Here is a 57,671-nt window from a genome sequence, read left to right as displayed (position 1 = left end):
GCAGGAACAAGTGAAGATAACCTTAAACTTGTTTTGCTGAATGCCTTTAGCAATCGTGCCGCAGATGGCTGGGAGGCCGAAAAAAAACGTATTGTGCATCCCGGAATCCATGAATCGATGGCTACAATTGGCGGATAGTGAGCTTAAAGCTGAAAGCCCAAAGCAAAAAAATAATCATTGCCGCCAGTTTATTTATATTGAGGTACAAGTAAAGCTTTAGGCTTTCTGCCTTCAGCTTTAAGCTAAAAAAAGCCAAAAGCCAAAAGCGCAAGGCAGAAAGCCAGGATAATGTATAATCAATAATTGTATGGCTAACAAGATTTAAAGCTTTCAGCTTTCAGCCTTTAGCCTTTAGCCTATAATAAAAATGACAACTGTTGAACAAGCCGAAAAGCTGATATTGGCCCAGTTAAGAAATTACGGAAATGAAACCGTTCCCTTTGAACAGGCCCAGGGCAAAGTATTGGCAGAAGATATTAAAGCCGACCGCGATCTGCCTCCCTTTAACCGGGTAACCATGGATGGCATAGCCATCAATTTTAAGGCTATTAAAGGTGGCATCAACACCTTCCGCATAAAGGCAACCCAGGCCGCAGGCGATGAACCCGTGGAGATTGATGAACCGAACGAATGTATCGAGATTATGACTGGGGCGGTGTTGCCGGCATCGGCAGATACCATAATTCGGTACGAGGATGTTGAGATAAAGGATGGGTTGGCCTGCATTGATGCAGAAGGTATTAAGCAAGGACAAAATATTCATGTACGGGGTATAGATAAAAAGCTGGGGGAAGTATTGGCATCGTCCGGGCAGGTAGTTACACCGGCAATTATTGGCGTAGCAGCATCGGTAGGCAAAACTCACTTGCTGGTTAAGGCGATGCCGAAAATGGTAATTATCTCATCGGGTGACGAATTGGTTGATGTGAATGAAACACCATCGCCCTACCAGATCCGTAAATCAAACAGCTACACCGTTAAAGCAGTTTTGCAACAGCATGGTTTGCAGCCGGATGTTTTGCACATTCCTGATGACCCCGAAATAACCAAAACGCAGATACAACACTGCCTGCAAAATTACGATGTATTGCTGCTAAGCGGCGGCATAAGCATGGGCAAGTTTGATTATATCCCGCAGGCGCTTCAGGATTTGCAGGTTACAAAGCTATTTCACAAAGTAGCCCAGCGGCCCGGCAAACCGTTTTGGTTTGGCCAATACCAGGATAAGGCATTGGTTTTCGCGTTTCCCGGTAACCCGGTAGCCACGTTTATGTGCCTGAATAGGTATTTTTTAACCTGGCTAAACGCTACTTTAGGCTTACCCCAACAATTACCCGTTTATGCAGTTTTAGATAAAGATTTTCAGTTTCAGCCGGCTTTGCAATATTATTTGCAGGTAAAGCTGCACAGTAACGCACAAGGGCAGCTCATGGCCTCGCCTGTTGAAGGCAATGGTTCGGGCGATTTTGCTAACTTAGCAGATACCGAAGCATTTTTAGAATTACCCCTGGAAAGGAGTGAATTTAAGCAGGGAGAAGTGTTTAAAGTATGGCGGTTTGTCTGAACCGGAATTTCAGGAATTTATAGAATTTCCTGAATTTAGCTTCAGTACTTTCCCTGCCGCTAAAGCAATTCTTAAATTCTAAAAATTCGTTTAATTCGAGTTCAGATAAATAAAATAATGTTAACCCACATAGATAAACAAGGCAATCCATCCATGGTAGATGTATCTGCAAAGCAGGTTACACACCGCACCGCTACAGCACGCAGCGTTGTGGTTTTGCCAGATGAAGTTTTGCAGCATTTAATTGATGGCGACCTGGTAAGTAAAAAGGGGCCGGTATTTCAAACAGCCATCATAGCCGGTATTATGGCGGCAAAAAAAACGGGCGAGCTGATTCCGCTTTGCCACCCGCTAGGGATGGATAATTGCAGTGTTACCGTACAGGTTAACGAAAAGCAGGAAATTGTAATTGAATGTACGGCCAGCATAACTGCTAAAACGGGCATCGAAATGGAGGCGCTGGTTGGTGCCTCTGTAGCGGCACTTACCGTTTACGATATGTGCAAAGCTATGAGCCATGACATTGTGATAAAAGAAACCAAACTGATAGCAAAAACAGGAGGGAAACGTGATTTTAAACGAGCATAATCAGCCGGAAAAAAAGCACAAAAAGCATGCTAAGCTGGTGCGGCCGGCCATAGGCAACTTTGGCCGTAACGAATGGGCCATTGTTGGCGGGCCATGTACGGTTATCAAACTACTGGCCGACGATGTAATCGCAGCATTATCGTCAACTTATAGATGTGCTTATGCAGATACATCGCACAATGATGATATTACTWTGGTTCCCGGCCGCCTGGCAAGCGGCGCTATATTGGATTATAGCGACCAGGTAAACTACCAGCAATTTAATTTTCAAAACCCGATGATGCCCTATCAGCTTAAACAGCAATTTGCCAATGCCGATTTGGTATTAGTGAATGGTAATCACCAGCAGGCCAAAGCGCAGGTAGTTATTATTGATAACAATAAAAAAGCATCATTATTAAAACGTGCTGAGCAGCTTAATAATGTGCAGTTGTTTTTATTGGCCGATAACAGCGACGATGTTTTTGATTTTATAAAGGAAACCGTACCCTGCTGGCAACAGATCCCAGTTTATAAATTGGGCGAGAGAGACAAGATCATTGCCTTTTTTGAAGCCAACCTGAAACAAAACAGGCCTATACTAAACGGCCTTGTATTGGCAGGAGGCCAAAGCTTGCGAATGGGCGTTGATAAAGGCAACATCAACTGGCATGGAAAGCCGCAGCGGTATTACATGGCCGATATGTTACAGCCATTTTGCAGCCAGGTATTTATATCACACAGGGACGGCCAGCTGGCTAAAGCCGAGGAGCCGTACCCGGTTTTGCAAGATACCTTTACCGGGCTCGGTCCGTACGGGGCCATATTATCTGCCTTTAGGGAAAACCCGGACAGCGCCTGGCTGGTAATAGCTTGTGATTTGCCTTTAATGGACGATGCCACTTTGCGCAATTTGGTAGCCTGGCGTAATAGCTCATCAGTTGCTACCGCTTATCATAGCCCCGTTACCGAATTTCCTGAACCGTTGATAGCCATTTGGGAGCCCAGGAGTTATCCAATACTACTCTCATTCCTGGCGCAAGGATATTCCTGCCCGCGAAAGGTGTTGATTAATACCGATATCACCCTGTTAAATGCACCCAACCCTGAAGCGTTAACTAACGTTAATACGCCCGAAGAAATGGAGATTGTTAAAAGGACGATCCACCAAAAATTAGCTACCAACTTATGACCGATAATGATTTAAGATACACGTGTCAAATAGCCTTGCCAGGTTTCAGCCAAGCCGCTCAGCAGCTTTTACAACAGGCCAAAGTACTGATAGTAGGGGCGGGTGGATTAGGATGCCCTTCGGCGCAATACCTTACCTCTACAGGTGTGGGTACCATAGGTATTGCCGATTTTGATGTAGTATCCATCAGCAACCTGCACCGGCAAATTTTGTACACACCAAACGACGTAGGTATGCAAAAAGCTACTTTGGCCTGCCAGCGTTTGCAATTACAAAACCCCGGTGTAAAACTGGTGCCTTATACAGATAAGATAACATCCGAGAATGTATTGGAAATTGTTGCTCAATATGATATTGTAGTGGATGGTACCGATAATTTCGAGACACGATATTTATTAAATGATGCCTGCGTTATAAGCGGAAAGCCGCTGGTTTACGGCGCTATTTACCAGTTTGAAGGCCAGGTTGCCGTATGGAACATAGCCGTTAAAGACGAGCAGCGTTCGCCTAACTACCGTGATCTGTTCCCGCAGGTTGATGCCACCCAGATTCCTAATTGTACCGAAGGTGGCGTAATACCAACCCTGGCCGGTATAATTGGCTGTATGCAAGCCAATGAAGTGATAAAATACATCACCAAAACCGGCGAACTGCTGGCGGGTAAAGTGCTGATTTTTGATGCACAAAGCATGCAAAGCCGTATCATCAGGATAGGGTCGGTCACCAAAACCAATATCAGGCGGTTGGCAACTACGGTAACTATTCCAACGATATCTGGCGATGAACTGAAAGCACGAATGGAACAAGACCCAACTATTGAGTTAATTGATGTACGGACAGAGCAGGAACGCGATGCCTACGATATAGGAGGCACTCATATCCCGCTGGACGAACTGGAGAGCTACCTGCCTTATTTTGCCAGCACCAATACAAAGGTATTCTATTGTTCCACAGGTAAAAGGAGTGGGGAAGCCGTGAAGCTGGTATTAAAAAAAATCCCCGAGGCTGATGTATGGTCGTTAGACGGGGGGATTGTTGGCTACGCGTCATTAGGTCATTAGCTGCGCGTTATTAAGTCATTGGTGGTGCGTTATCGGTTAAATATGATAAGGTAAAAAAGCGATGATTTTTGAATATTGATTTTTGAATTTTAACTTTCCTCAGGGATGCGCCGCCACCCAAACGTCTCCGTCTTCAAAAGCCTCCTTTTTCCAGATAGGGACGGTTTGTTTTAAGGTATCTATAATGTAACGGCAGGCATCAAATGCAGCATCCCGGTGAGCGGCGGATACCGCGATAACTACCGGTACTTCGCCAACCTGCAATTCGCCGGTTCGGTGATGGATCAATATTTTTTGTACGGGCCATTTATCAAAAGCCTGGCTGGCTATCTTTTGCATTTCGCTGATAGCCATAGGTTCGTATGCTTCAAAATCAAGCTTTAGTACGGGTTTACCTTTGGTAGAGTTGCGTACTGTACCGATAAACACATCTATCCCGCCAGATTCGGGCGACATAATCCAATTGATACAAGCCTGGATATCCAGGGTTTCTGCCGATAATATAATTTGCGTATTGGTCATGCTTGTCGGTCGGCTAATGATTTCATTAAATACTTTGGCGATTCGTGGTAGTCCTGCCGGTAATAAAACCGGTGCGCATCAACCCTTCGTGAGTGGCAATGCACTTCAATCCGGTCGCATTTCCTTGCTATAGCTAAATTGGTAAAATGCTCTTCCAGCGCTTTGCCAACTCCCATGCTACGGGCATTTTCATCTACAGCAAAACAGCTGATCCGCGCAAAATCGCCTTTAACTGCCAGTTGCGTTAAAAAATCAAAAGCAATCAAGCCTAAAATTTTCCCATCTGATTCATATACCAAAACCTCCGATTGCGGCTGGCCCAGCATTCGTTCTAAATTTGCAGACAAAAAATCCCCGGTTCCAGGGTAGCCCAGCTGGTCCAGTAAATCTGATAATGCTGCCTGATCTGCTAATGTGGCTTTTCTGATGTTCATGATTGGGCGACAAAAAGTTTTCGGAGAAAAGGTGTCTGATAACGAAAAAGAATTTTGAATAGCTTGCTTTTGGATTCGAAAAAAGTTCCTGGTTATTAAACTTATCCTCCGCTCACCGGGGGGATAACAGCTATTTCGTCCCTCTCGTGGATGGTATCTCCCGGCAGTGCATATTCGTTATTTACCGCAACCATGTATGATGCCAGCTGCTTTAAACGGGGGTATTCCTTCTCCAGCGCGTATTTTAAATTCGAAATAGTAGCATCATTGGTTAACTCTAAACTAACCGAGCCGCTCCCGAAAATCTCCTTTGTAACACCAAATGCCAATACATTGATCTTCATTCCTCAAAATTAGGGCAAAATAGGATAGGATAAGCCATAGAAATATAAATAATTGATATTCAAAAACTCCTCCTTCGGGCCACTCGGGGGGCTAAACAACTTTCCATCTAAATTGTATATTTACATATGGCCGCCAATTCTGAACAGCATATTCCAATTATTAAAATGAATGCATCATCAGGTGTTATAACTACTGATACACTTGCTGTAGAAGAGCCATTGGAAATACGATTGGAATTCGGTACTGAGCCTGAACGCCAGACACAAAATATCTCGGTAACTATGCGAACGCCGGGTCACGATGCCGAACTTGCCAGAGGCTTTTTATTTACAGAAGGCATTATCAAAAATGCAGATGATGTTGCGGCCACAGTGCATTGCTTTATTGCCTGCGCCGGGGAAAAGGAGAACGTAATACTGGTTACGTTAAACCCGGGCATAGAGCCCAGCCTGCAAAATACCGGGCGTAATTTTTATACCACATCCAGCTGTGGCGTTTGCGGTAAGGGCTCTATCGATGCCATCCGTACCGTAAGCAGTTTCGCTGCACAGGAGGCCGATGAGGATACCATTTTAACGGATGTTTTATACCAGTTACCCCTCATTTTAGAAAGACATCAGCGCGTATTTGCCAATACGGGTGGTTTACACGCTTCGGCCCTGTTTACCACACAGGGCGAACTTTTGCTGTTGCGCGAGGATGTGGGCAGGCACAACGCACTTGATAAGCTGATAGGGGCTGCACTTGGCTATGGCTGGCTGCCTTTGCGGCAAACCGTATTGCTACTAAGTGGCAGGGCAAGTTTTGAATTGGTGCAAAAAGCAGCAATGGCAGGCATTAATATTATAGCGGCTGTCGGCGCGCCATCAAGCCTGGCCGTGCAATTGGCCGAAGAGTTTAATATGACGCTGATAGGTTTTTTGCGCGATGAACGTTTTAATATTTACACCGCGGCCCACCGCGTACAGATACCGGGCAGTAAAATTGCCGATAACGGCCGGGTTACTGCCGAAAATATACAACACCCATGAAAATACGTATTAAAGGCAACTCATTAAGATACAGGCTTACCAAAAGCGATATTGCACAGTTGGCAGAAGAAGGCCATCTGCAGGAAGAAGTAGATTTTGGCAGCCAGCAACTATACTATGCCATTAAAGTGGTTGATGACGACCACCTGTCATCAATATTCAGGGAGAATACGATTATCCTGTTTGTGCCAAAAAATGTGATTACGGAACTGGCAGAAACTGATAAGGTAGGTTTTGAAGGCAAACACGGCAGCCTGAATTTATTAGTTGAAAAAGATTTTACCTGTCTTGATAATGTGGCCGAAGACCAGAGTGATAACTACACAAACCCCTTGCTGACTAAAAAGATATGAGCGAGCACATCAAAGAGCAACCTGCTGCAGAAAATCCGGAAGAACTGCTCGACCTGAAAATAACCAAACCCAAAACATGGGCAGCCGGCATTCCGGCTGTAACAGTTGCTATGGTTGATATTCTGCAGGAGTCGGGGTTTGTGCGGGGCATGGAAGGCTTGTTTAAGATGAACAAGAAAGATGGTTTTGACTGCTCTGGCTGCGCCTGGCCCGATCCGGATGATGACCGGTCGCCAATTGCCGAGTATTGCGAGAATGGCGCAAAAGCCCTTGCCGAAGAAGCCACCACCAAAAAGCTCACGGCTGAATTTTTTGCCCAAAACTCTGTTTTTGATTTAGCCAAACTAAACGATTACGAGATAGGCAAAAAAGGCCGGATAGCGCAGCCTGTATATCTGCCTAAAGGCGCGTCGCATTACCAACCCATCAGTTGGGACGATGCTTTTAAAAAGATAGCCGATAAATTGAATAGCCTGGCATCGCCAAATGAGGCTGCATTTTATACCTCGGGGCGCACCAGTAACGAAGCTTCGTTTACCTACCAGCTATTTATCCGCGAGTATGGTACCAACAATATGCCCGATTGCTCAAATATGTGCCATGAATCAACCAGCCTGGGGCTGGCCGAGGCCATTGGCATAGGCAAGGGAACGGTTACGTTAAATGATTTTTATGATACCGATGTAATTATTATCATAGGGCAAAACCCCGGCACCAATCATCCCAGGATGCTTAGCGCCCTGGAAAAGGCCAAGCAATATGGTTCTAAGATCATTGCTGTAAATCCGCTGCATGAGGCGGGGTTGATGGGTTTTAAAAATCCGCAAACGGTGAAAGGCGTATTAGGGATAACCACCCAATTAGCCGATTTGTATCTACAGGTGAAGATCAACGGCGATATGGCCTTATTGAAGGCTATCGAAAAGCTGCTATATAAAGCTGAATTGGAATCTCCCGGTACGGTGTTCGACCATGAATTTATAAAAAACAATACCGAAGGTTATGTGGCATTTTTAAACCATCTTAATGAATACGATTTAAACCACCTGGCTAATGAAGCCGGCGTGCCTTTAGCACAAATAGAACAAGCAGCCGATATGCTCAAGGATAAAACCCGCATTATTATTTGTTGGGCCATGGGCGTTACCCAGCATAAAAACGGCGTTGCCACCGTTAAAGAAATTGTTAACCTGGCTATGCTTAAAGGCGCTATAGGTAAACCGGGCGCTGGCCTTTGCCCGGTACGTGGCCACAGCAATGTGCAGGGTAACCGTACCATGATGATATTTGACAAGCCTAAACCTAAACAACTGGACAAGCTGAAAGAGGTTTTTGGTTTTGAGCCGCCACGCGAACATGGTTACGATGTAGTAGAGTCGATACAGGCGATGCACGAGGGTAAGCTGAAGGTGTTTTTTGCCATGGGAGGTAATTTTCTTTCGGCTACGCCGGATACCACTTATACAGCCGATGCAATGCGTAAGCTCGAGATGTCTGTTCATGTATCTACCAAACTTAACCGCAGCCATCTGGTACATGGCGATGAAGCTTTGATATTGCCAACGCTTTCGCGTAGTGATAAAGATATGGTTAATGGCGAAGCGCAGTTCATCAGCTGCGAAAACTCGATGGGGGTGGTGCAAATGTCGAAGGGAATGCTGGAGCCCATCTCCACAGATTTGTTGAGTGAGAACCAGATTGTTTGCAGGCTGGCTAAAGCCACATTGGGCAAGCGTTCTGTTATTGATTGGGATAGGTACGCCAAAAGTTATGACGCTGTGCGTGATGACATTGCCAAAGTAATTCCTGGTTTTGAGGATTATAATCAAAAGGTGCGTGTACCGGCGGGCTTTTATTTGCCTAATGGCCCGCGGGAAGGCAAGTTTGAAAATATTAAGTTTGGCAATAAGGTTGATTTTAACATTGCCGGCCTACCAATACATGAACCCAAAACAGGGGAATTCCGGATGACAACCATCCGCAGCCATGATCAGTTTAACACGACCATCTACGGGCTGAACGACCGCTACCGCGGAGTTCATAATGAGCGCCGCGTAATATTCATGAACGAGAAAGACATGGCCAAAGCCGCGTTTAAAGAAGGGGAACATGTAGACCTTTACAATAACTTTGGCGGGGTTGAGCGCGTGGCCCGCCTGTTTGTGGTGGTTCCGTATAACATCCCCGAAGGAAACACTGCAACCTATTACCCCGAAGCCAACGTATTGATCCCGATTGACAGTGTAGCCGAAGGAAGTAATACGCCTACTTCAAAACTAGTGTTTATCAGTATAAAAAAGCACAAGGTTAAGTGAGGTTTTGGAATGGCCTTTAAATAGATTGCTATAAAGCATCCTGTTTTTAAGCCTAAGTTTTAAAATCCAAGGATTCTTAAGGCGAAACGACGTTCAAAGATAAACTACTGTCATCCTGAGAAACGAAAGATCTATTCGCTAACTTTTCTATCGGTCATACACCGCTGACAGATCCTTCGTTCCTCGGGATGACAGGAATTTAATTAGGTAGGAAACAAGGTATCTGTCGACATGCATAACCTATATAAAGTCGACAGGTGCTTGTTTCAACTCTTAGGAAACTTTAACCGAGGGCTTTTCCCCAAGAAAATCATTGGGTTTTGCCGCCAATGGATGACATTCTTGTTGTTCGAACGTCCGTTCGTCCCCTAACGACAATTTGATTCTTTTAAAAAAATTATATCCACAACGCCGCTAAAGCAAACAGCAATGCAACCGTCATAATTAACGCCCCCAGCTTTAAAAATGTCCAAAAGCTTACATATAGTCCTTCGCGGCGTAGGGCAACCAGCCATAGGATGGTTGCCAATGAGCCTGTTACCGACAGATTTGGCCCCAGGTCGATGCCAATGAGTACCGAACTTTTGATAATTTCGGGTACATTGCCTTGAACAACATTGCCGGCTATTAACCCGGCTGGCAGGTTATTCATCAGGTTACAGGCAAACGCGGTAATTATGCCGCTGCCCCAGGCTGTTGCATTTACAGCGTGGGCGGCGTTCTCATGAAGCAAGGCTGTCAAACGTTCTATGATGCCGGTTTTGCCCAGCGCCTCCACAATAATAAATAACCCGGCAACCAGCGGCAGCACCGCCCATGAAACTCCCTTTACCACCATCCACGGATTTTTTTTAGCCCTGATAATTACAATGGCTGATGTTAAAACTCCCGTTATGGCAGTTGGCAGGCCCAATTGAATATCAAATGCCGATGCAATTAATAAAATAATGGCTGTAGCACCTATACCAATGATGGCTGTTTTGCCCCCTTGTGCCAAAACCGGGATAGTTATATCTGTTTCAATTTTTGCTTTTAAAGCCTCACGCTGGGTAAAGCGTAGCATGATATAAGTAACTGTAATAGCAAAAAAAGAAGGCAAAATATATTGCGGCAACCAGTGTAGTAGTGGTGGCATATGGCTGCCGTAAATTACCAGGTTGGCCGGGTTTGATATGGGCAACACAAACGAAGCAGCATTGGCTATAAACGCGCAAATTAACAGGTAGGGCAGGGGCTTATCAACTTTAGCGGCCTTTACAGCAGCTGCCACTGCCGGGGTGAGTACAACCGCTGTGGCATCGTTTGATAAGAATGTAGTAACCACCACACCAACCAGGTATATAAGCAGGAAAAGCCTGTTTGCTGATCCTTTGGCCATTCGTGTGGCGTGAGCCGCCAGCCAGTCAAATAGCTTTTCTTCGCGGGCCGTTTCTGCAAGCAGCATCATGCCGGTTAAAAACAGGTATACATCGGTACCTTTGGCAATGCCGACTAAGCCGTCTGAAGGTAATATTAGTCCAAATACGATCAGCAAAATAGCCCCTGATATCGCCCAAGCTACCTCTGGTATTTTAAACGGCCTTATAATTACCCCCGCTATGGCAAAAAAAGAAATAATCCAGATATAAATATGCCCCATATAATAATTCAAAGATGTTGAATTAATTGATTATAGACACACAATCGCTTTTATTTTGACAGATCTTCTGAATACTATTCAGCATTGCCCGGCGACTTAGCCGACATCAAATGCATTTAGTTGGTGTTAAATTGCTTTGTTCTGATGTTTATTTATTGTTAATAAAAAGTGTGTTTATAATGAAGGAGTTACTCTATTGTTAAGTTATTGAAACCATTGGGTTAATTAATGAAAAATGGAACAAAAATTCAAAATTGCTACAGATTTGATGGGGTTTCTTTGCGGAAAATATCGTGTTAATGAAACAGATTTATTCAGCCTTGATCTTCATTTTTTTCGTCTCAGGTTCTTATGCTTCTACTATATCGGGCTCTGTTTTTGACAAACGTGTTAGCGAACAACTTGTTGGCGCAACACTGGTACTACAGCCCGGCCCGGTTAAAACCGTTTCAATGCTTAATGGAAAATATGTATTGAGTAATTTAAAAGCGGGTACTTATAAATTAAAGGTTTCATACATTGGTTATGTATCAATTGATACTACGATAACACTTGCAGACAATCAAAATTTAAAGCTAAACTTCGCCCTTGTCTCAAATACTTCCAGCTTAAATGGTGTAACCATATCCGCAAAGGGCAATAAAGAATCGGACAGGTACGCAAAAAGGGCTGAGCAAAGGGCCGATAATCTGGTGAATATCGTGTCGGCCAATTCCATTGCTATATCGCCTGATATTACGGTTGCCAACGTGCTGGCACGTGTTTCAGGTGTTTCCATCGAAAGAGGGAATACAGGCGACGGCCAGTATGCCATTATCAGGGGTATGGACAAGCGTTATAATACTACGTTGATAAACGGGGTTAAAATCCCAAGTCCGGATAATAAGAACCGGTATGTACCATTAGATATATTCCCGGCAGATTTGGTTGAACGTATAGAAATTTCAAAATCGTTAACTCCCGATATGGAAGGCGATGCCTCCGGTGGCGTTATTAACATGGTGATGAAAACAGCGCCGGACGAATTCAGGTTAGAGGGAAATGTTGGCGCAGGCTATAGCCAGTTATTTTCAAAAAGACCATTTGACAGTTTCAACACATCATCAATAAATAAACAATCGCCAGCCGAAATTTTGGGAAATGGTGTTTATGCGCCGGTTTCTTCTTTTCCTTACAATAACCTGATAACAGGTACAAAAAAGACCCCTATCAACAGCAATTTTAGCTTAACAATAGGCGATAGGTTTTTAAATAAAAAACTCGGCGTTATTTTTTCAGGCACTTACCAAAATACCTATGCGGGCAACAATACATCAGTATTGGTTCAAAATGCCACATTAGGGCCGGCGGCAGGCCCCAACGCCACTATGACACAGGTTTTCCCCGATTACCAAACCCGCAAATACTCTTCCTTAACCAATAGGCTTGGTTTGATCTCGACAATCGACTATAAATTTAATGCAGATAATACGGTAAGCCTGTTCGGTACTTACCTGCAACTAAACGAAGACCGGGTACGGTCAACCAATGATATTCTTTTGGGTAATTATTCTTATAACGGTTATATCGGCGGTTTTCAAAACAACAACCAAACTCAAACCAGGCAGGATTTGCAGAGCATTTACAGCCTGATATTACATGGTAACAATAAACTCGCTTCGTTTTTTACTACAGACTGGTCGTTAGTTTATTCACAGGCCAAACAGCAACTGCCAGATTACGCAGCGTTCAATACTTCGCAGCAAATTAGCCCTAATGCTTCGGGTACGGCCACATCACTCTCATACGGACCCGTCTCGGTAGAAAAAGAAACACGTGAATGGACCCGCAATACAGATAGGGACATATCCGGTTATTTGAATTTGCATTACAGCACCAAAATAAACAATCATACTACACAAATTGGTTTTGGCGGTATGGCAAGGCACAAAAACAGGGACAACTACGATAACCAGTATAAGCTGAGCCCGGTTCCGGATGCTGATTCAACTTATCAGAAATACGTTTCTATCCCGGCTTCGCAATTTAAATTTATACCCAACACCGATGCGTTAGGTACAGCATTTAGTAACCCTGGGGTATATACTTTTCAAGAAAACATTCAGGCAGGATATGTACAGGCAAAGTATTTTATAAACGACCGTTTTGACGTTCTATTTGGGTTACGGGCCGAGCATACATCACAATCATATGATTCATCGTTACCGGCAACTATAGCGGGTAAATCGGCATCTATAACTTATACTGATTATTTGCCAAGTGTTAACGCTAAGTATGCGTTAAGTAATAACCAGGCTTTAAGGTTATCTTATTTTAAATCGGTTTTGCGCCCTGCGTATTCAGACCTGGTACCGTACCAGGATAATACCGGCTTTGCTACAGATAATTTTCCGATACAAGGTAACCCGCATTTGCAACATTCGGTTATCGATAATTTCGATTTCAGGTACGAGGTTTTTCCGAACGGTTTAGATCAGTTTATGGTTGGTGCATTTTATAAAACAATTACCAACCCTATTGAATATGCCCTGGTGCAAACAGATTTTTCGGCCAATCTTACGTTAAGCCCATACAATTTTGGAACAGCCCATAACTATGGCTTAGAGGCGGTTTTCAGAAAATTTTTTGGAAATATAGGTGTGTCGGGTAATTATACTTATACGCATTCTGTAATTAACTCTACCAAGAAATTTACTTACGTAGATCCTGCCGACAATAGCTTTCACAATATCGACGTAAACCAATCAAGGCCCTTACAGGGGCAATCGGCTCATGTGGGCAACTTCTCTTTATTGTATAAGGATAGCAAACATAAATTAGATGCCCAACTTGCCGCGGTTTACACCGGCGAAAGAATAAATACCCTGTCATTATATAAAGATCTTGATAACTGGGAAAGGCCAACTATCAACCTCGATTTCTCGGCCCAGAAGGAGTTCAGCGAGCATTACATTGTATATGTAAAAGTTAACAACCTGCTAAACACGCCCTATAAATTAATAATAAAACAATCAAATAAAGCTTATAGCGGCAATAATAAGCTGCCTATACAGGATAGCCCTAACTATGCCACGGTAGAAAACGATAAGTTTTACGCCAGGTTCCTGGTTGGTTTCCGGTTCAAATTTTAACAATAAATTACTATAACCCATTTAATCATGAAAAATTTAAGAAATGCATTGGTTTGCCTATCAGTATTGGTACTGGCAGCGTGCAGCAAAAGTAAAGATAACGCCGTTATATCGGCTCCGCTGCTGCAAGTAGGGCAGGCGGTTAGCAATACTGCGCCCCTATCCGGCTCAATCAAAGGCACAATGCTTGCCGGCAAAACGTACACCGTATCTGGCGATGTTACCATTAATGCAACCGATACGCTTTTAATTCAAAAAGGGGTTACTGTAAAAGTAACTAACTCTGCTACTTTTATTGTGAAAGGCACCTTGGTTAGTTTAGGTACAAAAGATGCCCCGGTTACTATAACTGATCCGCGCAGAACTAAAACTACAGGTAACTCAACAGCCGCAACAGATTCTGCATATGCAGGCGGATGGGGCGGTATTTACGCCGATGTTACCTGCAAATTGTTAGTTATTAAGTGGACACACCTTGATTTTGCAGGCGCTGGCTTAAAATCGCCTCCGTTCACTGGCCCATCAACTGGCGATCAGTATGCTATATACTGGCAAAATCCAAATGGGAGCTTCATTTTAGAAGATTCGTGGATTTATGGTACGCCTGATGATGCTGTTCGTTTTTACGGTGGCAACATCAACATGATGAGAAACACATTAGAAAAATGCGGAGGCCTTGGCGGCGATGGTTTTAATGCAAAAGGTGGTACACAAGGCAATATGGCATACAACCTTATTATTGGTGGTGCTACAAATGGTACAAAATCTGCAAATGACGGTGCAAAAGGCTCAATCCAATGCCAGATAGCCATGTACAATAATACTTACGTGAATGGTGGTTTCAGAAACCATGGCGTTTACGGTGCCCGTTCCGGATCTGTAGAGGTTGAAAATAATTCAAGGGCTTTAGCTTACAACAACCTTATTGTTGATTGCGATTTTGGTGTGCGCATTGCAGGTGGTAACAACGTTACTGCTAAAGTTTATTTAGCCGATACTTTAAGCCACGCTGATGGCCCTATTACTAAAACAGCTTATGGTTATAATTTTTATTATGCCGATAACGTTGCTATTGCCAATCAGTTTGTACCTACAAACATAGCGCAGGCAGTTGTTACTCATCCTCAGGCTACTGATATCCCTAACTTAAAAGCATTTTTAGGTACTTCTTACATCTTCGGTTTTAAATATGATGGTACATCGTTGGTAGGTAAAAACAACCCAATGTTTGTAAACTACCCGCTTCCGAACCTGAATTTTGTAAACCAGGCCTCTGTTGATGCATTTAACTTCCGTCTTCAGGCAGGCTCACCTGCTGTAGGCAAAGGTTATACCAGCTTTAGTGCTATTGCTAATGTTCCGGTTGATCCAAACTTTGGTTCAAGTGGTATAACGCCTCCGGGTAAAGATATCGGTTGCTACCAAACTGATGGTACCGGTAACCAACACTAATGTTTATTAGTTAAATACAAATTATAGTATGACAACCCCGTTTAATGTAACCAAAACAACAAAATACATTAAATGTGGGTTGTTTTGTTTTTTGATAATTGTTGCAACGGCCTGTAAAAAAACAGGCAGCAGTATTGTGCCGGTAAAAGATACGGTGGCAATAATACCGCCGGTTACCCCGGTTGTATTTCCCTCTCCAACTTATGATCCTGCGTCGTTAGATACTACAAGGCTATTTAACGCGGTGCCGGTAACCAATCATCTTTTCCGGACAGATCTGGTAGAGATATCGGGCATCGCCGCAAGCAGGTTAACCCCTGGATTGCTATATATTCATAACGATAGCGGCAACCCAAACCAGGTTTACCTTACCAACGGAAGCGGTGCCGATAAAGGAACGCTTACTTTAACCCAGGAAAGCAACCGCGATTGGGAAGATATAGCCGTAGGCCCGGGTCCTGTTGCAGGTAAAAGCTATGTTTATGTGGCCGATATAGGCGATAACGACGCGAAATATAAAACGGTAATAATTTACCGTTTCCCGGAACCCGATTTAACCGGGAAAGTTCTGCCGGTTACAATGGATATAACCGACGTAGATAAAATAGAATTAAGATATCCGGATGGCTCGCGTAATGCCGAGACCCTAATGATTGACCCAAAAACAACGGATATTTATATTGCCAGTAAAGAGAATAACCTTTCAAAAATTTATGTTGCCAGGTATCCACAAAGTACTATTGCGGTAACAATTTTAACTCCTGTTGTTAAGTTGCTGTTTAACAAAGCTACAAGTGGCGATATATCTGCCGATGGTAGCGAAATTTTATTGAGGAGCAAGGAGTCTATATGGTACTGGAAGTTGCCCACAGGCCTTTCCATAACTGCCGGGCTGCTCACAAAGCCGCAATACGCCCCTTACTTTAATAACGAACCGCAAGGCGAAGGTGTATGTTTTGCTGCGGATGGCTCCGGATATTATACAAACACCGAAGTAAGGGACTATCCTGGTTCTTTAGCAACTATTTCTTTTTATAAAAGAAAATAATCCCGAATACGAGTCATCTTAATAATTGATTTAAAACCCCAAAATGAAGTTTTTTAAAATTTTATTTATTGCAACTATTGCTATAAACGCTTGTTGTTTAAATGCCTTTGGTCAAAAAAGCATTTCCAATGATTTAAAAATAGTCTTCATCCGCCATGCTGAGAAGCCGCTTAAAGGCGATAACCTTACCTGCGAGGGTTTAAACCGGTCATTAAAGCTTCCGGCGGTAATAACCGCCAAATTTGGTATCCCGGCATTTATATTTGTGCCCGGTCTAGGTTTAGGCGAGGCTACAAAGCATGCCCGTATGTTTGAAACTATTGTGCCGCTTGCTGTTAAATATAATTTAGTCGTTAACAGCAGTCGCGCCCAAAAAGATTCGTTAGGATTAGCGGCCGATCTTAAAAGCCGCTCTGGCGTGGTTTTGGTAGCGTGGGAACACGGGGGCATTGCACCCGTTGTAAGGGCGCTGGGTATAGAAGATGCAGGTTTAAAATGGCCCGATGACGATTATGACAGCATTTGGGTAGTAACCTTTAAAAATGGTGAAGCTGTTTTAACTAAAGATAAAGAAGGTATTGTACCCGCAGTTGGTTGCGCTTTTTAATAAATACAGCAAAACAGTATATTGCAAAGCTTTTATTAAACCAAGTACTTATTTAGTTTGAACGCGCGCCGAAAACAGATTCTTAACTATACCATGGCAGCCATCACCGTGGGTTTCGTGTTGCTTACCGTATTTGTTTATTTCGACCCGGCTTCTGTGTTCGATCTCAATTTTTCAAAAGAGGTGCAGGAACACCAGAACCCTGTTTTGGACAGTATCATGGAAGCTATAAGCTGGCCGGGATATGTGCCGGCATCGCCTGTCATTGTACTTTGCACCGCCCTTATCTTCTTTATATTCAAATATAAAAAGGAGGCTTTGTTTGTGGTGCTAACCATGTTATCGGGCCTTATCAGTACGGTTATTAAGGTGGCTGTAAACAGGCCCAGGCCAACGGAAGACCTTATCAGGGTAGTAGCAAAAAATCAGCAGCAAAGTTTTCCCAGCGGTCACGTGTTGTTTTACGTAATTTTTTTCGGTTTCTTAATCATCCTTATGCTGCGGCTCGAAGCCATCCCCAAAGCTATAAAGGTCATTGTTTCGGCCATTTGCCTGCTTTTGATTTTTGCGGTGCCGGTGTCAAGGGTATACCTGGGCGCCCATTGGTTTACCGATGTATTGGGCGGATTTTTGCTGGGCATCATCTGCCTGTATATATTGGGCTATCAATACCTTAAAACAGAGTCAAAATAAGCCGGATCAATTTTGCTTTTGCTTAAAATAAAACAGTAGTAAACCCAACGCTAACATTTAAGCTTTGCGGGTTAAGTAAATGATAATTGCCGCGGGGCGACAGGTAAAAGTACGAAGGTTCAAATACCAGGGCAAAATGCTCGGCCAGGTAGTACTCTGCCCCGGCGCTAAGTTTAAAAGATAAATGGCGGCGGCTTACCTGGTCAACTGTTATAGTGCCGGTTTTAAAATTTACTCTGTCGTAACTGTTTATGCCAAGGCCGGGCTGTATCAATCCAAACAACTTTATTGCGCCGGCTTTATGCCTGTAACCCACACCCAATGAAAAAATGGATGAAGATAACTTCCCGGTGTTAACATTAGTGGGCGAATTTGAGTACACCTCTTTATAATGGTTTGTTATTGCATCGTAATTAAACCTGTAAAACAGCGCATTTCCTTCAACCGGCCTAAACTCAAGTGCGGTGGTAATCATCAGCCCCGCCTGCATATCCAGATCTGATTTTACATTGCCCAGTGGCTGGCTTAAACCTATAGCGCCCGGGAAATAGAATTTAGACATAATGCCGTTACTTTGCCCGTAGCTATTATCACTACATCCAAAGGTTATCAGCAACAATAAAATACAGGTAATTAGTAATGATGATAACTTCATACTTGGCGTTGAAACATAACTTACAGGATTATTTACGTTCCAGCTTCTGAAACGGAATTTTCAGTATATTTAAAAATACGCTGTTTTTTGAAGGCTCCAGGTGCGTATCTACCCCAAATATGGTTTTCTCGTTTTCAAGCTCAGCAAAGGTGCCAAAAAGGCGGTCCCAGATGCTTAAAACATCACCATAGTTACAATCGGTATAAGGCAGCTGGTAATGGTGGTGCACATGGTGCAAATTAGGTGTAATAAAAACCAGGCCCACTATTTTGTTGATACGATTGGGTAGCCTGAGCGTGGTATGCGCCGCTATATTTGAAAACGTTTGCACGGTTTGTCTTAAAACAAGCACCATAGCCACGGGGCCCAGCAAGAAAACCCAAAGCATCTGGAAACTGGTGCGTACAAAAGTTTCGCCCGGATGCTCCCTTACAGTGGTTGAAACATCAACCTTTAAATCGCTGTGATGAACAAGGTGGAACTTCCATAGAAAATCAAACTTGTGCATAATAACATGATAAATGTACTCGCAAAGGTCCATCAGTATAAATAAACTGGTATAGTATACCCATGGGTTTTTATGAAAAGGCAAATAATTAATAARGCCCCAATGGTGCTGGTTTACCCAGGCAGAAACAAGCAGTACAAGGCTTATCATAGCTAACTGCACCGGAAGTGCCGTTAAAATAAAAAGCAGGTTTACACGCGTATGTTTAAACTTTTCAGTGGCAATACTATTTGTAAAAATAACTTCGCTGCACCATAATAACGTAATAATCACGGCAAAATAAGCCAGTTGTACTATATCCTGATTTTTGGCAATAAAGGACTGGGCCATCATTGAATATCGGTATTGAATTATGAGTATTAAGAAAGTCAGTCAGCGCGCTGAAAATTAACGCTATGTAACAAACATATATACAAATTCTGAGTGAATGTTGAAGTATTGCCCGATGTTAATGGAATTTTAAATTAATATTGATTTTGGGCTGAGTAAGTTTAGCTGCGTCGAACTAACGTTTGGTTATTTATCCAATTTAAACCTTATGGTAACAGCATTTCGCCCCCGGTAATATTTGGCAGTGATAAAGGCCGGCAATTTATCATAAGAATCAAGGACGTTGGAGAGTACAAAATATTCGATTTTTTGGATATACCTTGACTGGAACATCAGGTGATTGCTTGCATCGGGGTGGCCGCTGTTGGCATAATAGGTTACGGAACCCATTTGTATTTGGCTTGCCCCGCTAAAACCATTGGCCAAATTAAGTTTAATTTGCTGGYCGTGAAAATTTGCAGTGTAGGTGGCAGCACCCGGCTGGGCAAAACAGAAAAAAGGCGATGCTATTAGCAATAAAATGAATAAAGTTTTAGGCTGCATAAAATCGGATTATGACAATGTTACGGAGAATGATTCACGTAGGTTACAAAATTAATTGAAAATTAAAATTCAAAAGTCAAAATTGACTGTCTGATTGAATAATAAATAAAACATATCGGCGAATAACAAAGTTTCACACACCACTTTCTATCTTTAAGTTTTCGCCTTTAACCTTTCCGCCTTTCACCATAAATAATTATCTGTTCAAACAAAATCCGCGTTCGGTGTTTTATCTCTAAAAAGAATATTATGTCATTCGATCAATACCACGAACCAGTAAATGAATTATCGGCCGAAACCCGCACATTTGCAAGGATGATTGTGTCGCTTACCGAGGAGGCCGAGGCCATTAACTGGTACGAGCAACGCATAGCTGTAGAAACAGACAAGGATGCCAAAGCCATTATGCAAAATGCCCAGCAGGAGGAATTTAAACATTTTGGCATGGATTTGGAATTTTTGCTGCGTAAAAAGCCCGTTTGGCGCACCACATTGAAAGCCATTTTATTTCAACAGGGTGATATTGTTGAATTGGGCAGCAAAGGCGAAGAGGCGGCCGAAGACTAAACTATTTTACAATGATTAACCAACGAATAAAGCTGGTACAAGGCGATATTACCAAAATTAAAGCCGACGCTATTGTTAATGCTGCCAACACATCGTTATTGGGCGGCGGGGGAGTTGATGGCGCTATCCATCGGGCCGGTGGTAAGGCTATACTGGAAGAGTGCATTCAAATCCGTAACAGGCAGGGGGCTGCAAAACCGGCGAAGCGGTAATTACCACGGGCGGCAATCTTCCCGCAAAATATGTTATACACACGGTTGGGCCGGTTTATAATAATGGTGGTAAAGGCGAGGATGGATTGCTGGCTTCCGCTTATTTAAATAGCCTTAAACTGGCTGTCGAAAATCATGTGGAAACTATTGCCTTTCCAAATATCAGTACGGGTATTTACCATTTCCCTAAAAACAAGGCGGCAAGTATCGCCATAAAAACAGTACAGAATTTTTTGGCCGGGAACGACAGTATTAAAGAGGTGGTTTTTGTTTGTTTTGATGACGAAAACTGCGGTATTTATAAGAGCTTGCTATAAAGTGCAGTATTGCTCAACAGGTGAAACAGTAAAAGGTAACATTATGGCCTTTTATAAAATAGAAATTGAAACGAAATCGCAACAAATATAAAGTAAGGATCGAAAAAAATACTGAAATCCTTCCATCTCCTCAGGGCAAAAGTCGTCTAAACATGGTTAACATAACTTAACACATTTCAGGAAAAATATTTGCAAGTATTTGATAGTTAATATCTTATATTTTATCATGGTTAACACTAAACTGATAGCGTAATTTAGGCGCATCCAAATATTTGTGCCTGTTGTTGACCAATACAAGTCACTTCGGTACCCCGGTAATTTAACCCGGATCAGCAATAAAAACAAGGTATTGTTTGATTCTTATATCTTCGCGACGCCATAAGCTTATTCCGTTAGCTATTATTAAATAACAGCTTATCGCCATTAACTATTTAGATGCGTTTCCCTGCCTACCTCACCATGCACAAAATCCAGCAATCGAAAATTAGTATAGACTTTATCACACAATGGTATTGCTACCTACTGGCACTGGTATGTAAAAACATAGCCAGGTTGGCCACCTGCATGGTTTGCAAGGTTGAACTATTGGCCGATTTAAACCTGGTGGTGCCGCCAAATACAAACAAATAGTTACTATAAACAGCCGAACCGGTTGCCCGACGTGGCTCCATGTTTGATTTTAATTTTACAAATTTACCCGCCGTAATATCATAATAGCCTATAAGACTTTCGTCGTCGTAATCGCCGGTTACAAATATCCTGTCGCCGCTTGCAACAACACTATTGGCCGATAGGAACTGCGGTAATTTACAAACGGTTTTCCAGGTATTGGTTTTTATATCATAAGCATTCACGTTTGACGATGCCCGTTTTAAAAAGGCATCGTAACCTCCAATAGTATAAATCACATTGTTAACAACCGCTCCGGCGGCTTGCAGGCTTTCGGGCATAGCGGCCAATTGGGTAAATTTCTCTGTCTGCGGGTCAAATTCATAAAGCGAATTGCTGGTGCGGCTTTTTTCGCGGCTGCCGCCAAATAAGTATATCTTGTTGTTACACTCCAGTGCGGTACCATAAATGGTAGCTTCGGGATTCATCACGTGCAGGTTGTTAACTTGGCCGGTTTTAACATCAATGGTTTGCACACTCTGGTAAATCTGGCTGGCGCGGTACTGTCCGCTGACACCACCAAAAACGTATATTTTACTCATGGCAGGCACATACGCAGCCTCTGCCTGCATCCGGTTACCGCCAAGGTCGGCAAAAACCGACCACCGGTTTATTTGCGGATCGTACTTTAAAACCTCGTTTGAAAATCCCATGCGGCCTTTATAGCCGGCAACAGCGTATATGTAATTACCATCGGTAACAGTGGCTGTCCAGGTGAGCGGGTAGGGTAAATTGGCCGTGCTTTTAAAGGTTATAGCGGCTGTGTCGGTTTGAGCTTTACTTTTATTGATGACTAAGCCATTAATGATCAACAGGGTTAGCAAAAATTTAAGTTTTTTCATGATAGAAGTATGGTTTAGTAAATTTATATATTGTTAGATATTTTATAAGTTAATAGTTTAGTTGTAACTTAATAATTACAAATGGTTATGACGTACAGGTTTCAGATTCTGAATGTGCAGATGTTGCATATTTATCAAATAAACTAAAAGGAATTATTAATCTGCACATCTGTTACCTACACATCAAATAAGGGCCTTAAGCCGGTATTATGCATCCAACTTTAAAACAGTATTTTTCAGGCAGGATTGATCTTTCTGCCAGGCACGAGGAACTGATTGAGCGTTGTTTTAAATTGAAACATGCCAGGCGTAACGAAATATTGGTGCCAAAGGGCAGCGTAGCCAAAAATATCTACCTTGTAATAAAGGGATGCCTCAGGGTTTTCCTGGTTGATGACAGCGGGAATGAGTCGACCAGGTTTTTGATATTTGAAAACCATATGGGAACGGCTTTCCCGAGTTTTATAAACGGCACGCCATCGTTGGCAGCTATTCAAAGCCTGGAGGCATCGGAACTGCTGGTATTAAGTCGGCATGACAGGGATGTCCTCCTAAAAGAAATTCCCGGCTGGGAAACCATGTACCGCATCGGGCTTGAGCAGGATTATATTGCATCCATCCAAAGGATAGAGAGCCTGATTACCATGGATTCAAAAACCCGGTACCAGGTGCTGATGGACACCCGTCCGGATATCATCAGGCGATTGCCCAACAAAATAGTGGCCGATTACCTGGGCATTTCGCAGGAAACGCTTAGCCGGTTGAAGTCCCCCCGGCCCCCTAAAGGGGGAGTGTAAGTCCTAAGCTCCCGCGAGCTTCCAGCTCGTGGGTCACATGGTTTCAGCTTTCAGCTGAACTTAAGCCAAAGGCTTAAAGCAGGGTAATCCACGAGTTACGCTAACGCTAACTTCACGGGAGTTTTTGCCTGGCCGCCAAACCAATGACCAATGACCAATGACAACTGACTAACCTGATTTATTGATAATTGTCAATCTTTTTAATAATGATAAAGGCTTGCTTTGTATTATCAAACCACAGCAAATTATGTACAAGCAAATTATAACCAGCTTTATATTTTTACTATCAAGCAATATCGTTTTAGCTCAAACCAATATTGGCCAGCGCACCTTTCAGTTTAAAGATCAAAAGCGTAACCGCCCGGTAACAACCGAGGTTTGGTACCCAACGACGGATTCGGTAAAACAGGCCGATAAATACTTTTCGCCATTTACCCGTATACAAACTGTACGCAACGGAAAGCTGCCTGCGGTTAAGTTGCCGGTTGTTATGCTATCGCACGGCACGGGTGGCGGCCGTTTAACGCTGGAATGGCTGGCCGCCGCGTTGGCGCAAAAGGGTTTTATTGTGGCCGCTGTGGATCATTGGGGCAATACTTATGACAACAAGATAAGGCTGGAGTTTTTAAAGGCCTGGGAGCGCCCGCAGGATATCAGTTTTGCATTAACCTCGCTGCTGAACGACCGGGATTTTAAGGCAGTGATAGATCCCGACAGGATAGGGGCGGCAGGCTTTTCATTTGGGGGGTTTACGGTAATAGCCCTTGCAGGCGGCGAATTTGATTTTGATGTGCTGCGCAACTATTATAAAACCGCAGGCCGTAAAGAAATTGAAATTCCCGAATACCCCGGCCTGGTAAAATCGCTGGATGATAGCACGCTGTTAGCCGAATCAAAACATTATCCTCCGCTGAAAGATAAGCGTATCAAAGCATTTTTCTCTATTTCGCCGGCCCTGGGTCCCGGTTTTGTAAAAATGCAGCAGGTAAAAAACATCAGCAGTCCTGTTTATATCGTGGGCTCGCAAAGCGACAGTATAGCGCCGGTAAAAACTAATGCCATTCATTACCACCAGTTAATAAAAGGATCGCAGCTATACATCAATCCCGGCAAAACGGGGCATTATGTGATGCTGTCAGAAGCTATCGAACCTGTAAAAAAAGAAGCCCCCATGTTATTTACCGACGATCCATCTGTTGACAGGCATGCGGTGCACCTGAAAGTAGATAGTTTGGCTGTGGCATTTTTTAGGAAGACGTTGTAGCCCCAGGCCCCTTGAAGGGGGAGTAAAACTTATAGGTTATTTGTTGAGCTTATTAATATTCTCTCAATTGTGATTAAGTTGAAGAATTATGAACAGTTTAAATATCGAACACCGAATGCCCAATAACGAATAATGAAAGAAAACTTCGGTGTTGGATATTCAAAATTCATTATTCGATTATTGGTATTTCTGTTTTGCTTAACTGATGGTATTGAACACTCCCCCTTCAGGGGGCCGGGGGGCATTGTAACAGCTTAGTGATTTGTTTCCGGCATTACTATATTCTCCTATATTTGAAGTACAAACCGCAATTCATCTACATGAGAAAAAAGTATTACCTGCCGCGCATTTGCATGGCAACGGCAGTTGCTGCCGGGCTTTCCTTATCGGCGTCGGCACAACAAAAAAATATTTATCATAAAGGTTGGATAGACTTTAACAAAAATGGTAAAATGGATGTGTTTGAAGATCCATCGCAAACTATTGACAAGCGCGTTGCCGATTTACTAAGCCAGATGACCGTTGATGAAAAAACATGCCAGATGGCCACCCTTTACGGCTATAAACGGGTACTCAAAGACGAAATGCCTGTCGCCAACTGGAAAAACGAGATATGGAAAGATGGTATAGCTAATATAGATGAGGAACTGAACAACCTTACATCGCATACCGATGACGCACCTACGCAATATTCTTTTCCTTTTAGCAAACATGCATCGGCAATTAATACCGTGCAAAAATGGTTTGTAGAAGAAACCCGCATGGGCATCCCGGTTGATTTTACCAACGAAGGTATTCACGGCCTGAACCATGACAGGGCTACACCTTTGCCGGCACCAATTGGCATTGGCAGTACTTTTGACAAACAACTGGTACGCCAGGCAGGCCAAACCGTAGGCCGCGAGGCCAAAGCTTTGGGCTATACCAACGTGTATGCCCCCATACTTGACCCCGCCCGCGACCAGCGCTGGGGTCGCGTGGTAGAATGTTATGGCGAAGATCCTTTTCATATTGCCGAAATGGGTAAACAAATGGTTTTGGGTATACAAGAGGAAGGGGTTGCTTCAACCCTTAAACACTTTGCTGTATACAGCGTGCCTAAAGGCGGCCGCGATGGCGCGGCACGTACCGATCCGCATGTGGCGCCAAGGGAAATGCACCAGGTTTATTTATACCCTTTTCGCCGGGTTATCCAGGAAGCACATCCTATGGGCGTAATGAGTAGTTATAATGATTGGGATGGCGTGCCTGTTACAGGTAGCTATTACTTTTTAACGCAATTACTTCGCCAGCAATTTGGCTTTAATGGCTATGTGGTAAGCGATAGCGAAGCCGTTGAATACCTTTATTCAAAGCATCACGTAGCGGCCGATTACAAAGAAGCTGTAAGGCAGGCGGTTGAGGCCGGCCTTAACGTGCGTACCAACTTTACCATGCCGCAAACCTTTATTTTGCCGCTGCGCGAGTTGATTAAAGAAAACAAGATTTCGATGAAGGTGATAGATTCGCGGGTGGGGGATGTGCTGCGGGTAAAATTCCGCCTGGGTTTGTTCGATAGCCCTTATGTTAAAGACCCGAAAGCCGCCGATAAAGTTGTACATACGGCAGATGATGCCGCCATGTCGCTAAAAATGAACCGCGAATCGATGGTGTTGTTAAAAAATGAAGGCGGCTTGCTGCCTTTGGATAAAAAGAAATATCCCCGGATATTGGTTACCGGCCCGCTTGCTAAAGAAACCAATTATGCCATTAGCCGCTACGGCCCATCGCATAACCCGGTTACCAGTGTGTACGATGGGCTGGTTAATTATATGGGTAACGATGGCGTAATTGTATATGCCAAAGGTTGCGATATGATAGATGCCACCTGGCCCGAGAGCGAGATTATTGAAACGCCGCTAACCCACCAGGAACAAATAGAAATTGATAACGCCGTAAACCAGGCCAAAAATGTGGATGTGGTTATTGCCGTTGTAGGCGAAGATGTAGATAGGGTAGGCGAAAGCTTGTCGCGCACCGGCTTAAACCTTCCCGGCAGGCAATTGAAGCTGATACAGGCATTGCAGGCTACCGGCAAGCCCGTGGTTATGGTAATGATAAACGGTCAGCCGCTTACCATCAACTGGGAAAATAAATACGTTCCGGCTATTTTAGAGGCCTGGTTCCCGAGTGTGCAAAGCGGGCAGGTAATAACCGAAACTTTGTTTGGTGATAATAATCCAGGTGGTAAGCTGCCTATCACTTTCCCCAAAACAACAGGACAAATTGAGTTTAACTTTCCCTTTAAGCCCAATGCCCAGGCAGGGCAGGGCGGCCAGAACAGCTGGGGCAAAACCAGCGTAAATGGCGCTTTATATCCTTTTGGCTATGGCTTAAGTTACACTAAATTTGAATACAGTAACCTGGTAGTATCGCCCGAAAATGGAAATTCCCAGGGCGATGTAAAGGTAAGCGTTGATGTAACCAACACAGGTGCCCGCGCCGGCGACGATGTGGTACAACTATACCTGAAGGACGAAGTAAGCAGTGTAACTACCTACGAGTATGATCTGCGCGGTTTTGAACGGGTAAACCTGAAACCCGGCGAAAAAAAGACGGTGCAGTTTACCATACATCCTGATGACCTGGCCCTGCTGGATAAAAATATGAACTGGACGGTTGAACCCGGTAAGTTTATGGTGATGATAGGCAGTTCATCGGAAGATATTAAGCTAAAAAAGGAGTTTGAGGTACAATGATATAAACACTAAACTAAACTGGTTTAAAAATAAAATGAAAGGTTTGCGAAGTTTAATAATCGCAAACCTTTTTTGTAATATTGGTACATGATTGAAGATTTATACCTGGGCGACTCATGGATCTCACTCGAGTTTTCGACAGACGGAGGGCTGCCTGTTTTTGTGAAATTCAGACCTTACCTGCAAAACTTTATTGATACCGCTTTTTATAACCATCGGATGGATGTGATATGGTCATATAATTCGCCTAACGAAACTTTGCTGCCGCATGAAACAGACCTTGATCTGATGGAACAGGTTGAGGAAGCGCTTGCAGATATTTTGGAAGAGGATAACCAAACCATCCTGGCTTTTTCATTTACTGGCGAAAACGAACGATGGTGGGCATGGTATACTACTGATGTTGATATTGCGGGCGAACGCCTGAACGCGGCATTGGCAGGCTTTGATGAATTACCTATCAGTATTACCGCCAATACCGACCCGGATTGGGACGAGTATAACGGTGTGCTGGAAGATTTTGCCGAATAGTTTTTAACTAACGTTTCACATGAAAATACCTACCATTACCGGCATTATTGACAGGCGCATATTGGTTAACTTTGCCGTTGATCCCGATGTTGCCAAATTAATAGTTCCGGCCCCGTTTAGTCCTAAAATTGTTAATGGTAAAGCCATCGTGGGTATTTGCCTTATCCGGTTAAAAGATGTAAGGCCTAAAGGAATGCCCGCTTTTGTTGGGGTGGGTTCCGAAAACGGCGCGCACCGCATTGCTGTTGAATGGCAGGAAGATGGTGAAATTAAAGAAGGTGTTTACATTCCCCGAAGGGATACTTCATCCCGTTTCAACACCATTGTTGGCGGCAGGATATTTCCGGGCAGGCATTACCATGCCCGGTTTGATGTTAATGAGCATAACGGCAATTATCATGTAGCTTTTGAAAGCTCGGACGGTACTACCATTAGCATAGATGCTAAAATTACTGGTACTTTTAACGTGGATTCTGTTTTTAAGGATTTAGATACTGCATCTGATTTTTTTAAGGCGGGTGCTACAGGCTATTCACCGAATGGCGATAAATATGAAGGTTTGTTGCTGCATACAGAAAACTGGAAGGTAGAAGCCCTGGAAGTAAGCAAAGTATCATCAAGCTTTTTTGAGGACGAATCGATTTTTCCAAAAGGAACTATTGTGTTTGATAATGCGCTGTTGATGACCAATATACAGCACGATTGGTGTTCAAAGCCCGATAAGCTGGTTGTAAATGACTAAGTATGCCTATAAGCATCTTCCGTAAGATAAAATTTGATGCGCTGATTATTATCACATCATTGCTGATAAGTGGCACCTATATTTTAGATAGGGTAGTGCTGTTTTTTTTAAGGGTCTATTTGCGTAACCACTACAATTCGCATTTCGCGACAAAAAATAAGGTGCAGGCAGATATGACCGGCATTGCTTATTGGGCATTGTTTATAGAAAGCTACTACCTGCTTGTGTTCCATTTATTGGTGTTAACAGCTGTATTGCTGGTCTTTTTTCATAAACAGTTGCGATTGTATAAACGCGAACTACTTTGGGCTTACGTTATCATTGTAGTTTGTGATATTGGGTATTTTGCCATTGCAAGATTATTTGTTAAACATTAAACAGCGAGCTATGAGTACATCAAACCAACAAATTATACCTATGCTGGCCTATGAGGACGGCATAGCGGCAATGGAATGGCTTTGCAAGGTTTTTGGTTTTACCGAGGTAACCCGCATGACTGATGAGCAAGGCCGCCTGGGCCATGGCGAAATAGCCATGGGCGAAAGCCTGGTAATGCTAGCCGAGCCCACGCCAGATTATCAAAGCCCCAAGCACCACGCGCAAAATTGCACAATAGTTGCCAAGGCTTACGAGGTGCCCTATGTTATTAACGGGGTTTTGGTTTATGTGGATGATGTAACCCTGCATTATGAACACGCTAAAAGCAACGGTGCCACCATATTATCTGTACTGGAAGAAGGCTATCCTGGCACCCGTTACCGCGCTGCCGATTTGGAAGGGCAGCGCTGGATGTTTATGCAGAAACAGGAAAAATAGCCTAACCTCTTTTATATGAAATGTCAAATTAACGTACTGATAATCGCGTTATCTGTGTTTGCTGGATCTACGTCACCAATAAAAAAAAGTCATAGAGAAAAAACCGACAAACGGGTTTTAACAACGGATAAAAAAATAACCACCAAGCGTCGGCCCACGCAAAACGCATCGTCAGTTAAAGGCAATACGTTCATCGTCGATTCTACCGCAGCCGTTTTTACAATTTTAGATACCACCGAAATTCAAAAACGCCACAAAGCATCAACCGACGAGGAGTTTTATTCCGGCGCCGACGATCAAATGTTTTACACCTCCGAAGCAAGAACTTTTCTTAAAAAACAGTCTATCAAAATTATAGAGCTTGATGCTGCCTATAAATACCTTGAGTTTAAACAGGTCAACGGTGTAGTTCACAGAATTAAATTAGATACCGTTGCTTTTATATCAAACCTTTACTTCTTCAATCCCCAAAAACAACCCCATAATGTAGATATGCTGGATGTGGAAGCGGAATACAAAAAATACTTTGGCAAATAAATAGAGTGCCTGGGTCAATTAGTCCAATTAAGGTCTACTGTGTAATTAACTTTGTGATTAAAAGTACTTTTAATATTATTGCATAAATATTCAATTGTTATGGCAGCAGCGGGTCACTTTATTTTCGAGTTATTTAAAATAGCTATCCTGAGTATTATTTACAGCGTTTTGCTGGGCGTGGTGCACTTGGTTTTTTTGACTGCAAAAGGAATTAAGCCCGTGTTTAATAAACGAACATTTAACAGGCTGTTTAAGATTGTTTATGCATCGCTGTTTGTATTTTCATTTACCTATTATGGCAATCACGGCCTGGGCGACGAGGCTAATATTCCGCTTGGATATGGCGAAACTATGCAGGCCGGCGATTTGCTGCCTTATTTTTATCCGAAGGGAAAAAATCAGGTGGCTGTGAAAAATTACCTGGTGAGGCGCGAAAAATTGTGCGCCACCACCGATAGCGGCGTATTGGTGTACAATCTTAACACCAAACAGTTAAAAGATTTTAACAGTGATGAGCAATACAATGCATATGCAGAAGACCATGATTTACCGCTAACCAGCCAATTTCTTGGATTTGAGCAACAATACCACGATTACTGGAGCGGATGGCGTTTTTGGGTATTACCTTAAGCCAGGCATAAGGGTCACGATTTAATCAATCAAGAAGTCAATAAATTCGTTATGCGTTTTAAACTACATTTTAAAAAAATAAGATTCATTTTTGGGGCCGTTGCGGTTGTTACCATATCAGGTTGTTTCCAAATCTTTGGGCCCGGGCCGGCAGCATTTATCAAAAAATCAATTAATCCCTCGAAAACTACGCAGGCCATCTTGTTTTGGAAAGGTGGCAACGCCACATCAGGTAATTCATTACAGGTATCTGTTAAAGATGCCGGCGACGATTTGGATAAAGAAGAAGTGGGAAATATTTTTACCGTTGATAACGATCATGGTAAGGCCTGGCTTAACCCAAATGCTATAAGGTTGATTTGGATATCTGACAGACAACTCAAGATCGAATACGATATAAACCTGCGAACTTTTATACAGGTTAAACGTTTTAACAATGACACCATTATTTACCGGACATTTAAACCGGTGATCCCTGCAAATCACATGGATTAATTTATTTATTATCAATTCATTACTTTTACCCAATTAACCAAGCCGTTAAAAACCGTAATAAATACAGTTGTTATATTGTACTTTATTTATAATTTTATAAACTTTAATTACTTAGGCATAGCCTTTTAAAAACTTTAACTCTTATATTGTTGAATGGAACTCGAAAATAAAGGTGTGAAGGGCAGTCAGCTCAAAAATATGATCATCAAACGGCTTTATTTTAATAAAGCGATGTCATGTGCCGGATTGAGCGACTTGTTTGATAAAAGCATTCCGTCAATAGCCAAGGCCATCAATGAGCTGATGCACGAAGGCTTCGTGGTTGAGCATGGGTACGCCCCTTCAAGTGGTGGCCGCCGCCCGCTCATGTACTCTGTTAAGGCCAACGCCATGTATATATTGGCCGTGGCGCTCGATCAGCTAACCGCACGTATCCAGTTGTTCGATTTGCAAAACAGCCCCGTGGCCGATATGCTTACTTTTGAGCTTAAACTGCTCAATAACCCCAATGCGCTGACTATACTTACCAACCAGATTAATAGCTACATCAAAACATCGGGTGTAGCCAAAGGCAAAATTGCAGGCATCGGTATCGGCATGCCTGGGTTTATCAATGTAACCCAGGGCATTAATTATACTTATCTTGATGCCAACGGCAGCCTTACTGCCTACCTTACCGAACATACCGGTATTACTACCTATATCGATAACGATTCGAGCCTGATAGCGCTGGCCGAGCAAAAGTTTGGTATTGCCAAGGCGCAAACCGAAGTAATGGTAATTAACCTGGGCTGGGGTATTGGTTTAGGTATGATTGTAAATGGGAAATTATTCCGCGGCCATAACGGTTTTGCAGGTGAGTTAAGCCATATCCCGTTATCGGAAGATGGCTCATTGTGCGAGTGCGGTAAACGTGGTTGCCTGGAGGCCGAAGCATCGATGCTGGTAGTAGCCCGTAAAGCCATAGAAGGTATTCAGCAAGGCCGTATAACCAGTTTAAAACACAATACCAACGATCACTCCAAACTTATGGGCGATGCCCTGTTGGATGCTGCAAACAACGGCGACCAGTTTGCTATAGAATTACTATCAGATGCCGGCTACAAAATAGGGAAGGCCCTGGCTATCCTTATCCATATCATGAACCCGGCTATTATCGTGTTGAGCGGCCGTGGAGCAAAAGTTGCCAAAATATTAATGGCACCTATACAACAGGCCTTGCACAAATACTGTATCCCGCGTTTATCTGCCGGTACCGAATTGTTAGTATCGGAACTGGGTTTTGATGCCGAACTTGTTGGCGCCGCGGTGTTGGTAATGGAAAATTTTGATAAAACCGTGAAGGCAAAGGTAGCGAAGGCTGCGAAGACTATCGCTTGATTATAATTTGAGGATTTGAAAATTTGAAAATAGGGCTAAGTTGTTTAAAATATCATTTTCAAATCTTCAAATCCTCAAATACTTCTATAGGAACACCTTTCCTGAATATTCCATCGCTTCCCGGAATTTGTCTATATTAAGCCCTGTGGGCTCTTTTTGACTTTCGAGGTACCCAATTAGATTTTCGGTTGCAATGTTGCCCGTAAGGTCATCTGCGGCCATGGGGCAGCCACCGTAACCTTTAATGGCAGTATCAAATCTTTTGCAGCCGCTTTGGTAAGCAGCTTTTATTTTGGGTTGCCAGGTATCGGGCGTACTGTGCAGGTGGATGCCGAATTCGGCATTTGGAAATGCCAGGCAGAGGTCGGGATAAATGCTGCTGATCTGGTCAGGCTCCGAAATGCCGATAGTATCGGCCAGGGCTATGTTATTAATTCCTTCTTTTACCAGTTTGTCTGTCCATTCATGAATTATTCCGGTATTCCATTCATCGCGATACGGATTACCAAAACCCATAGATAGGTAAACAAGTAGCTTTTTATTATTGGCAACTGCTAATTCCTGCATCCGCTTTACATTGTCAAAGGCCTGGGGTAGGGTAGTATTGGTATTGCGCAGCTGAAATGTTTCGGAAATTGAAAAAGGATAGCCCAGGTAAGTAATTTCCGGATGCTTCACGGCTTCTTCGGCGCCACGGTAATTGGCAATAATAGCCAACAGTTTTGACTGTGTATTGCTCAAATCTAATTTACTCAATACCTCCGCAGTATCCTGTAACTGCGGTATCGCCTTAGCCGATACAAAACTCCCGAAATCAATAGTATCAAAGCCCACCTGTAAAAGCAGGTTAATATAAGCGGCCTTGATATCCGTAGGAATAAAATGCACAATACCCTGCATGGCATCGCGCGGGCACTCGGTTATCTTTATAGTCATGAGTTTTGAGTGGTGAGTTTTGAGCTTAGGTCCCAAACCTCCAAATCAAAGTTCAGGATAATTTATCCTAACCCCAAATCAGCCTTTTTCTTTATAACTCATTACTCAAAACTCACCGCTCAAAACTAGTCTACCGTCTTCGGTAAATGCTCATCCTCGGTTAGGCCTTCACGTTCAAACTTGCGGATGATGAGCCTGGTGCCGCCATTGTAGTTAATATAGCTGGATACCCAGTTAATGAATACAATTACCTTGTTACGGCCGCCTAAAAGCGATATCAGGTGAACAAACATCCATACCAGCCATGCAAAAAATCCCTGGAACCTGATCTTACCTAAATCGGCGACAGCTTTGTTGCGGCCAATGGTAGCTAACGATCCTTTGTCGAAATATTTAAACGGAGTGGTGGGCTCATGGTTAATGAGCTGCATAATGGTTTTACCCACGTGTGCGCCCATTTGTATAGCTACCTGTGCCACACCGGGGTGGCCTTTAGGGGTTTCGTCGGTTATCATGGCTGCCACATCGCCAATGGCGAAGATGTTTTCGGTACCCACCATGCGGCAAATGCTGTCAACCCTTATCCTGTTACCACGTTCAATATTACCTTTTTCGATGCCTTCGGGTACTACGCCCATAACGCCGGCGCTCCATATCACGTTTTTGGTGCGGATGGTTTTGCCGCCTTCAAATTTTATTTCTTTGCCATCATAGCTTTCTACCTTAACACCTAACAATACTTCCACACCCATTTTGGTAAGGAAATCTTTAGCCGCATTTGATGCCTGATCAGAGAATGGGCCCAGTACCTTCGGTAAAAAATCTACCAGGTAAACCTTCATATCCTCTTTTTTAAGTTCGGGATAATCTTTGGTCAGTACGTGGTTACGCAGTTCGGCTAATGAGCCCGAAAGCTCAACTCCGGTTGGGCCGGCGCCAACCAGCACAAACGTGAGTAGCGCTTCGCGCTCGTCTTTGGATGTTTTAAGCAGCGCTTCTTCAATGTTTTGGAGTACGGAGTACCGTAAATTTAATGCCTCCGGGATTGATTTCATCGGCATCGAAAATTTTTCGATATCATGATTGCCAAAAAAGTTGGTGGTTGATCCGGTAGCAATTACCAGGTAATCATAAGCTATAGGGCCGATAGTAGTATCAATGGTATTATTGACGGCGTTAACCTTTAATACCTCGGCTATTCTGAAACGGAAATTTTTTTGCTCCGAAAAATTTTTACGCAGAGAGAAGGCGATTGATTCGGATTCGAGACCGCCCATGGCCACCTGGTACAACAATGGTTGAAAGGTGTGGTAATTATGCTTATCAAGCATCAGCACGTCAACAGGCTTATCTGCCAGTTTTTTGGCTACCTGCAGGCCGCCAAAGCCACCACCAACTATTACTACTAAAGGGAATTTTGAACTATCTGATGTGTTCATGTGAGGGGTTATTTGTGTTCCTGTTTTAAAGTGCAAGTTTTACACTCCTGTCTGTTTTGGCAGACGCAAAGGGGCATCCGCCTATTTCATAGCCAACAGCACAATACCCATGCCGATGGCAATGTTTGTTATTGTTTTATGATGCAATTATACCTCATTGTAACCAATCTGCAACCCCATCCGTCGGTCATTTTTGGTTGAGGTTGGGCTAAAAAAAAGGCCCCAAATGTTCTTTGGAGCCTTTTAAATAATTTCAGATTATTTTATTTCAGGTCTTTTTTTCCAAAGTCAACTATCACCGGTGTTGCCACGCAGATAGACGAGTATGTACCGAAAATAACCCCGATTAATAATGCGAACGAGAAGCCTTTGATAACATCGCCACCAAATATGAACAACACAATCAATACGAATATTACCGTTAATGCAGTAATAATGGTACGGCTTAATGTACTGTTGATAGCGCGGTTAATAACATCTTCCGTTTGTTCCTCTTTTGATTTATGGTCAAGGAACTCGCGAATCCTATCGAATACCACCACGGTATCGTTAATAGAGTAACCGATTACTGTTAAGATAGCCGCAATGAAAGCCTGGTCAATATCCAGCGAGAACGGTAATATTCCGTTGAATAACGAGAAGAACGATAATACCAGCAAGGCATCATGCGCGGTTGCAATCATCGCACCCAAACTAAACTGCCATTTACGGAAACGGATAAAGATGTATGCCGAGATCACAAATATGGCGATCAATACCGTGTAAACAGCCGATGTTTTCAGTTCTTCGGCTATGGTAGCGCTTACCTTCGATTGACCCTGAATATCGCTATCGCTTATTTGGGTTTCTGGTTTGGTTGCCAGAGCTTCAATTAACGTTTTTCTTACCTGTACATCAATCGCAGGGGTGTTTTGCTGAATAAGGTAATTTGTAGTGATGCTGATTTTATCGGCATTTACAGTTTTAACCTCGGTACCGCGGCCTAATAAAGATGGGTCAACAACACTGTGTATTTGCTCAGTTGTTATGTTTTTATTAGGGAACGTAATTATAAAGTTACGGCCGCCCTCAAAATCAACACCGTAGCTAAAGCCACGCACAAATATTGAAATAATACCGGCAATGATAAACGTACCCGAGAAAATGTAAAACTTGAAACGGTTTTTAACAAACGCGTAGTTAGCATTTTTGAAGGTATGTGAACTCCATGGGTTGCTGAATTTAATATCCCAGCCTTTATCAAGCATCCACTCAAATATAACCCTTGAGATTAACAGCGAGCAGAATAGTGAAGTAATAATACCGATCATCAATGTAGTTGCAAAACCCTGGATAGGGCCCGAACCGAAGATGAACAGGATTAAACCGGTAAGGAACGTACTGATCTGTGAATCGAGGATAGATGGCAGCGCGTGTTTGAAACCATCGGCAACCGCTATTTTTAGTGATTTGCCTAAGGCAAGCTCTTCACGTACACGCTCGTACACCAACACGTTGGCATCTACCGCTATACCTAAAGTAAGTACGATACCTGCTACACCCGGTACAGTTAACACCGCACCTAAGCTGGTAAGTACACCCATCAGGAAAAATATGTTGATGATAACCGCAACCACCGCAACAGTACCTGCACGGTTATAGTAAGCAATCATGAAAACAAGTACTACTACCAAACCCAGTACGCATGATAGCAAACTGGCGGCTATAGCTTGTTTACCTAATGACGGACCTACAACATCTTCAGATACGATGTGCGCAGGAGCGGGTAAACGACCGGCCTTTAACACGTTGGCCAAATCCCTTGTATCTTCCTGTGTAAAGCTTCCTTCAATTGATGATACACCACCTGAAATTTCGTTTTGAACGTTAGGAGCCGAGTATACATTATCATCTAACACAATGGCGATAGCACGCTTGGTGGTTGCAGCAGCAGCCTCGGCAGTAACAGCACGCCATTTTTGGGCACCTTCCGAGTTCATGATCATCACAACTTCGGGGCTGCCTTTTTGGTTAACATCGGCTCTTGCATCGGTAATTACACTACCAGAAAGTACCGGGCCGTTTTCGGCGCCGCTTAATTTAATGGCGTATAAAGCAAATGCTTTTTGTTTGGCATCCTTCATGGGTTTTACATCCCAAAGGAATTTCATATTGCGTGGGATAGCCGATTGCGCAAGTTTGCTATGCAGGTAGCTGTTAACCTTGGCGGTATCTTTTAATAAAGCATAGCCAACAACAGGACCGGTACCTAATTGCTGCTGACCGTTTTGACCTGGATATAAGTTTAGCGACATTACAGACAATAACGGATGTTGCGCAGCCAATTGCGATTTGCCTGCTAAAGCGCTTGCCGAAGTGTCTTTCTCAGCACTTTTTTGAACCTTGCTTAATAACGATCCTGCTTTTTTAGCAGTATCGTTTTTAGCAGCCGCGGTTGCGGTTGTTTTGGCAGTATCGGTTGTTTTAGYGGCGGTTTTGTTTTTTGCGCCAAACAGGTTATCAACAGCTATAATGGTTTGGTAGGCTTCGCTGTTATCAAATGTTTGATAAAACTCCAGCTTTGCCGTTCCTGATAACAGTTTACGAACGCGGTCTGGTTCTTTAACACCAGGCAGCTCAATCAGGATGCGGTTTGAACTGGCCTCTAACTGGATGTTAGGCTGGGTTACACCAAACTGGTTGATACGGGTATTTAAAACCGTGAACGATTGTTTTACTGCGGTGCTGGCCAAATCTCTCAGATAAGCTTCAACTTCGCTGTTTGATGCGTTAAACTTTAAGTGATCCTGGTTATCTTTTGTTGAAAAGATAGCGGCCAGCTTGCCGTCCGGATTCAATTTCTCATACTCGCTTACAAACAGCGCGATATAATCTTTCTGGCTGGTTTTAGCGTCAGCCTGAAGTTTATCGGCGTTTGCCAAAGCCTGGTTGAATGTTGCATCGGGGTTGTTGTTCGCAATTTTGCGTACCAGCTCATCAAGCTGTATCTGCATCGTAACGTTCATACCACCTTTAAGGTCCAAACCTAATGCAAGTTCCCTTTGCAATACGAAAGCGTAAGTGTGTTTGAATATCGGATATACCGGTTGTGTAGACATTGAGTCCAGGTAAGCCTTCTCTTTTTCAGGATTCCCTTTTGCGTATGCCTTGGCATCACTCTCAACTTTTTGGGCCACCCATGTAAAAGACAGCTGGTAGATACACACAACTGCCAGCAGAATGGCGAAAAATTTAATAACCCCTTTACCTTGCATCGAATTTGTAATATGTAATTAATTAGTTTATAAGCTATTTTTAATAAGACGGCAAATCTAATAAAATTTCGCAAGCAGAAAATTTTAAATTAAAACAAATTGATGACAAAAAATGTTAGCGACGCTCCAGTGTGATAAACGAATAGCTATACTTGTTTTTGTCATCAGGCTCAAAATTTTCTCTTTGCGTTTCCTGCCAGTCTTCTGTGTTTAACTCAGGGAAAAAGGTATCACCATCAAATTCCTGGTTAATTATGGTGAGATATATGCGGTTTGTGAGCGGGATGGCCTGTCTGTAAATTTCGGCACCACCTACAATAAATACTTCATCCTCGCCTGCACAAAGCGCCAATGCCGCTTCAATTGATTTTACAACCTCGCAACCTTCAATTATGATATCCTGGCGGGTAATCACAATATTCCTGCGCCTTGGTAGCGGTTTACCCACCGAATCGAAAGTTTTGCGGCCCATGATAACGGTATGCCCCGTGGTAACATCTTTAAAATGCTTTAAATCATTGGGTAGGTACCAAAGTAATTTATTGTCTTTACCGATGGCGTTGTTTTTGGCTATAGCCACTATAATACTTACGATCATTTGTTTTTTGTGATGATTTTTTCTGACAGCCACAATTTAATTTCGTCGAACTTTAATTGTCCGGTACTTGCAGCAATTGTTATGTCGTATTTTTCGTCCTCTGATGCCTCTATATCACAATCAAAACTTAATAACATTAGTCTAAGTAGCGTGTAGGCAGTTCTTTTGTTACCATCGATAAAAGGATGGTTAATAATTAAGCTCTCGAAAATAGCGGCAGCTTTGTCAATAGGTTCTGGGTACAAGTCAATGCCGTCAAAAGTTGCATATGGCCGGGCAATTGTTGCTTCCAGGCCTCCCTGGTCTCTCACACCTTCGCCACCGCCAAAATTTTTAATTAATTGGGAGTGAATATATAAAACTGATTGTATAGAGATCATTTGGCTAAGCGCTCCAATAAACCTTTATCCTCGCTCATGATCTTTTTTAAATTATTATCGAGGGTGGATTGTTCAAACGGATGTGTTTGAAATTGTTTTACAAAATTCAAAACATCTGCCAATGCCGTTTCGGGCATATCATTCAATGCTTTTTGTATTTCTTCTTTTATCTGAACCGCAGTCATAGCCAAATCTACAAATTTTTAATTTCCCAATCCATCCAAACAATCCCACGTCTCAAAAATTCTCACCAATGACCAATGACCAATGACCAATGACCAATGACCAATGACCAATGACTATTATACAGCCACCACACCCTTAATATGCGGATGCGGATCATAATTTTCCAACGTAAAGTCTTCAAATTTAAAGCCGAAGATATCCTTCACGTCCGGGTTAATCTTCATAGTTGGCAGCGGGCGGGGCTCGCGGCTCAATTGAAGGTTAACCTGTTCCAGGTGATTGTTATACAGGTGGGCATCGCCAAGCGTATGGATGAAATCGCCATAATCCAGGTCACAAACCTGTGCCACCATCATGGTTAGCAGGGCGTATGATGCAATGTTGAAAGGCACACCTAAAAATATATCGGCACTGCGTTGATACAATTGACATGACAGTTTGCCTTTTAATTCCCCCTTCAGGGGATTAGGTGGCTCCACGTAAAACTGGAACAGGCTATGGCAAGGTGGCAATGCCATCTGGTTCACTTCTGCTACATTCCAGGCAGAAACAATCATGCGGCGCGAATCCGGGTTGTTTTTTATCTGGTTAATTACCTGGGCTATCTGGTCAATATGACCACCATCAGGCGTTGGCCAGCTGCGCCATTGCACACCGTATACAGGGCCAAGGTTACCATCGGCATCGGCCCATTCGTCCCAAATTCGTACGCCATTTTCTTTCAGGTAACGGATATTGCTATCGCCGCTTAAAAACCATATCAACTCATGGATGATTGATTTAAGGTGCAGCTTTTTGGTGGTCACCATCGGGAAACCATCTTTAAGGTTGAAACGCATCTGGTAGCCAAACACACTTACTGTACCGGTACCCGTCCTGTCATGCTTTTGCGCGCCGGTTTCCGATACATGCTTCATCAAATCAAGATACTGTTTCATTTTTTAGTTCATTAGTTCAGTGGTTCATTAGTTCATTGGTCTTTTCTGTCGGTTTGCCCGTATTAGCATTAGTTGCGATATCGCGTTTAAAATCAGCCTTGTAAAAATCAAACATGCAAATTCAACGCTATCCTACCAATGAACTAATGAACCAGTGAACCAATGAACCAACCACAAAGGAAAATAAATAAGACTAACTATCCTAAATATGTGTAAAAATACAGGTTTGTTAATCATTCCTAATCAATAGGAAGATGATAACTTTACGGCGCGACAATTATGTCCTTTTTAATTTAAGACGAGACAGGGTAGGCCGGGGATTTATCAAAAGTTAATAACCACTCATCCAATCAACCACTCACTAAAAATATGATCCTTTTTCCCAACGCAAAAATTAACATAGGCCTGAATATTACCGAACGCCGCCCGGATGGTTATCATAACCTGGAAACCATTTTTTATCCTATTGCCATAAAAGATGCGCTGGAAGTAGTTGAGAGTGATGAGCTTACTTTTACCTCGTCAGGGCTTGATATTCCTGGCAGGGCCGAGGATAACCTTTGTGTAAAAGGCTACCACATGCTTAAAAAAGACTTCGATTTACCGCTGGTAAGCATTCATCTGCATAAAAACATTCCGATAGGAGCCGGATTGGGCGGAGGATCGGCTGACGCGGCTTTTTTTATCAGGCTAATGAATGAGCAGTTTAACCTTTGCCTTTCGGTAGATGAAATGACAGGCTATGCCCGCCGCCTGGGGGCCGATTGTGCCTTTTTTATCGAAAATAAACCCGTTTTCGCATTTGAGCGGGGGGACGAATTTGAAACCATAAAACTCGACTTATCGGCTTACAAAATTGTACTGGTAATGCCCGATATTCATATTTCTACTTCAGAAGCCTTCAGCGGCATAAAACCAACCCCGGTTAAAGATTCCTTGCTGGAATTGATCACCGAACCCATCACCGAATGGAAAAAGCATATCAAAAACGATTTTGAAACGTCTATTTTTAAAAATCATATCGAGATCCGCGGCGTTAAAGCTGCGTTATACCAGGCTGGTGCTATTTATGCCAGTATGAGCGGGAGCGGAGCCTCGGTATTCGGAATATTTGACCACACGCCCGATCTGGGGTTTTTAGAAACGGATAACGAAGTGTTTTACCTGTAGCGTTTAGTCAATAATACCAAGTCGTAAGTATAAAGTTGAATTTTTTCTTTTTTGGCTCAGAACTTAAGACCTGGGGCTAAAACAGCATAGACCCCCTTTTTATTTATGGGTAAACAGTACAAATTTACACGCTCCATTTTATATTTCAAAACAGCCTTTTATTCATACATAAATACGTAAAAACAAGTAATAAATCCCAACTTTTCAGCAATAAATGCACTATTTATTAATACAAATGGTGCATTTATTTACACAAAAATAAAAGGAAGTTTTTTGCGCAAAAATTCGGAGAAAACAGCCTGAAAAACCGGGTGCCTAAATCTTTAAAACTACCGGGTTCGCCACAACTCCATCCTTATGTCTGGGGGCTAAATTAAAACAGCCAGTAAAATAATTGAAAATAGTTAATCATACAATTCGCGATAAAACCAGTTTTGTCTTATCTCTTGATGCTAACCTCTTCACTCTATTTTAAAGCACTATCCGTTTACCTTCTTTTATCGATCTTTTGGCTGCATCCAAAATCTGCATCACTATCATATTATACCTTAATGACGACCGGTCGTTATGCGATTTAATGGGGTTTTTAAGTGCTGCGGTAAAATAGGGTACCGGTGCGTCGGCCGGTGCGGGTAAGGCCGGTGCTTTAAAACTGTGCACGCTATTGTTAACTCTTATTTCAACGCTATCTTTATCAAAGGTGTGGATATAGCCTTTGGCGCCAAATATCTCCATGTCTTTGATGCCGTAAGGCCAGTTCCATGATGCTTCTATCATGCCGGTGGCGTTAGGGTATTCAACAATAATGGTAGCATCGTCTTCAACCTTGGGGTATACCGATGGCTTGTAATGCCTGGCTACCGCTGTAACCGCTATTGGCCGTTGCCCCTGCATCAGCCAGGTCATCATATTGGCGCCATAGCAGCCAAAGTCATTTAGTGCACCTGCGCCGTTAAGTATGGGGTCTGTTAGCCAGCTCAAAAAATCTTCGCTGCAACCAATCTCGCGCGGGCCCTGGTGACCATCGTGAAACACCATTTTGCGGATGATGCCTACGCTATCTGTTTTAACGGTATTATAAGCGCTTTGTACCGATGGGTACCAGGTAGTTTCATAATTGGTAAGCAGGTTGATGTAATATTTAAGCGCCAGGAATTCCATGCGCCGGGCTTGTTCAAGCGTGGCAGCCAAAGGTTTCTCAACCATTACCGAAATGTGTAGCGGTGCACAGGTTTCTACCACATCTATATGTTTGCCAACGGCGTTGTAACCTAAAACAATTACAGGTTTGCGGGCCAGGCACATGGTTTTTAAATCTTCAAAAAACAACGAATCGGGTACGCCATACATTTTACCATACTTGGCCCAAAGGTTTTTATCCGGCTCGGCAATGCCAACAATATTTACGTTGCCGTTGCGGTATTCGTTTAGTATCAGGTGTATATGGTCATGGTTTAGGCCGGCTATGCCTACTTTTGGCCCGGTGGGTATTTTTTTCACCGGGATGGTGTCCTTCTTTGTTAAAGCGGTATCCTTTCCAAGCTTCTTTGCTGTATCTGGCGGCAACGCCTCCGGCTTATTGGGCACCATCGGTGTAGTAGGGGTAGGGATGGTTGTTTGCGCCATGGCAAAAGCTGCGCAGCTAAAAAAAAGCAGGGTAAAAAAGAATTTAACCCCATGGTTGAACATTGTTTTCATAGTAATATCGGTAGATAATTGTTCGCAAACTTACTAAAAGGCCCATCTAAATCTCGCCAATACTATTAAGTTAAGCGTTTTTTCGCGGAAAGACGCAGAGCCGCAAAGTGATTTGCTTTTTTTTCCTTAGCGCCCGGGCGTCTTCGCGCGAAACTGAAATTTTAATATTTTCCGTCACTTAATAGCATTGTAAATACTCCCCCGGATGGGAACACTTTAACTTCACCTCCAATTAAACTGCGAAGGTGAACATCTGAAATTAAAATAACGAAGGGTTGCCCCCAAGTTTTATTTTGCCCAAATGTTTATAAGCGCTCTCGGTGCACTCGCGGCCACGGGCCGTGCGCATCAAAAAGCCTTCCTGTATTAAAAATGGTTCGTAAACTTCTTCAATGGTACCCTCATCTTCGCCAACGGCGGTGGCTATGGTTTTTAGCCCAACGGGGCCGCCTTTAAATTTATCAATAATGGTGCTCAATATTTTGTTATCCATTTCGTCCAGGCCATGCTCATCAACATTAAGGGCGTTTAGGGCATATTTGGCTATGGCGGTATCAATATTGCCATCACCTTTTATCTGGGCAAAATCACGTGTGCGGCGCAATAGCGCATTGGCTATACGGGGCGTACCACGGCTGCGGCGGGCAATTTCATAAGCCCCCTCATCGGTAATAGGTGTTTTTAGGATAGATGACGAGCGCAGTACAATGGTGGTAAGCAATTTGGCGTCATAATACTCCAGCCGGGCATTAATACCAAACCGGGCCCTTAAAGGCGCGGTAAGCAGGCCCGAACGGGTGGTGGCCCCTACCAGGGTGAATGGGTTGAGTGATATTTGTACAGACCGGGCGTTGGGGCCGCTCTCCAGCATAATATCTATCTTAAAGTCCTCCATTGCCGAGTATAAATACTCTTCAACCAGGGGGCTTAAACGGTGTATTTCGTCAATAAAAAGAATATCGCCTGTTTCCAGGTTGGTAAGCAGGCCCGCCAAATCGCCGGGTTTATCCAATACGGGGCCCGATGTTATCTTGATGCCAACACTCATTTCGTTGGCGATGATGTGCGAGAGCGTGGTTTTGCCCAGTCCCGGAGGGCCGTGCAGCAATACGTGGTCAAGCGCTTCGCCACGCTGGCGGGCTGCCTGTACAAATATTTTTAAGTTAGCTAATATTTTATGCTGACCGGTAAAATCCTCAAACTGCTGCGGACGTAAAACTTTTTCGATATCACGCTCGGTATTGCTGAGGCGTTCCGGTGCCGGATCAAGGTGCTCGTTCATTACCAACGAAATTAGTTTTTTTATTTCGGATTTCGGAATTGGGATTTCGGATTTGTCATTCGGGGAATTTAAAATTGGGGAGTTGAAATCCAAAAATCTTCAAATAAATAAATCCGAAATCGAACATCCCCAAGAAATATCGGATTTCGGAGTTGGGATTTCGGATTTGGAACGGCAGGTGGAATAGAAATCTAAAATTAAAATAAATCCGAAATCGAACATCCCAAATCCGAAATCAAGATCATCCCTCAGGGTATTTCCTGAAAATGCTGTTGATTTTCATTTTTATCACACCAAAAATGGCTTCGCCAAATATGCCCGACGACATTTTGGATGTGCCAAGGGTGCGGTTGATGAATATAATGGGTACTTCTACCAGTTTAAAGCCATGTTTAACGGTAGTGTATTTCATCTCGATCTGGAAGGCGTAGCCCACAAACTTTATCTTATCAAGCTGGATGGTTTCCAGTACCTTGCGTTTGTAGCACATAAATCCGGCTGTTGAATCTGCAACGTCTATCCCTGTAATAAAACGCACGTATACCGATGCAAAGTAACTCATTAGTACACGGCTCATGGGCCAGTTTACCACGTTTACGCCAGTACTGTAGCGTGAGCCGATAGCTGCATCGGCGCCATCAATACAGGCTTGCCGCAGTTTTAGCAAATCATCCGGATTGTGCGAGAAATCGGCATCCATTTCAAAAATATAGTCGTAATGGCGCTCAATAGCCCATTTAAAGCCATGAATGTACGCAGTGCCTAAGCCTTGTTTCCCCGCCCGCTCTACTATAAAAAGCTGCTCGGGGTATACGTTCATTAAATTTTTTACAATAATGTTGGTGCCATCCGGCGATCCGTCATCGATGATGAGCAAATGAAAATCATGCGGGAGGGAAAATATTTTGCGGATCATCCGCTCAATATTCTCCTTCTCGTTATAAGTAGGTATAATTATAATACTATCTGGCACGCGCTATTTCTGATGTTTGATGAAATAAAACACAAAACAACGGATTTTATTATACAATTGGGTTATCAGGATGAATTGGAGTTACTTTATCGTCATGAATATCCAGTCCTTTTGCCAGTACTTCATCTACCAAATAAGCTTTTTCCTTTAATCGTGGGCTTACAAAAAGAAATACCACAAAAAAGGCAAGGCAGATGCCTGTGAACAACCAAAAGAAAGATGCGCCGGTATAACGGGCGAAATAACCATGGTTTGCAATGCTGTTATTAACAATAGTGTTGAAGAACGACCCTACCGAATAAGTAAAATACCAGATAGCAGTCATGGTGCTCTTCATAGATACAGGCGATTGCGTATACGCGTACTCCAGGCCTACCAATGAAACCAATACTTCGCCTGCTGATAATACGGCATAGGCAAAAATCTGCCACCAAACAGATGGGTGCAGGCCTTTATCAACTTTTTCCTGTAATAAAGCAATTATTAAAAAACTGCCTGCGGTAACCAATAAACCAAAGCCTATTTTACGAAGCGGGGTGAGCTTTAAGCCCAGTTTAGTTGCCAGTGGATACAACAAGAAATTGAAAAGCGGTATCATTGCCAACAGGAAAACTGCGTTTACTGTTTGTATTTGAGATGGAAGAATTTTCCATCCGAAAACACCTAAGTTTAAATCGAGGTGAACAGATTGTAACACCCATTCGGCACTATTCATATCCCATAACGACCAAAAAACCGGGATAAAAGCAAATACAGCCATAATGCGCCAAACAGCTTTAATGCCATCCACTTTATCATACCCGTATTTGGCTTCGGCTTGTTCCCAGGCTGTTCCCGGCGCTTTTGGGCTTAGCTTACACATTAACGTGTAAAAGCTTACCGATACAAAATTATCTTTATTAATGCCCTTGGCCGGGAGCTTTACATAGCTTTTACGGCCCAAGAAAAATATTAAAGTGGCCAGTGCCATCAAAATACCCGGTACACCAAATGCCCAGGCAGCGCCAAATTTATCGTAAATTAAAGGGATCAGGAACAAACTAACCATAGATCCCGCATTGATACTGAAGTAAAACCAGCTGTAAATGGTACTCATCAGGTGCTGATTGCTGTGGTCAAACTGATCGCCAACGTTGGCAGATACGCATGATTTAATGGCGCCTGCCGAAAATGCTATAATAATTAAGCCGGTTTGGAAGCCGGCCAGGTTGGTATCAAACATTGATAAAAGGAAGTGTCCGATGGTATAAATAAGCGACCCGATGAGGATAACGCGGTATTTGCCAAAAAACCAGTCGGCAAGGATAGCGCCAAGCAGGGGGGTAGCATAAACCAGCGTGGAGAACATGTGGTTGATACTGTTGGAGTGGGCGTTGGCTTCAACAGAATTTTCATGACTAAAAAACTGGTGAACTAAAAAAACAGCCAGGATACTCCGCATTCCGTAAAAACTGAAACGCTCTGCAAATTCATTGCCTATAATGAATGGTACTGCCCTTGGAATTTTACCTATCGATCGTGATTGTGCTGCTGTTTTTTCCTGCATTTATTTGTCAACTTAAAGTTTTGCTAAAGTAGTATAAATCTTTTAAATCAGAATTTTATACCGAAAGTGTTACAAGCTATCTGTGGATTGTTTTGATTATTAGTTGGTAACGTGGCTATAATTCTAAAATTAATGTGATGTTGGAACAAGCTTTTTATCGCGTGCTGCTTGTTTTTTAGGGTCGACATACTGGGGATCGACCGCATTGCTTGAATTATCGGGTACGTTGCGCATATCCAACTGTTCTACATACACCCAGTGCCCATTCTTTAATTTATAGCCATCGTAAGTAAGGTCGGGCCCAAAGGTTTCGGGCTTGTTTTTTTCTTTGGCATCCGGCGGGGCAAGGTGATCAAACACAATGAGATTTTGCTCGGGCACGTATCTTAACAGCATCGAGGCCTGGCGGGAATATTCAAACACTACACGGTGGCGTGTTTTGCCGTTGCCATCAAACACTGGCATGCCAAATACCGGCCCTGCATCATTAAATGAAAGCACATCAATAACTTTTTTGGTCGATTTTACCGTGTTACCCTTCCAGCCTAACAAAATGTAGTAGGTTTTGGCGCCATAAACGGGCACTATTTTATAATACTGCGCGCCCAGCCACTTGCGGTTGTTAACAACGGAGTCTTCGGGGGCCTTAAAAAAAGGCGAGTAATCTTCTAGTGGGTACATTTTTAAAAAGCCGCCGGTATTCATTTGTATGGTGCCATAAAAACGGTAGCTGCCATCCTCGTTCATAATAGGCCAGGTAAAAATACGGAAGCGATTATCGGGCGAATTGATGATGCTGATGGTTTTTACAGAATCGAAGTGGTACAGGAACGAGTTGGGTACTTTTAACGCGCTAACCATCGTTTTAATAAACTTATAGTTGGCATTTTTCCGCACCAGGTCGGTTTCGTCGTTAATAAATGTTTTACCTAAGGTTTTTAGGGTGTCTTCGTAAAGTTTCAACTGTTTAATATGCGCGTTCTCGTCAGAGTGCTGCGCATAGGTATGGATACTCAATAAAAGCGCGGGGAGAAATAGGAGAAGCTTTTTGATCACGGTGTTAATATGATTTTGTTCTAATATAACTATAATTTATAAATCTGTTGTTGCAGAGTGCGATGCAATCTCAGCATAGATTGATAGGTAAACATAACCTGGGATTGCTTCGTGCTTTATAATGATATAACTGTAAGTTGTTGATTATTAAAGTTATTTTTCAACGTAGAGACGCAATATTTTGCGTCTCCCACATGCAAATCCAAACTTGCAAATTCATTTGTCTGGCGGGAGACGCAAAATATTGCGTCTCTACAACAGTCCCATTTGCAGCCATGTTATCACTTTTTTCCCGCAATGACGCGGATATAATAAACCTCTTAACGTAAATTTTCGATAACCATTGCGCTGGCGCCGCCGCCGCCGTTACAAATTCCGGCCGCACCAAATTTGCCCTGGCTTTGTTGTAATACGTTAATTAAGGTAACAATGATTCGCGCACCCGATGCGCCCAGCGGGTGGCCTAATGAAACTGCACCGCCATTTACGTTAACTTTTGCGGGATCAAGCTTTAATAATTGGTTATTAGCAATAGCTACAACAGAGAAGGCCTCGTTTATCTCGAAAAAGTCGATTTGATCTGACGACAAACCAGCTTTGTGTAATGCTAATGGGATGGCTTTTGATGGGGCAGTAGTAAACCATTCGGGCGCCTGCTGCGCATCGGCATAGGATACAATACGGGCAAGCGGTTTAATGCCCAACTTATCAGCTTTTTCCCGGCTCATTAATACTAAAGCCGCCGCGCCATCATTTAGGGTTGATGCATTGGCAGCGGTTACCGTGCCATCTTTTTTAAATACGGGTTTTAGGAAAGGAATTTTGTCAAACTTAACGGCTTTAGGTTCCTCGTCATCTGTAAACATCGTGACATCGCCTTTTTTATCTTTTAGTTCAACAGGGGTTATTTCATCCTTGAACTTGCCCACAGCCTGGGCTTTTTGTGCGCGATTGTATGATTCAATGGCAAATGCATCCTGGCCTTCGCGGCTGATGTTACAATCAACGGCGCAAAGCTCGGCTGCCGAGCCCATGTGGTAGTCGTTATATACGTCCCAAAGACCATCTTTTACCAGGCCATCAATAATTTGCCCGTTGCCTAAGCGATAGCCGTTACGAGCTTTATCCAGGTAGTAGGGCACATTGCTCATACTCTCCATGCCCCCGGCAACCACAATATCATTTTGGCCAAGGGCTATGCTTTGTGCAGCAAGCATAATAGCTTTCATGCCCGAAGCGCAAACTTTATTAACCGTAGTGGCTGGCAAATAGGGTAGGCCGGCAAATATTGCAGCCTGGGTAGCCGGAGCCTGACCCAAATTGGCCGACATTACATTACCCATATAAACTTCCTGAACCTGATCTGGCTTCAGCCCGGCCTTTTCAACTGCCGATTTGATTACCAGCGCCCCAAGTTGCGTTGCGCCTATAGTGGCTAAGCTACCACCGAAACTACCTATAGGCGTACGGGTGGCGGCTACTATTACTACTTCTCTCATGTGTCCCTCATTAAAATTGGTAGGGCAAATTTAGTTATTTTGAGGAGAGTTAAAAGCTATGCATGCATAATAAACAGTTGCGATGGGGTTTTGTACGGGTTGTTCGTTTTCAATTAGCTTCTACATAACTCTTGCTAAGGGCCATCGGCCCGGCGCATATTGTAGCCACGGGTTTCAACCCGTGGATGATTGGCCAAAGGATAACAAAGAGTGCCATCGGCACGGCCCATATTTTAGTGTAAATCCGGGTATTTTCATTTTGTTCAAACGATATATACGCTTTGCTCATATGTATCGAACCTACGGCTCTCCATCATTTTCTTCGTTTTTTCCACGGGTTAAAACCCGTGGCTACAAGATTGGCCGAGGCTACGCCTCTAATTCGCGTTGATCAAGCCCGGATGTGTCAACAAAATATATCTTTAGAAACTGATCAGCAGCGACATGGATGTTACCGATACAAAGCGTTGTAGAAACTGTCTACAAACAGGTAGCCTCTAACAGGCAGCTTAAAAGGGTATTATTTTGTAAAGGTCAACCGTTTGCAGCTGAAAAAGTTTAAAAGCAATCTCCCTGGCATAATAATAGTTTAGTAAGAACTCTGCTTTCTTCTACCTTTAAGAATCAAAAGATGCTGCGCAAGAAAACTAAGTAACGTGATTTTCTCTTCTGTAATATCGTCATCAATAACCGTAATAGTGTTTGTCATGGAAAACAGGGCGTTTTTTATGTGAATCAAACTGCCTGAAATATTTGATTTCCATTGGTAGGTGTTTGACGATAAATCAGCTTTCGAAAAAATAGCTGTAAATCCATCTGTCATAGCTAACGATGGTGGTTGATGCAGGTAGTTATAACCAACAATTATTTCCCCCAAAAACAAATCGGTGTTATCGTAAATTATGATCTGAGCGTTTCCGAATGGTTCAAAATCATAACCTAATCTCCAGTCGCCATAATATGAACCTATTTCTGCTGTTTCCCGCGCCAGGCCGTCGTAGGTTAATTTACCAAAGTTGTTCTGGTGATCTGTCAAAACATATTCGCCATTAAACAAATCCTGTCTGATTAAATATAAAGTCTTACGATCTTTTATTTTTTGAAAATCCATTACTCCTTTTTTTTCTTCGCCCCTTTTTTGCGCACAAGCAGCGCCTGCTGCATCAGGTATTCTATTTGTCCGTTGGTGCTTCTGAATTCTTCGGCAGCCCAGGCTTCCAGTTCCTTTAATACATCGGGATTAATGCGTAGTACAAATGCCTTTTTCTCAGCCATATCAACCCCCGGTTCCTGCCGCGGCTGCGGCCTGTGCTTGTTTTATTAAAATTAAATTCACGCCTAATAATACCAGCAACGGCATATCGGGCAAGGCTTTCAGTTTATCCAGGTCTACCGATACTTCAAATGGTTTTTTAAAACCCCAAACAGCGGCTTTTACGCTTAAAATATCGCCATATTGATCGCTCGTTAAGCTAAACGTCCGGGTAAAAAGCTTTTTATATGCGTACACAGCTTCAAAGCCATTGTTCATACTCAGTTTTACCTTACGGGATAATATTTCGGGAGTTACGGCACCCAGCTCAATCTCATTAACATCCTTTATCAATAAAGTGCGGCTAAAAATGGCTTTGCGCTTAATGATCCATGTTTTTTGTGCCGACTCCAATATCGTAGTGGTTTTCCAAATGCTGGCATGGCTTAGCTTACCATAACTAAACTGACCATCGCTAAGTTCAAAGGATGGCCTGAAAAAGCCGTTTTTTATGATGATAAGCTGGTTGGTGCGTAGCTGGTCAAAACTTCTAAATTGCTCCATATTATTAATGATATAAGGTGCCTGTATTTACAACGGGGTTAACGCTCCTGTCGCCGCATAGTACAACCAGCAGGTTGCTGACCATAGCTGCCTTCTTTTCTTCGTCAAGCTCTACAATATTTTTTTCTGATAGCTTGTTCAGCGCCATCTCCACCATGCCTACAGCGCCCTCAACAATAAGCCTGCGGGCTGCAATAATGGCCGAAGCCTGTTGTACCTGTAACATAGAGTGTGCAATTTCGGGCGCATAGGCCAGGTGCGATATTCGTGCCTCCAGCACTTCAATACCGGCGCGGTCGAGCCTTTCATTTAACTCTTTTTCCAGCAAGAGGCTTACCTGCTCGGCGCCGCCGCGTAAGGTAATGGTGGCTGTTTCGTCCTCGAGGTTATCATAGGGGAATGAATTGGCCAGGTGCCTTACAGCAGCTTCGCTTTGTATATTTACATACTGGATGTAATTTTCGACCGCGAATACGGCGCTGGCGGTATCCTTTATCTGCCATACAATTACCGCAGCAATTTCAATTGGGTTACCAATGCTGTCGTTAACTTTTAATTGCTGCCCGTTAAGGTTAAATGCCCTTAACGAAACTTTTCTTTTTACAGTAAAAGGGTTTACCCAAAAAAAGCCATCTTTTTTTACTGTGCCCACATATTTACCAAAAAGGGTAAGCACTTTTGATTCGTTGGGGTTTACTATAACCAGGCCGGGTAGTATAAAAACAAAACCCAGCACGCCTAATATGGCGCCTATTGGCTCTTCGCCAATAAATAAGCAAACAGCGGCTACAGCCAATACAACAAGCAGCAGGGCAAAAGCCGCAAAGCCAGAGGGAGGATTGATGGTTTTTTCGGAGTTCATGGTGATTTAGTCTGATTTTAAAATGATATCACAAAGATATCATTTTTTATTTTGTAAAAACAAATAGAAATAGAGTCAAGAGGTTAGAATCAAGAATTAAGACAAAAAAATGCACGGTTTGAGAAATCAGGCGTGATGTAAATAAAGTTAGGCAATATGCTCCGCTTATATTCCGGTCTTGATTCTTGACTCTTGATTCTCAACTCTCATTCTTAACTCTACTTCAAAAAACTTATTTTTGTACGGTTAATTACATACATGGCAAAACTATCTACCTCGCGGCAAAAAGCCTTAATGCGCAAATATGCCCGCAACGTTAAGTTTTTGATGATGCTGTTGTGCATCTGCCTTATCGTTTTCTTTTTACCCAAACAGGCTAAATTTAGTTATGAGTACGAAAAAGGACGCATCTGGAACCAAAAGGACCTGGTATCGCCCTATAATTTCGCTATCCTGAAAACGCCCCAGGAAATTGATAACGAGAAGAAAACTGCCTACGAAAGCATCACCCCGGTATACCAGCTTGATGCTGCGGCGGGAGGCCAGCAGATAGACGGCTTTAAAACCGATTTGGAAATCAAGTGGCATAACGCGGGGATTAATGATAAACTTAAATCGAAGTATATTGATGCCGGGATAGCCTTGTTAACAAATTTGTATGAAACAGGCATTTTAAAACTCAATGATAAATACCTGCAACATGCCAACAACTATGCCATTACTATTTTAAATAAAAACGTAGCAACGGATAAAAATACCAATACCCTTTTTACCAGGGAAAGTGCCCTGGCTTATTGCGATAAAGTATTGAGTAAGCGAACAGATATTGACAGGGCTTTTATGCTCGATTTGCTGCAAAACCGCATCCAGAATAATTTAAGCTATGATGATAACCTTACCGTAAGGCTTGAAAAAGAAGTGTACGACGGCCTGTCTATCACCCGCGGAATGGTGCAAAAAGGCGAGGTAATAGTTTATAAAGGCTCCATTATTAACGACGATGTTTATCAAAAACTTGAATCGTACAAAAAAGCTTTTGAAAATAACGCCCGCGTAAACGGCAACCGCATATTGGTGTTGCTGGGGCAGTTTTTGCTGGTATCCATAGCCATATCATTGCTCATGATATTCCTTTACCTGTTTCGTAAGGATATTTATGCTGATAACCGCCTGGTAAGTTTAATATTGTTGGTAATTACTGCCATGCTGGCTACACTGTCGGCCGCTATTAAATTCCAGTTTCCGGTAAACCTGTATTACATACCGTATTGTATAGTGCCAATTATCATTCGTATTTTGTTTGATACCCGCCTGGCGCTTAATATTCATTTGCTGGTGGTTTTAATTGCCGGCTTTTTTGTACCCAATAGCTTTGAGTTTGCTTACTATGAAATAACCGCCGGGATGGTGTCTATCTATAGTATCAAAAACCTTATCCGCCGCGAGCAGTTCCTCATTTCGGCCGGGATTATTGTGTTTACCTACTTTGTGGCTTTCCTGGGAATCTCGTTTATCAGGGAAGGTACTTTCCTGGAGATTGACTGGATGGATTTTCTACCTTTTGTGGTGAGCGTGCTGCTTACCCTGCTGGCCTACCCAATGATTTATATATTTGAGAAGATATTTTCGCTTACGTCAGATATTACGCTTATCGAGCTTACAAATACCAACGCGCCTTTATTGCGCGAACTGGCGTTTACAGCACCCGGTACCTTTCAGCATTCGTTACAGGTAGCCAATTTAGCCGAGAATGCCATTTACAGTATAGGCGGCAATGCATTATTGGTTAGGGCCGGCGCCTTGTACCACGATATTGGTAAAATGGAAAATCCGCTGTTTTTTATTGAAAACCAAACCTCGGGTTTTAACCCCCATGATAAGTTGCCTTATGAAGAGAGTGCGCAGGTAATTATCCGTCACGTAAGTAAAGGAATTGAGATGGCCCGTAAAGCCAACCTGCCCGAAGTTATTATCGATTTTATCCGCACCCACCATGGTAATACCCGGGTTGACTATTTTTACCAGTCTTCATTGAAGAATTTTCCCGAAAAATTCATCAACGAGAACATTTTTAGGTACCCCGGGCCCATTCCTTTCACCAAAGAGGCCGGTGTTTTGATGCTTGCCGACTCGGTTGAGGCTGCTTCGCGCTCATTAAAGGAGCCTGACGAAGAATCGATAAGTGTTTTGGTAGATAGGATTGTAAAATACAAGCTGGATCAGAACCAGTTGAAGGACAGTAATATAACCCTGAAAGATATAGAAACTATTAAAGAAATATTTAAGCGAATGCTGATGAGCATTTACCATGTGCGGATAGATTATTAAAAATCCGAACTTTTTTTTTGATGGGAAACATGAATTACTATATTTGCAATCCCGAAAACGGGGGACAAGTTTAAAAAATACTGGTGAGGTGCCTGAGAGGCCGAAAGGATCAGTTTGCTAAACTGACGTACGGGAAACTGTACCGAGGGTTCGAATCCCTCCCTCACCGCTGATTGAATAGTTAAAAAACACCAAAAGCCTGTAAATCACATATTTACAGGCTTTTTTGTTGCCATGAGTTAACCAAAACATACACGAATTCGCAAAGAAAATGAGCGACATCCATGGCGTCTTTTTTTCATCAAAAAAAGACGCCACGTAAATGATATAATAATCTGATTTACAACATGTTCAATCATTAAACATCTTGACTTTTTGCCGCTGCATTTCGATATTTATTCACTTAAAAATCTATCGTTATGTTAGAAAAAAGTTTAGGCTTAATGTTTTTTTTAAAACAGCCAAGAAATTATGATGGGGGAGAAATGTATATCTACCTCAAGATTACTGTAGACGGTGTTTCCAAAGACCTTTCTATTAAACGTTCATGGCTTCCTTCCAGATGGAATTCAAAAGGAAACCGTGCCATCGGCAATAAAGAAGATGCAAAAGTACTTAACGAGTTCCTTGATGTTATGCAAAATAAAGCATATGATGCCAGGAAGCATTTGATCGACCGGGGTAAAGTGGTAACAGCTTTAGCAATAGTAGAATTGTTATCCGGGATTAATGAGCGGAAATGGATGTTGCTATTGTTGTTCGAAGGGCATAACAAAGACTTAAAGAAAATGATTGGTAAAGGTGTCGCTAAAGGGACTTATACCAATTTTAACACATCCTATAAACACACTTGCAAATTTATTAAGGTCATCTATAAAGTTGATGATATGAATATCCGCTCACTGGACTTGGAATTCATTAAGAAGCTATATAACTGGTATCGTACAGATATAGAACTCAATCATAATTCAGCATTGAAAAACATCGCCAATATGAAAAAGATTGTATTGGATTGCGTGGATAACGGATGGCTGGTAGGGGACCCATTCGCCAAGTTTGAGATGACAAGAGAAGATGTTGATACAATATATCTGGACAAAGAGGAAATTCAGCGAATTACATCAAAAAGTATCCAGAATGAACGACTGTCTCGGGTAAGGGATTTGTTCGTTTTTTGCTGTTTTACCGGTCTTTCTTTCATCGATGTAAAGCAGTTAAAACGTTCCGAAGTAACCCTGGCCCATAACAGCGAACTCAGAATTAATAAGAACAGGCAAAAAACAGGAACACCGTCAGCGATTCCACTATTGCCAATAGCGCTTCTGATTTTAAAAAAATACCAGGATGATGAGATGTGTTTAGCAAAAGACATGCTATTACCAGTACTCAGCAATCAGAAGTATAATTCATATTTAAAAGAGATTGCCGATACCTGTAACGTTAATAAGGAGCTTACCTCAAAGATGGCTAGGAACTCGTTTGCGACTACGGTGACCTTAGCAAACAATGTTCCGATGGAAACCATCAGTAAAATGATGGGACATAAGAGTCTAAAGCAAACACAGCATTACGCCAAAGTATTAGCTGTCAAAGTCACCGAGGATATGGTTACGCTGAAGAAAACGTTAGCAAAAAAGAAATTTATTCCTGAACAGCAGATTATGTTAAGTTCGACAATATAGTCGCATCACGCATTAATTAAAGTTTGAGTTATGGAAAATAAGAATGAAGAAATGATGGTTCCTGATGAAGTCATTTCCAATAAAATCTATTATATCAGAGGTCAAAAAGTTATGCTTGACGAAGATCTTGCACAGCTTTACAATGTTACTACCGGCAACTTAAACAAAGCTGTAGCACGCAACATCAAGCGGTTTCCTGATGACTTTATGTTTCGGTTAACGGACGAAGAATTTAAAAACTTGCTATTCCAAAATGGAATAGCAAGTTGGGGTGGCAGAAGACAAGCGCCCAATGCGTTCACTGAGGACGGATTGGCCATGTTGTCTGGTATCCTGTCAAGTGATAGAGCAATACAGGTTAATATTCAAATCATGAGGATTTTTACCCGGTTGCGGCGCATGTTTATTGACAATACAGAGTTGCGCCTTGAAATTGAGAAAATAAAGACAAAATTGGACAACCAGGATAAAAACATGGAAATCGTTTTCCGGTATCTCGACGAATTAATAGAAACTAAAGCTACTAAACAAACACGAAAAGGTATAGGCTACAAACCAAATGAATTTTGAAAAGTAGAGACAGATTCTCACAGGGATGCAGGCAGGGCCGGGGAATAATCCACGACCGCTGCCTGTTCTTCCACTGTGGTCCTAGCGGTGCCCTTGTGCGGTTCTTTTAATGACAATTCTATCGTAAGGTCAAGAAACGCTTTAACGAGCGTACAAAGCTGGTCTGCATCATGATCAATAACCTTATAATTGTCCCTATATCTTGCTTCTGTATAGCTTCCAGCTAGTACCCGAAATAGTCTCATTTCTTCTTTAAAATGACGTTTAAAAAGACGGCCAGGTTCTGCGGAAAAACACTCATAAAGAAACAGCAGGCGATCAATATTGTGAATATCGGCACGATAGCCGGTGTATAACCGGATCAAGCCACGGCAGGCCTGTTCTACTGCCTGGTGCAATAAAAAAGCGACATTATTATAAAACTCTTTTTCATAACACTCATAGGCGCACTCCATAAAGCCGGATGCCATGTTAAACATCCTAGAAAACGCTTCCCCGTCTTTAGAATAACTTTCCTCTATAATTTTATGATCAAATTCACGGATCATGGTAAAACCATCTGAAGTGTATACCAACTCGCCATTTAAACAAGCGTCCACAAAGAACCGGTCATTCTTGTATACCGCCTCCATTACAGTGGAGAGTCCATGCGCAATGATAAATACGCCGGAAAAATGGCTATTTGGATAAAACACACCAAAATGACCCCTTTTGGCCCACTCAAAAAGGCCCCCTTTGCCAGTTGAAAGTGACCACGTTCGCCAAAGCAAAGTGACCCCTCTTGCCAGACGAAAGTGACCCCTTAAAAGAGATTAAAGTAATGTACTGATAGGTTTCTTCGGACAAGGTTTTTGTTTAGCTTTTTAGATAAACAAAAACCAGCGAATACATGTCCAATAAACCGATCAAGATGAATAGATTACGACAGATC

55 protein-coding genes, 1 tRNA gene and 1 pseudogene (1 of these 57 running past the window's edge) are annotated in these 57,671 nt (G+C 42.8%); 31 read left to right on the top strand and 26 right to left on the bottom strand.

From position 1 onward, the window contains the following. The 5 genes from moaA to AC1DV1_RS06955 form a co-directional block, all read left to right on the top strand. Positions 1 to 138 carry the end of a GTP 3',8-cyclase MoaA gene (gene moaA / locus AC1DV1_RS06975; RefSeq protein WP_477356938.1) on the top strand. It extends 852 nt beyond the left edge of the window, so the window shows 138 of its 990 coding nt (coding positions 853-990); the start codon falls outside the window, past its left edge; it ends in the stop codon at positions 136 to 138. A 229-nt stretch (positions 139 to 367) separates the two neighbouring features. Next, positions 368 to 1,564 carry a molybdopterin molybdotransferase MoeA gene (locus tag AC1DV1_RS06970; protein WP_477356936.1) on the top strand — a complete coding sequence of 399 codons (1,197 nt, stop codon included), beginning with the start codon at positions 368 to 370 and terminating at the stop codon, positions 1,562 to 1,564. A gap of 117 nt (positions 1,565 to 1,681) precedes the next feature. Beyond that, the gene (moaC, locus tag AC1DV1_RS06965) at positions 1,682 to 2,152 is read left to right on the top strand and encodes a cyclic pyranopterin monophosphate synthase MoaC (RefSeq protein WP_477356934.1); all 471 of its coding nucleotides are present in this window, start codon (positions 1,682 to 1,684) and stop codon (positions 2,150 to 2,152) included. Beyond that, positions 2,133 to 3,323 carry an NTP transferase domain-containing protein gene (locus AC1DV1_RS06960; RefSeq protein WP_477356932.1) on the top strand — a complete coding sequence of 397 codons (1,191 nt, stop codon included), beginning with the start codon at positions 2,133 to 2,135 and terminating at the stop codon, positions 3,321 to 3,323. The genes moaC and AC1DV1_RS06960 overlap by 20 nt, the downstream gene beginning before the upstream one ends. After that, on the top strand, positions 3,320 to 4,384 hold the full coding sequence (locus AC1DV1_RS06955; protein ID WP_477356930.1) for a ThiF family adenylyltransferase: 1,065 nt from the start codon (positions 3,320 to 3,322) through the stop codon (positions 4,382 to 4,384). The genes AC1DV1_RS06960 and AC1DV1_RS06955 overlap by 4 nt, the downstream gene beginning before the upstream one ends. Positions 4,385 to 4,483: 99 nt before the next feature. Here AC1DV1_RS06955 and AC1DV1_RS06950 read toward each other — a convergent pair whose 3' ends face one another. From AC1DV1_RS06950 to AC1DV1_RS06940, 3 genes are all read right to left on the bottom strand, one after another. Further along, positions 4,484 to 4,906 (bottom strand): molybdenum cofactor biosynthesis protein MoaE, encoded by a 423-nt coding sequence (locus tag AC1DV1_RS06950; protein ID WP_477356928.1) that lies wholly within the window; start codon positions 4,904 to 4,906, stop codon positions 4,484 to 4,486. Then, on the bottom strand, positions 4,903 to 5,340 hold the full coding sequence (locus tag AC1DV1_RS06945) for a GNAT family N-acetyltransferase (protein WP_477356926.1): 438 nt from the start codon (positions 5,338 to 5,340) through the stop codon (positions 4,903 to 4,905). Before AC1DV1_RS06945 ends, AC1DV1_RS06950 begins: the two co-directional genes overlap by 4 nt. A 101-nt stretch (positions 5,341 to 5,441) precedes the next feature. Next, complete coding sequence (locus AC1DV1_RS06940; protein ID WP_477356924.1) at positions 5,442 to 5,684, bottom strand: MoaD/ThiS family protein; 243 nt, start codon at positions 5,682 to 5,684, stop codon at positions 5,442 to 5,444. A 126-nt stretch (positions 5,685 to 5,810) separates the two neighbouring features. On the opposite strand from AC1DV1_RS06940, the gene fdhD reads away from it, so the two are divergent. From fdhD to AC1DV1_RS06925, 3 genes are read left to right on the top strand one after another with little or no spacing between them, the layout of a single operon-like run. Further along, a complete protein-coding gene (gene fdhD, locus AC1DV1_RS06935) occupies positions 5,811 to 6,716 on the top strand; it encodes a formate dehydrogenase accessory sulfurtransferase FdhD (protein ID WP_477356922.1) in 906 nt (301 codons plus the stop codon). Continuing rightward, positions 6,713 to 7,069 (top strand): DUF7009 family protein, encoded by a 357-nt coding sequence (locus AC1DV1_RS06930; protein ID WP_477356920.1) that lies wholly within the window; start codon positions 6,713 to 6,715, stop codon positions 7,067 to 7,069. Before fdhD ends, AC1DV1_RS06930 begins: the two co-directional genes overlap by 4 nt. Further along, positions 7,066 to 9,384, top strand: a complete 2,319-nt coding sequence (locus tag AC1DV1_RS06925; RefSeq protein WP_477356918.1) for an FdhF/YdeP family oxidoreductase — start codon at positions 7,066 to 7,068, stop codon at positions 9,382 to 9,384. Before AC1DV1_RS06930 ends, AC1DV1_RS06925 begins: the two co-directional genes overlap by 4 nt. A 397-nt stretch (positions 9,385 to 9,781) precedes the next feature. On the opposite strand, the gene AC1DV1_RS06920 is transcribed toward AC1DV1_RS06925, so the two are convergent. Then, a complete protein-coding gene (locus AC1DV1_RS06920; RefSeq protein WP_477356916.1) occupies positions 9,782 to 11,035 on the bottom strand; it encodes an arsenic transporter in 1,254 nt (417 codons plus the stop codon). A gap of 287 nt (positions 11,036 to 11,322) precedes the next feature. On the opposite strand from AC1DV1_RS06920, the gene AC1DV1_RS06915 reads away from it, so the two are divergent. From AC1DV1_RS06915 to AC1DV1_RS06895, 5 genes are all read left to right on the top strand, one after another. Continuing rightward, positions 11,323 to 14,154 carry a TonB-dependent receptor gene (locus AC1DV1_RS06915; protein WP_477356914.1) on the top strand — a complete coding sequence of 944 codons (2,832 nt, stop codon included), beginning with the start codon at positions 11,323 to 11,325 and terminating at the stop codon, positions 14,152 to 14,154. A 27-nt stretch (positions 14,155 to 14,181) separates the two neighbouring features. Further along, positions 14,182 to 15,606 (top strand): hypothetical protein, encoded by a 1,425-nt coding sequence (locus tag AC1DV1_RS06910; protein WP_477356912.1) that lies wholly within the window; start codon positions 14,182 to 14,184, stop codon positions 15,604 to 15,606. A gap of 28 nt (positions 15,607 to 15,634) precedes the next feature. Then, on the top strand, positions 15,635 to 16,654 hold the full coding sequence (locus AC1DV1_RS06905; RefSeq protein WP_477356910.1) for a hypothetical protein: 1,020 nt from the start codon (positions 15,635 to 15,637) through the stop codon (positions 16,652 to 16,654). 43 nt (positions 16,655 to 16,697) lie between these two features. Continuing rightward, positions 16,698 to 17,261, top strand: a complete 564-nt coding sequence (locus AC1DV1_RS06900; protein WP_477356908.1) for a histidine phosphatase family protein — start codon at positions 16,698 to 16,700, stop codon at positions 17,259 to 17,261. A 93-nt stretch (positions 17,262 to 17,354) separates the two neighbouring features. Then, positions 17,355 to 17,954, top strand: coding sequence for a phosphatase PAP2 family protein (locus AC1DV1_RS06895; protein ID WP_477356906.1), 600 nt, complete (start codon positions 17,355 to 17,357; stop codon positions 17,952 to 17,954). Between the two features lie 22 nt (positions 17,955 to 17,976). On the opposite strand, the gene AC1DV1_RS06890 is transcribed toward AC1DV1_RS06895, so the two are convergent. The 3 genes from AC1DV1_RS06890 to AC1DV1_RS06880 all read right to left on the bottom strand — a co-directional run bounded on the left by AC1DV1_RS06890 (position 17,977) and on the right by AC1DV1_RS06880 (position 19,990). Further along, positions 17,977 to 18,609, bottom strand: a complete 633-nt coding sequence (locus AC1DV1_RS06890) for an outer membrane beta-barrel protein (protein ID WP_477356904.1) — start codon at positions 18,607 to 18,609, stop codon at positions 17,977 to 17,979. A gap of 28 nt (positions 18,610 to 18,637) precedes the next feature. Next, positions 18,638 to 19,450, bottom strand: a complete 813-nt coding sequence (locus AC1DV1_RS06885; protein WP_477356902.1) for a sterol desaturase family protein — start codon at positions 19,448 to 19,450, stop codon at positions 18,638 to 18,640. Positions 19,451 to 19,633: 183 nt separating this feature from the next. Beyond that, positions 19,634 to 19,990: a hypothetical protein gene (locus tag AC1DV1_RS06880; protein ID WP_477356900.1), complete on the bottom strand. Its 357-nt coding sequence runs from the start codon at positions 19,988 to 19,990 to the stop codon at positions 19,634 to 19,636. 249 nt (positions 19,991 to 20,239) lie between these two features. Here AC1DV1_RS06880 and AC1DV1_RS06875 point away from each other — a divergent pair, with 249 nt between their 5' ends. Both AC1DV1_RS06875 and AC1DV1_RS06870 read left to right on the top strand, forming a co-directional pair. Further along, positions 20,240 to 20,557 carry a ferritin family protein gene (locus AC1DV1_RS06875; RefSeq protein ID WP_477356898.1) on the top strand — a complete coding sequence of 106 codons (318 nt, stop codon included), beginning with the start codon at positions 20,240 to 20,242 and terminating at the stop codon, positions 20,555 to 20,557. An 11-nt stretch (positions 20,558 to 20,568) separates the two neighbouring features. Next, positions 20,569 to 21,086, top strand: a pseudogene (locus AC1DV1_RS06870) (O-acetyl-ADP-ribose deacetylase). A 515-nt stretch (positions 21,087 to 21,601) separates the two neighbouring features. Here AC1DV1_RS06870 and AC1DV1_RS06865 read toward each other — a convergent pair. Further along, entirely contained in the window at positions 21,602 to 22,597 is a 996-nt protein-coding gene (locus AC1DV1_RS06865; RefSeq protein WP_477356896.1) for a Kelch repeat-containing protein, read from the bottom strand. A 209-nt stretch (positions 22,598 to 22,806) separates the two neighbouring features. Between AC1DV1_RS06865 and AC1DV1_RS06860 the strand changes: the two genes are divergently transcribed. From AC1DV1_RS06860 to AC1DV1_RS06810, 11 genes are all read left to right on the top strand, one after another. Beyond that, positions 22,807 to 23,394, top strand: coding sequence for a Crp/Fnr family transcriptional regulator (locus AC1DV1_RS06860; protein WP_477356894.1), 588 nt, complete (start codon positions 22,807 to 22,809; stop codon positions 23,392 to 23,394). A 247-nt stretch (positions 23,395 to 23,641) separates the two neighbouring features. Continuing rightward, positions 23,642 to 24,658: an alpha/beta hydrolase family protein gene (locus tag AC1DV1_RS06855; protein ID WP_477356892.1), complete on the top strand. Its 1,017-nt coding sequence runs from the start codon at positions 23,642 to 23,644 to the stop codon at positions 24,656 to 24,658. Between the two features lie 320 nt (positions 24,659 to 24,978). Beyond that, a complete protein-coding gene (locus AC1DV1_RS06850; protein WP_477356890.1) occupies positions 24,979 to 27,396 on the top strand; it encodes a glycoside hydrolase family 3 N-terminal domain-containing protein in 2,418 nt (805 codons plus the stop codon). Between the two features lie 87 nt (positions 27,397 to 27,483). Beyond that, on the top strand, positions 27,484 to 27,927 hold the full coding sequence (locus AC1DV1_RS06845; RefSeq protein ID WP_477356888.1) for a DUF695 domain-containing protein: 444 nt from the start codon (positions 27,484 to 27,486) through the stop codon (positions 27,925 to 27,927). A 19-nt stretch (positions 27,928 to 27,946) separates the two neighbouring features. After that, positions 27,947 to 28,669 carry a DUF2071 domain-containing protein gene (locus tag AC1DV1_RS06840; protein WP_477356886.1) on the top strand — a complete coding sequence of 241 codons (723 nt, stop codon included), beginning with the start codon at positions 27,947 to 27,949 and terminating at the stop codon, positions 28,667 to 28,669. 2 nt (positions 28,670 to 28,671) lie between these two features. Beyond that, positions 28,672 to 29,046 carry a hypothetical protein gene (locus tag AC1DV1_RS06835; RefSeq protein ID WP_477356884.1) on the top strand — a complete coding sequence of 125 codons (375 nt, stop codon included), beginning with the start codon at positions 28,672 to 28,674 and terminating at the stop codon, positions 29,044 to 29,046. A 10-nt stretch (positions 29,047 to 29,056) separates the two neighbouring features. Beyond that, on the top strand, positions 29,057 to 29,485 hold the full coding sequence (locus AC1DV1_RS06830) for a VOC family protein (protein WP_477356882.1): 429 nt from the start codon (positions 29,057 to 29,059) through the stop codon (positions 29,483 to 29,485). A 15-nt stretch (positions 29,486 to 29,500) separates the two neighbouring features. Next, a complete protein-coding gene (locus AC1DV1_RS06825; RefSeq protein ID WP_477356880.1) occupies positions 29,501 to 30,022 on the top strand; it encodes a hypothetical protein in 522 nt (173 codons plus the stop codon). 99 nt (positions 30,023 to 30,121) lie between these two features. Next, complete coding sequence (locus AC1DV1_RS06820; RefSeq protein WP_477356879.1) at positions 30,122 to 30,652, top strand: hypothetical protein; 531 nt, start codon at positions 30,122 to 30,124, stop codon at positions 30,650 to 30,652. A gap of 51 nt (positions 30,653 to 30,703) precedes the next feature. Further along, positions 30,704 to 31,147 carry a hypothetical protein gene (locus AC1DV1_RS06815; RefSeq protein WP_477356877.1) on the top strand — a complete coding sequence of 148 codons (444 nt, stop codon included), beginning with the start codon at positions 30,704 to 30,706 and terminating at the stop codon, positions 31,145 to 31,147. A 153-nt stretch (positions 31,148 to 31,300) separates the two neighbouring features. After that, the gene (locus AC1DV1_RS06810) at positions 31,301 to 32,527 is read left to right on the top strand and encodes an ROK family protein (protein WP_477356875.1); all 1,227 of its coding nucleotides are present in this window, start codon (positions 31,301 to 31,303) and stop codon (positions 32,525 to 32,527) included. A gap of 84 nt (positions 32,528 to 32,611) precedes the next feature. Here AC1DV1_RS06810 and AC1DV1_RS06805 read toward each other — a convergent pair whose 3' ends face one another. The 7 genes from AC1DV1_RS06805 to AC1DV1_RS06775 all read right to left on the bottom strand — a co-directional run bounded on the left by AC1DV1_RS06805 (position 32,612) and on the right by AC1DV1_RS06775 (position 40,258). Beyond that, positions 32,612 to 33,463 carry a hydroxymethylglutaryl-CoA lyase gene (locus tag AC1DV1_RS06805; RefSeq protein WP_477356873.1) on the bottom strand — a complete coding sequence of 284 codons (852 nt, stop codon included), beginning with the start codon at positions 33,461 to 33,463 and terminating at the stop codon, positions 32,612 to 32,614. Between the two features lie 125 nt (positions 33,464 to 33,588). Next, positions 33,589 to 34,902, bottom strand: coding sequence for an NAD(P)/FAD-dependent oxidoreductase (locus AC1DV1_RS06800; RefSeq protein ID WP_477356871.1), 1,314 nt, complete (start codon positions 34,900 to 34,902; stop codon positions 33,589 to 33,591). A 263-nt stretch (positions 34,903 to 35,165) separates the two neighbouring features. Next, positions 35,166 to 38,156: a protein translocase subunit SecDF gene (gene secDF / locus AC1DV1_RS06795; RefSeq protein WP_477356869.1), complete on the bottom strand. Its 2,991-nt coding sequence runs from the start codon at positions 38,154 to 38,156 to the stop codon at positions 35,166 to 35,168. 115 nt (positions 38,157 to 38,271) lie between these two features. Further along, the gene (locus tag AC1DV1_RS06790) at positions 38,272 to 38,754 is read right to left on the bottom strand and encodes a dihydrofolate reductase (protein ID WP_477356867.1); all 483 of its coding nucleotides are present in this window, start codon (positions 38,752 to 38,754) and stop codon (positions 38,272 to 38,274) included. After that, entirely contained in the window at positions 38,751 to 39,134 is a 384-nt protein-coding gene (locus AC1DV1_RS06785) for a type II toxin-antitoxin system death-on-curing family toxin (protein ID WP_477356865.1), read from the bottom strand. The genes AC1DV1_RS06790 and AC1DV1_RS06785 overlap by 4 nt, the downstream gene beginning before the upstream one ends. After that, on the bottom strand, positions 39,131 to 39,319 hold the full coding sequence (locus AC1DV1_RS06780) for a hypothetical protein (protein WP_477356863.1): 189 nt from the start codon (positions 39,317 to 39,319) through the stop codon (positions 39,131 to 39,133). The genes AC1DV1_RS06785 and AC1DV1_RS06780 overlap by 4 nt, the downstream gene beginning before the upstream one ends. Before the next feature lie 117 nt (positions 39,320 to 39,436). Beyond that, a complete protein-coding gene (locus AC1DV1_RS06775) occupies positions 39,437 to 40,258 on the bottom strand; it encodes a thymidylate synthase (protein ID WP_477356861.1) in 822 nt (273 codons plus the stop codon). A 369-nt stretch (positions 40,259 to 40,627) separates the two neighbouring features. Between AC1DV1_RS06775 and ispE the strand changes: the two genes are divergently transcribed. Then, on the top strand, positions 40,628 to 41,428 hold the full coding sequence (gene ispE, locus AC1DV1_RS06770) for a 4-(cytidine 5'-diphospho)-2-C-methyl-D-erythritol kinase (protein ID WP_477356859.1): 801 nt from the start codon (positions 40,628 to 40,630) through the stop codon (positions 41,426 to 41,428). 471 nt (positions 41,429 to 41,899) lie between these two features. Here the strand turns inward: ispE and AC1DV1_RS06765 are convergent, their stop codons facing one another. The 10 genes from AC1DV1_RS06765 to AC1DV1_RS06720 form a co-directional block, all read right to left on the bottom strand. Further along, entirely contained in the window at positions 41,900 to 43,126 is a 1,227-nt protein-coding gene (locus AC1DV1_RS06765; protein WP_477356857.1) for a Gfo/Idh/MocA family protein, read from the bottom strand. Between the two features lie 259 nt (positions 43,127 to 43,385). Continuing rightward, positions 43,386 to 44,408 (bottom strand): Holliday junction branch migration DNA helicase RuvB, encoded by a 1,023-nt coding sequence (ruvB, locus tag AC1DV1_RS06760; RefSeq protein ID WP_147052417.1) that lies wholly within the window; start codon positions 44,406 to 44,408, stop codon positions 43,386 to 43,388. Positions 44,409 to 44,649: 241 nt separating this feature from the next. Then, positions 44,650 to 45,381 carry a polyprenol monophosphomannose synthase gene (locus tag AC1DV1_RS06755; protein ID WP_477356855.1) on the bottom strand — a complete coding sequence of 244 codons (732 nt, stop codon included), beginning with the start codon at positions 45,379 to 45,381 and terminating at the stop codon, positions 44,650 to 44,652. A 49-nt stretch (positions 45,382 to 45,430) separates the two neighbouring features. Next, on the bottom strand, positions 45,431 to 46,927 hold the full coding sequence (locus AC1DV1_RS06750; protein WP_477356853.1) for a POT-type proton-dependent oligopeptide transporter: 1,497 nt from the start codon (positions 46,925 to 46,927) through the stop codon (positions 45,431 to 45,433). Between the two features lie 129 nt (positions 46,928 to 47,056). Continuing rightward, positions 47,057 to 47,983 (bottom strand): hypothetical protein, encoded by a 927-nt coding sequence (locus tag AC1DV1_RS06745; RefSeq protein WP_477356851.1) that lies wholly within the window; start codon positions 47,981 to 47,983, stop codon positions 47,057 to 47,059. A 320-nt stretch (positions 47,984 to 48,303) separates the two neighbouring features. Then, positions 48,304 to 49,482, bottom strand: a complete 1,179-nt coding sequence (locus AC1DV1_RS06740; protein ID WP_477356849.1) for an acetyl-CoA C-acyltransferase — start codon at positions 49,480 to 49,482, stop codon at positions 48,304 to 48,306. 589 nt (positions 49,483 to 50,071) lie between these two features. Further along, complete coding sequence (locus tag AC1DV1_RS06735) at positions 50,072 to 50,593, bottom strand: hypothetical protein (RefSeq protein ID WP_477356847.1); 522 nt, start codon at positions 50,591 to 50,593, stop codon at positions 50,072 to 50,074. After that, positions 50,593 to 50,757: a type II toxin-antitoxin system antitoxin gene (locus tag AC1DV1_RS06730; protein WP_477356845.1), complete on the bottom strand. Its 165-nt coding sequence runs from the start codon at positions 50,755 to 50,757 to the stop codon at positions 50,593 to 50,595. The genes AC1DV1_RS06735 and AC1DV1_RS06730 overlap by 1 nt, the downstream gene beginning before the upstream one ends. A gap of 1 nt (position 50,758) precedes the next feature. Further along, positions 50,759 to 51,298: a hypothetical protein gene (locus AC1DV1_RS06725; protein WP_477356843.1), complete on the bottom strand. Its 540-nt coding sequence runs from the start codon at positions 51,296 to 51,298 to the stop codon at positions 50,759 to 50,761. 4 nt (positions 51,299 to 51,302) lie between these two features. Then, a complete protein-coding gene (locus tag AC1DV1_RS06720; protein WP_477356841.1) occupies positions 51,303 to 52,160 on the bottom strand; it encodes an SPFH domain-containing protein in 858 nt (285 codons plus the stop codon). A gap of 258 nt (positions 52,161 to 52,418) precedes the next feature. Between AC1DV1_RS06720 and AC1DV1_RS06715 the strand changes: the two genes are divergently transcribed. From AC1DV1_RS06715 to AC1DV1_RS06700, 4 genes are all read left to right on the top strand, one after another. After that, on the top strand, positions 52,419 to 54,488 hold the full coding sequence (locus AC1DV1_RS06715; RefSeq protein ID WP_477356839.1) for an HD family phosphohydrolase: 2,070 nt from the start codon (positions 52,419 to 52,421) through the stop codon (positions 54,486 to 54,488). 82 nt (positions 54,489 to 54,570) lie between these two features. Then, positions 54,571 to 54,657: transfer RNA gene (locus tag AC1DV1_RS06710), tRNA-Ser, on the top strand. Positions 54,658 to 54,907: 250 nt separating this feature from the next. Beyond that, the gene (locus tag AC1DV1_RS06705) at positions 54,908 to 56,170 is read left to right on the top strand and encodes a site-specific integrase (RefSeq protein WP_477356837.1); all 1,263 of its coding nucleotides are present in this window, start codon (positions 54,908 to 54,910) and stop codon (positions 56,168 to 56,170) included. A 30-nt stretch (positions 56,171 to 56,200) separates the two neighbouring features. Beyond that, complete coding sequence (locus AC1DV1_RS06700) at positions 56,201 to 56,740, top strand: ORF6N domain-containing protein (RefSeq protein WP_477356835.1); 540 nt, start codon at positions 56,201 to 56,203, stop codon at positions 56,738 to 56,740. A 17-nt stretch (positions 56,741 to 56,757) separates the two neighbouring features. On the opposite strand, the gene AC1DV1_RS06695 is transcribed toward AC1DV1_RS06700, so the two are convergent. After that, a complete protein-coding gene (locus AC1DV1_RS06695) occupies positions 56,758 to 57,435 on the bottom strand; it encodes a HEPN domain-containing protein (RefSeq protein ID WP_477356834.1) in 678 nt (225 codons plus the stop codon). Between the last annotated feature and the right edge of the window lie 236 nt (positions 57,436 to 57,671).

It is taken from the genome of Mucilaginibacter sp. P4_D1, assembly GCF_056401935.1.
The sequence above is the reverse complement of the archived record's forward strand: the minus strand, read 5'-3'. Positions and strand labels throughout refer to the sequence as shown.

What these genes read in the sequence shown, in the direction of transcription:
- AC1DV1_RS06855 (WP_477356892.1), top strand. Translation starts at nt 23,642, where the DNA reads ATGTACAAGCAAATTATAACCAGCTTTATATTTTTACTATCAAGCAAT.
- AC1DV1_RS06945 (WP_477356926.1), bottom strand. Translation starts at nt 5,340, where the DNA reads ATGAACATCAGAAAAGCCACATTAGCAGATCAGGCAGCATTATCAGAT.
- AC1DV1_RS06750 (WP_477356853.1), bottom strand. Translation starts at nt 46,927, where the DNA reads ATGCAGGAAAAAACAGCAGCACAATCACGATCGATAGGTAAAATTCCA.
- AC1DV1_RS06810 (WP_477356875.1), top strand. Translation starts at nt 31,301, where the DNA reads ATGGAACTCGAAAATAAAGGTGTGAAGGGCAGTCAGCTCAAAAATATG.
- AC1DV1_RS06895 (WP_477356906.1), top strand. Translation starts at nt 17,355, where the DNA reads ATGGCAGCCATCACCGTGGGTTTCGTGTTGCTTACCGTATTTGTTTAT.
- AC1DV1_RS06840 (WP_477356886.1), top strand. Translation starts at nt 27,947, where the DNA reads ATGAAAATACCTACCATTACCGGCATTATTGACAGGCGCATATTGGTT.
- AC1DV1_RS06740 (WP_477356849.1), bottom strand. Translation starts at nt 49,482, where the DNA reads ATGAGAGAAGTAGTAATAGTAGCCGCCACCCGTACGCCTATAGGTAGT.
- AC1DV1_RS06955 (WP_477356930.1), top strand. Translation starts at nt 3,320, where the DNA reads ATGACCGATAATGATTTAAGATACACGTGTCAAATAGCCTTGCCAGGT.
- AC1DV1_RS06850 (WP_477356890.1), top strand. Translation starts at nt 24,979, where the DNA reads ATGAGAAAAAAGTATTACCTGCCGCGCATTTGCATGGCAACGGCAGTT.
- AC1DV1_RS06830 (WP_477356882.1), top strand. Translation starts at nt 29,057, where the DNA reads ATGAGTACATCAAACCAACAAATTATACCTATGCTGGCCTATGAGGAC.
- AC1DV1_RS06845 (WP_477356888.1), top strand. Translation starts at nt 27,484, where the DNA reads ATGATTGAAGATTTATACCTGGGCGACTCATGGATCTCACTCGAGTTT.
- AC1DV1_RS06700 (WP_477356835.1), top strand. Translation starts at nt 56,201, where the DNA reads ATGGAAAATAAGAATGAAGAAATGATGGTTCCTGATGAAGTCATTTCC.
- ispE (WP_477356859.1), top strand. Translation starts at nt 40,628, where the DNA reads ATGATCCTTTTTCCCAACGCAAAAATTAACATAGGCCTGAATATTACC.
- AC1DV1_RS06820 (WP_477356879.1), top strand. Translation starts at nt 30,122, where the DNA reads ATGGCAGCAGCGGGTCACTTTATTTTCGAGTTATTTAAAATAGCTATC.
- AC1DV1_RS06940 (WP_477356924.1), bottom strand. Translation starts at nt 5,684, where the DNA reads ATGAAGATCAATGTATTGGCATTTGGTGTTACAAAGGAGATTTTCGGG.
- AC1DV1_RS06815 (WP_477356877.1), top strand. Translation starts at nt 30,704, where the DNA reads ATGCGTTTTAAACTACATTTTAAAAAAATAAGATTCATTTTTGGGGCC.
- AC1DV1_RS06735 (WP_477356847.1), bottom strand. Translation starts at nt 50,593, where the DNA reads ATGGATTTTCAAAAAATAAAAGATCGTAAGACTTTATATTTAATCAGA.
- AC1DV1_RS06825 (WP_477356880.1), top strand. Translation starts at nt 29,501, where the DNA reads ATGAAATGTCAAATTAACGTACTGATAATCGCGTTATCTGTGTTTGCT.
- AC1DV1_RS06950 (WP_477356928.1), bottom strand. Translation starts at nt 4,906, where the DNA reads ATGACCAATACGCAAATTATATTATCGGCAGAAACCCTGGATATCCAG.
- AC1DV1_RS06910 (WP_477356912.1), top strand. Translation starts at nt 14,182, where the DNA reads ATGAAAAATTTAAGAAATGCATTGGTTTGCCTATCAGTATTGGTACTG.
- AC1DV1_RS06900 (WP_477356908.1), top strand. Translation starts at nt 16,698, where the DNA reads ATGAAGTTTTTTAAAATTTTATTTATTGCAACTATTGCTATAAACGCT.
- AC1DV1_RS06775 (WP_477356861.1), bottom strand. Translation starts at nt 40,258, where the DNA reads ATGAAACAGTATCTTGATTTGATGAAGCATGTATCGGAAACCGGCGCG.
- AC1DV1_RS06915 (WP_477356914.1), top strand. Translation starts at nt 11,323, where the DNA reads ATGAAACAGATTTATTCAGCCTTGATCTTCATTTTTTTCGTCTCAGGT.
- AC1DV1_RS06705 (WP_477356837.1), top strand. Translation starts at nt 54,908, where the DNA reads ATGTTAGAAAAAAGTTTAGGCTTAATGTTTTTTTTAAAACAGCCAAGA.
- AC1DV1_RS06800 (WP_477356871.1), bottom strand. Translation starts at nt 34,902, where the DNA reads ATGAACACATCAGATAGTTCAAAATTCCCTTTAGTAGTAATAGTTGGT.
- AC1DV1_RS06805 (WP_477356873.1), bottom strand. Translation starts at nt 33,463, where the DNA reads ATGACTATAAAGATAACCGAGTGCCCGCGCGATGCCATGCAGGGTATT.
- fdhD (WP_477356922.1), top strand. Translation starts at nt 5,811, where the DNA reads ATGGCCGCCAATTCTGAACAGCATATTCCAATTATTAAAATGAATGCA.
- AC1DV1_RS06875 (WP_477356898.1), top strand. Translation starts at nt 20,240, where the DNA reads ATGTCATTCGATCAATACCACGAACCAGTAAATGAATTATCGGCCGAA.
- AC1DV1_RS06865 (WP_477356896.1), bottom strand. Translation starts at nt 22,597, where the DNA reads ATGAAAAAACTTAAATTTTTGCTAACCCTGTTGATCATTAATGGCTTA.
- moaC (WP_477356934.1), top strand. Translation starts at nt 1,682, where the DNA reads ATGTTAACCCACATAGATAAACAAGGCAATCCATCCATGGTAGATGTA.
- AC1DV1_RS06860 (WP_477356894.1), top strand. Translation starts at nt 22,807, where the DNA reads ATGCATCCAACTTTAAAACAGTATTTTTCAGGCAGGATTGATCTTTCT.
- AC1DV1_RS06970 (WP_477356936.1), top strand. Translation starts at nt 368, where the DNA reads ATGACAACTGTTGAACAAGCCGAAAAGCTGATATTGGCCCAGTTAAGA.
- AC1DV1_RS06720 (WP_477356841.1), bottom strand. Translation starts at nt 52,160, where the DNA reads ATGAACTCCGAAAAAACCATCAATCCTCCCTCTGGCTTTGCGGCTTTT.
- AC1DV1_RS06715 (WP_477356839.1), top strand. Translation starts at nt 52,419, where the DNA reads ATGGCAAAACTATCTACCTCGCGGCAAAAAGCCTTAATGCGCAAATAT.
- AC1DV1_RS06905 (WP_477356910.1), top strand. Translation starts at nt 15,635, where the DNA reads ATGACAACCCCGTTTAATGTAACCAAAACAACAAAATACATTAAATGT.
- AC1DV1_RS06930 (WP_477356920.1), top strand. Translation starts at nt 6,713, where the DNA reads ATGAAAATACGTATTAAAGGCAACTCATTAAGATACAGGCTTACCAAA.
- AC1DV1_RS06785 (WP_477356865.1), bottom strand. Translation starts at nt 39,134, where the DNA reads ATGATCTCTATACAATCAGTTTTATATATTCACTCCCAATTAATTAAA.
- AC1DV1_RS06725 (WP_477356843.1), bottom strand. Translation starts at nt 51,298, where the DNA reads ATGGAGCAATTTAGAAGTTTTGACCAGCTACGCACCAACCAGCTTATC.
- AC1DV1_RS06790 (WP_477356867.1), bottom strand. Translation starts at nt 38,754, where the DNA reads ATGATCGTAAGTATTATAGTGGCTATAGCCAAAAACAACGCCATCGGT.
- AC1DV1_RS06780 (WP_477356863.1), bottom strand. Translation starts at nt 39,319, where the DNA reads ATGACTGCGGTTCAGATAAAAGAAGAAATACAAAAAGCATTGAATGAT.
- ruvB (WP_147052417.1), bottom strand. Translation starts at nt 44,408, where the DNA reads ATGAACGAGCACCTTGATCCGGCACCGGAACGCCTCAGCAATACCGAG.
- AC1DV1_RS06730 (WP_477356845.1), bottom strand. Translation starts at nt 50,757, where the DNA reads ATGGCTGAGAAAAAGGCATTTGTACTACGCATTAATCCCGATGTATTA.
- AC1DV1_RS06925 (WP_477356918.1), top strand. Translation starts at nt 7,066, where the DNA reads ATGAGCGAGCACATCAAAGAGCAACCTGCTGCAGAAAATCCGGAAGAA.
- AC1DV1_RS06765 (WP_477356857.1), bottom strand. Translation starts at nt 43,126, where the DNA reads ATGAAAACAATGTTCAACCATGGGGTTAAATTCTTTTTTACCCTGCTT.
- AC1DV1_RS06890 (WP_477356904.1), bottom strand. Translation starts at nt 18,609, where the DNA reads ATGAAGTTATCATCATTACTAATTACCTGTATTTTATTGTTGCTGATA.
- AC1DV1_RS06835 (WP_477356884.1), top strand. Translation starts at nt 28,672, where the DNA reads ATGCCTATAAGCATCTTCCGTAAGATAAAATTTGATGCGCTGATTATT.